At 59.5% G+C, this 57671-nt stretch carries 47 protein-coding genes (2 of these 47 cut by a window edge); 35 read left to right on the top strand and 12 right to left on the bottom strand.

What is annotated here, in order from left to right; translation table 11 throughout:
• The 4 genes from lysS to PLH32_03715 all read left to right on the top strand — a co-directional run.
• A protein-coding gene (lysS, locus tag PLH32_03730) for a lysine--tRNA ligase (GenBank protein ID HQJ63700.1) crosses the window boundary here: on the top strand, positions 1 to 167 show its 3' portion. The gene continues 1333 nt to the left of window position 1, outside the view; 167 of the gene's 1500 nt are visible here — the last part of the coding sequence; its start codon lies beyond the left edge, outside the window; its stop codon occupies positions 165 to 167.
• Positions 168 to 206: 39 nt separating this feature from the next.
• Complete coding sequence (locus PLH32_03725; GenBank protein ID HQJ63699.1) at positions 207 to 1442, top strand: lipoprotein-releasing ABC transporter permease subunit; 1236 nt, start codon at positions 207 to 209, stop codon at positions 1440 to 1442.
• Positions 1435 to 2145: an ABC transporter ATP-binding protein gene (locus tag PLH32_03720; GenBank protein HQJ63698.1), complete on the top strand. Its 711-nt coding sequence runs from the start codon at positions 1435 to 1437 to the stop codon at positions 2143 to 2145. Before PLH32_03725 ends, PLH32_03720 begins: the two co-directional genes overlap by 8 nt.
• 283 nt (positions 2146 to 2428) lie before the next feature.
• Positions 2429 to 4915: an ATP-dependent Clp protease ATP-binding subunit gene (locus PLH32_03715; GenBank protein HQJ63697.1), complete on the top strand. Its 2487-nt coding sequence runs from the start codon at positions 2429 to 2431 to the stop codon at positions 4913 to 4915.
• A 70-nt stretch (positions 4916 to 4985) separates the two neighbouring features.
• Here the strand turns inward: PLH32_03715 and PLH32_03710 are convergent, their stop codons facing one another.
• The 4 genes from PLH32_03710 to PLH32_03695 form a co-directional block, all read right to left on the bottom strand.
• Positions 4986 to 6431, bottom strand: a complete 1446-nt coding sequence (locus PLH32_03710; GenBank protein ID HQJ63696.1) for a M48 family metalloprotease — start codon at positions 6429 to 6431, stop codon at positions 4986 to 4988.
• A gap of 73 nt (positions 6432 to 6504) precedes the next feature.
• On the bottom strand, positions 6505 to 8025 hold the full coding sequence (locus tag PLH32_03705; protein HQJ63695.1) for a bifunctional UDP-sugar hydrolase/5'-nucleotidase: 1521 nt from the start codon (positions 8023 to 8025) through the stop codon (positions 6505 to 6507).
• A gap of 222 nt (positions 8026 to 8247) precedes the next feature.
• A complete protein-coding gene (locus PLH32_03700) occupies positions 8248 to 9360 on the bottom strand; it encodes a FlgD immunoglobulin-like domain containing protein (GenBank protein HQJ63694.1) in 1113 nt (370 codons plus the stop codon).
• Between the two features lie 246 nt (positions 9361 to 9606).
• Positions 9607 to 10821 (bottom strand): sugar phosphate nucleotidyltransferase, encoded by a 1215-nt coding sequence (locus tag PLH32_03695; GenBank protein ID HQJ63693.1) that lies wholly within the window; start codon positions 10819 to 10821, stop codon positions 9607 to 9609.
• Positions 10822 to 11356: 535 nt separating this feature from the next.
• Here PLH32_03695 and PLH32_03690 point away from each other — a divergent pair.
• From PLH32_03690 to speB, 18 genes are all read left to right on the top strand, one after another.
• Positions 11357 to 12313, top strand: a complete 957-nt coding sequence (locus PLH32_03690) for a CdaR family protein (protein HQJ63692.1) — start codon at positions 11357 to 11359, stop codon at positions 12311 to 12313.
• Positions 12313 to 13308, top strand: coding sequence for a tRNA (adenosine(37)-N6)-threonylcarbamoyltransferase complex transferase subunit TsaD (gene tsaD / locus PLH32_03685; protein ID HQJ63691.1), 996 nt, complete (start codon positions 12313 to 12315; stop codon positions 13306 to 13308). The genes PLH32_03690 and tsaD overlap by 1 nt, the downstream gene beginning before the upstream one ends.
• A 141-nt stretch (positions 13309 to 13449) precedes the next feature.
• Positions 13450 to 15690: a hypothetical protein gene (locus PLH32_03680; GenBank protein HQJ63690.1), complete on the top strand. Its 2241-nt coding sequence runs from the start codon at positions 13450 to 13452 to the stop codon at positions 15688 to 15690.
• Between the two features lie 158 nt (positions 15691 to 15848).
• A complete protein-coding gene (locus tag PLH32_03675) occupies positions 15849 to 16919 on the top strand; it encodes a hypothetical protein (protein ID HQJ63689.1) in 1071 nt (356 codons plus the stop codon).
• Between the two features lie 17 nt (positions 16920 to 16936).
• On the top strand, positions 16937 to 18286 hold the full coding sequence (locus PLH32_03670) for a tetratricopeptide repeat protein (protein ID HQJ63688.1): 1350 nt from the start codon (positions 16937 to 16939) through the stop codon (positions 18284 to 18286).
• Between the two features lie 26 nt (positions 18287 to 18312).
• The gene (locus tag PLH32_03665) at positions 18313 to 21291 is read left to right on the top strand and encodes a tetratricopeptide repeat protein (GenBank protein HQJ63687.1); all 2979 of its coding nucleotides are present in this window, start codon (positions 18313 to 18315) and stop codon (positions 21289 to 21291) included.
• Positions 21288 to 21782 (top strand): hypothetical protein, encoded by a 495-nt coding sequence (locus PLH32_03660; GenBank protein HQJ63686.1) that lies wholly within the window; start codon positions 21288 to 21290, stop codon positions 21780 to 21782. The genes PLH32_03665 and PLH32_03660 overlap by 4 nt, the downstream gene beginning before the upstream one ends.
• 18 nt (positions 21783 to 21800) lie before the next feature.
• Positions 21801 to 23072 carry an AgmX/PglI C-terminal domain-containing protein gene (locus PLH32_03655; protein ID HQJ63685.1) on the top strand — a complete coding sequence of 424 codons (1272 nt, stop codon included), beginning with the start codon at positions 21801 to 21803 and terminating at the stop codon, positions 23070 to 23072.
• A 9-nt stretch (positions 23073 to 23081) separates the two neighbouring features.
• Positions 23082 to 23618 carry an ECF transporter S component gene (locus tag PLH32_03650; protein ID HQJ63684.1) on the top strand — a complete coding sequence of 179 codons (537 nt, stop codon included), beginning with the start codon at positions 23082 to 23084 and terminating at the stop codon, positions 23616 to 23618.
• A gap of 190 nt (positions 23619 to 23808) precedes the next feature.
• Positions 23809 to 26547, top strand: coding sequence for an excinuclease ABC subunit UvrA (gene uvrA / locus PLH32_03645; GenBank protein ID HQJ63683.1), 2739 nt, complete (start codon positions 23809 to 23811; stop codon positions 26545 to 26547).
• Between the two features lie 83 nt (positions 26548 to 26630).
• Positions 26631 to 27389: a hypothetical protein gene (locus PLH32_03640; protein ID HQJ63682.1), complete on the top strand. Its 759-nt coding sequence runs from the start codon at positions 26631 to 26633 to the stop codon at positions 27387 to 27389.
• Between the two features lie 78 nt (positions 27390 to 27467).
• Positions 27468 to 28631, top strand: coding sequence for an ABC transporter ATP-binding protein (locus tag PLH32_03635; GenBank protein HQJ63681.1), 1164 nt, complete (start codon positions 27468 to 27470; stop codon positions 28629 to 28631).
• Positions 28628 to 29503, top strand: coding sequence for an ABC transporter permease (locus PLH32_03630; GenBank protein HQJ63680.1), 876 nt, complete (start codon positions 28628 to 28630; stop codon positions 29501 to 29503). Before PLH32_03635 ends, PLH32_03630 begins: the two co-directional genes overlap by 4 nt.
• Positions 29500 to 30279, top strand: coding sequence for an ABC transporter permease (locus PLH32_03625; GenBank protein HQJ63679.1), 780 nt, complete (start codon positions 29500 to 29502; stop codon positions 30277 to 30279). The genes PLH32_03630 and PLH32_03625 overlap by 4 nt, the downstream gene beginning before the upstream one ends.
• Entirely contained in the window at positions 30276 to 31313 is a 1038-nt protein-coding gene (locus PLH32_03620; protein HQJ63678.1) for a spermidine/putrescine ABC transporter substrate-binding protein, read from the top strand. Before PLH32_03625 ends, PLH32_03620 begins: the two co-directional genes overlap by 4 nt.
• A gap of 137 nt (positions 31314 to 31450) precedes the next feature.
• Positions 31451 to 31984, top strand: a complete 534-nt coding sequence (locus tag PLH32_03615; GenBank protein ID HQJ63677.1) for an arginine decarboxylase, pyruvoyl-dependent — start codon at positions 31451 to 31453, stop codon at positions 31982 to 31984.
• A 114-nt stretch (positions 31985 to 32098) separates the two neighbouring features.
• Positions 32099 to 33172: a deoxyhypusine synthase family protein gene (locus PLH32_03610; GenBank protein ID HQJ63676.1), complete on the top strand. Its 1074-nt coding sequence runs from the start codon at positions 32099 to 32101 to the stop codon at positions 33170 to 33172.
• The gene (gene speB, locus PLH32_03605; GenBank protein ID HQJ63675.1) at positions 33169 to 34095 is read left to right on the top strand and encodes an agmatinase; all 927 of its coding nucleotides are present in this window, start codon (positions 33169 to 33171) and stop codon (positions 34093 to 34095) included. Before PLH32_03610 ends, speB begins: the two co-directional genes overlap by 4 nt.
• A 2-nt stretch (positions 34096 to 34097) precedes the next feature.
• Here speB and PLH32_03600 read toward each other — a convergent pair whose 3' ends face one another.
• The 4 genes from PLH32_03600 to PLH32_03585 are packed head-to-tail and all read right to left on the bottom strand — an operon-like array spanning position 34098 to position 37717.
• A complete protein-coding gene (locus tag PLH32_03600; protein HQJ63674.1) occupies positions 34098 to 34331 on the bottom strand; it encodes a hypothetical protein in 234 nt (77 codons plus the stop codon).
• 22 nt (positions 34332 to 34353) lie between these two features.
• Entirely contained in the window at positions 34354 to 34557 is a 204-nt protein-coding gene (locus PLH32_03595) for a hypothetical protein (protein ID HQJ63673.1), read from the bottom strand.
• Between the two features lie 10 nt (positions 34558 to 34567).
• Entirely contained in the window at positions 34568 to 35722 is a 1155-nt protein-coding gene (locus tag PLH32_03590) for a P1 family peptidase (GenBank protein HQJ63672.1), read from the bottom strand.
• A 51-nt stretch (positions 35723 to 35773) separates the two neighbouring features.
• The gene (locus PLH32_03585) at positions 35774 to 37717 is read right to left on the bottom strand and encodes a sialate O-acetylesterase (protein ID HQJ63671.1); all 1944 of its coding nucleotides are present in this window, start codon (positions 37715 to 37717) and stop codon (positions 35774 to 35776) included.
• A 295-nt stretch (positions 37718 to 38012) separates the two neighbouring features.
• Here PLH32_03585 and PLH32_03580 point away from each other — a divergent pair, with 295 nt between their 5' ends.
• The 11 genes from PLH32_03580 (at position 38013) to PLH32_03530 (ending at position 48666) form a co-directional block, all read left to right on the top strand.
• A complete protein-coding gene (locus PLH32_03580; GenBank protein HQJ63670.1) occupies positions 38013 to 38402 on the top strand; it encodes an NADH-quinone oxidoreductase subunit A in 390 nt (129 codons plus the stop codon).
• A gap of 8 nt (positions 38403 to 38410) precedes the next feature.
• Complete coding sequence (locus tag PLH32_03575) at positions 38411 to 38917, top strand: NADH-quinone oxidoreductase subunit B family protein (protein ID HQJ63669.1); 507 nt, start codon at positions 38411 to 38413, stop codon at positions 38915 to 38917.
• Complete coding sequence (locus tag PLH32_03570; protein ID HQJ63668.1) at positions 38914 to 39462, top strand: NADH-quinone oxidoreductase subunit C; 549 nt, start codon at positions 38914 to 38916, stop codon at positions 39460 to 39462. The genes PLH32_03575 and PLH32_03570 overlap by 4 nt, the downstream gene beginning before the upstream one ends.
• A gap of 88 nt (positions 39463 to 39550) precedes the next feature.
• Positions 39551 to 40681 carry an NADH-quinone oxidoreductase subunit D gene (locus PLH32_03565; protein HQJ63667.1) on the top strand — a complete coding sequence of 377 codons (1131 nt, stop codon included), beginning with the start codon at positions 39551 to 39553 and terminating at the stop codon, positions 40679 to 40681.
• A 48-nt stretch (positions 40682 to 40729) separates the two neighbouring features.
• On the top strand, positions 40730 to 41962 hold the full coding sequence (nuoH, locus tag PLH32_03560; GenBank protein HQJ63666.1) for an NADH-quinone oxidoreductase subunit NuoH: 1233 nt from the start codon (positions 40730 to 40732) through the stop codon (positions 41960 to 41962).
• Between the two features lie 22 nt (positions 41963 to 41984).
• On the top strand, positions 41985 to 42575 hold the full coding sequence (locus PLH32_03555) for a 4Fe-4S binding protein (GenBank protein ID HQJ63665.1): 591 nt from the start codon (positions 41985 to 41987) through the stop codon (positions 42573 to 42575).
• Entirely contained in the window at positions 42572 to 43096 is a 525-nt protein-coding gene (locus PLH32_03550) for an NADH-quinone oxidoreductase subunit J (protein HQJ63664.1), read from the top strand. The genes PLH32_03555 and PLH32_03550 overlap by 4 nt, the downstream gene beginning before the upstream one ends.
• Entirely contained in the window at positions 43093 to 43407 is a 315-nt protein-coding gene (gene nuoK, locus PLH32_03545) for an NADH-quinone oxidoreductase subunit NuoK (GenBank protein HQJ63663.1), read from the top strand. The genes PLH32_03550 and nuoK overlap by 4 nt, the downstream gene beginning before the upstream one ends.
• A 5-nt stretch (positions 43408 to 43412) precedes the next feature.
• Entirely contained in the window at positions 43413 to 45536 is a 2124-nt protein-coding gene (nuoL, locus tag PLH32_03540) for an NADH-quinone oxidoreductase subunit L (GenBank protein ID HQJ63662.1), read from the top strand.
• Positions 45537 to 45667: 131 nt separating this feature from the next.
• Positions 45668 to 47188, top strand: coding sequence for an NADH-quinone oxidoreductase subunit M (locus tag PLH32_03535; GenBank protein HQJ63661.1), 1521 nt, complete (start codon positions 45668 to 45670; stop codon positions 47186 to 47188).
• A 14-nt stretch (positions 47189 to 47202) separates the two neighbouring features.
• Positions 47203 to 48666: an NADH-quinone oxidoreductase subunit N gene (locus PLH32_03530; GenBank protein ID HQJ63660.1), complete on the top strand. Its 1464-nt coding sequence runs from the start codon at positions 47203 to 47205 to the stop codon at positions 48664 to 48666.
• A gap of 86 nt (positions 48667 to 48752) precedes the next feature.
• Here the strand turns inward: PLH32_03530 and PLH32_03525 are convergent, their stop codons facing one another.
• Complete coding sequence (locus tag PLH32_03525) at positions 48753 to 49244, bottom strand: hypothetical protein (GenBank protein ID HQJ63659.1); 492 nt, start codon at positions 49242 to 49244, stop codon at positions 48753 to 48755.
• Positions 49245 to 50203: 959 nt separating this feature from the next.
• Here PLH32_03525 and PLH32_03520 point away from each other — a divergent pair.
• Positions 50204 to 52135: an ABC transporter ATP-binding protein gene (locus PLH32_03520; protein ID HQJ63658.1), complete on the top strand. Its 1932-nt coding sequence runs from the start codon at positions 50204 to 50206 to the stop codon at positions 52133 to 52135.
• Between the two features lie 61 nt (positions 52136 to 52196).
• On the opposite strand, the gene PLH32_03515 is transcribed toward PLH32_03520, so the two are convergent.
• The gene (locus PLH32_03515; GenBank protein HQJ63657.1) at positions 52197 to 54329 is read right to left on the bottom strand and encodes a YhcH/YjgK/YiaL family protein; all 2133 of its coding nucleotides are present in this window, start codon (positions 54327 to 54329) and stop codon (positions 52197 to 52199) included.
• A 165-nt stretch (positions 54330 to 54494) separates the two neighbouring features.
• Between PLH32_03515 and PLH32_03510 the strand changes: the two genes are divergently transcribed.
• Positions 54495 to 55001: a nitroreductase family protein gene (locus PLH32_03510; GenBank protein ID HQJ63656.1), complete on the top strand. Its 507-nt coding sequence runs from the start codon at positions 54495 to 54497 to the stop codon at positions 54999 to 55001.
• Positions 55002 to 55007: 6 nt separating this feature from the next.
• Here the strand turns inward: PLH32_03510 and PLH32_03505 are convergent, their stop codons facing one another.
• Together PLH32_03505 and PLH32_03500 are read right to left on the bottom strand one after the other, a co-directional pair.
• Positions 55008 to 57278: an SDR family NAD(P)-dependent oxidoreductase gene (locus PLH32_03505; GenBank protein ID HQJ63655.1), complete on the bottom strand. Its 2271-nt coding sequence runs from the start codon at positions 57276 to 57278 to the stop codon at positions 55008 to 55010.
• Positions 57279 to 57311: 33 nt separating this feature from the next.
• Positions 57312 to 57671, bottom strand: the 3' portion of a protein-coding gene (locus tag PLH32_03500; protein HQJ63654.1) for a hypothetical protein. 240 nt of this gene lie beyond the right edge of the window; 360 of the gene's 600 nt are visible here — the last part of the coding sequence; the start codon falls outside the window, past its right edge — the gene reads right to left on this strand; it ends in the stop codon at positions 57312 to 57314.

The raw sequence follows: 57671 nt of genomic DNA, 5'->3' as shown, positions 1-57671 counted from the left end.
ACGAGGAGGCCCAGCTCCTGGATGAGGATTTCCTGCGCGCCCTCGAGCATGGCATGCCGCCGACGGCAGGGCTCGGCATGGGTATCGACCGTCTGACGATGCTGCTGACCGATGCGCCTTCGATCCGGGATGTCATCCTCTTCCCGACCATGCGGCCGGAGCTGTAAGGCGATCTCTATACCCCGAAACCGGAAAAGAGCCCGATCATGAATTATGAACTCTTCATCGCCCTCCGCTATCTCAAATCCAAGCGCAAGACCGGCTTCATCTCGCTGATTACGTATATCTCGATCGCGGGGGTGATGATCGGCGTGGCAGCCCTTATCATCGTCCTATCGGTGATGAACGGCTTCGAGACCGAGGTGCGCTCGCGCTTCATCGGCGTCGACGCTCATTTGCACGTGCGCACTTTTCACGACCGCGGCGTCGAGAACTGGCAGGGATTGGAAAAACAGATCCAGGGCGAACCGGAGATCGAGGCGATCTCGCCCTACATCTTCAACAAGGGGCTGGTCAAGTCGCGCGAAGCCACCACCGGCATCCTGGTGCGCGGCATCGATCCCGCAACCGCTGTCAAGGTGACCGACATCGGTAAAAACATCAACTATGGCGCCTTGCAGCTCGGGCCGGTGACTGCTGAGAATGAAGCCGCCCTGCCCGGGGTCCTCCTCGGTTTCAATCTCGCCGATAAACTGGTGGTCACCCTCGGCGACAAGATTACCATCGCCAGCTTCGCCAACGTCACCCAGTTCGGGCAAATGCCGCAGATGATGCAGTTTCGCGTCTCCGGTTACTTCCAGACCGGCCTCTTCGAGATCGATGACAATTTTGCCTACATTTCGATCGAGTCCGCGCAAAAGCTCTTCCGGATGGGCGACAAGGTCTCCGGCCTCGAGGTCAAGCTCGATGATTATGAGAAGGCCGAGACTGTCGCCAAAAGGATCACCAACAAACTGGGCTACCCCTACCGGGTGGTCACTTGGCAGGACATGAATCCCAATCTCTTCGCCTGGATGAAGATTGAAAAATGGGCGGCCTTTCTCATCCTCAGTCTGATCATCATGGTCGCCGCCTTTAACATCATCAGCACCCTGATCATGATGACGATGGAAAAAACCAAGGAGATCGGCATCCTCAAGTCAATGGGGGCAACCACCGGGAGCATCCGCCGCATCTTCACCTTTGAGGGGCTCTTCGTAGGCATCTCCGGCACCCTTCTCGGAAACCTCGTCGGCTACGGTCTTTGCTGGGCGCAGCAGACCTACAAGCTCTTCGCCCTGCCTTCAGATGTCTATATCATCAGCTGGCTGCCGGTATTGATGAAATGGAGCGACTTCGTGATGATCAGTGTTGCGGCGGTGCTGATCACCTTCGCCGCTTCGGTTTATCCCGCGGCCCATGCCGCCAAACTCGATCCAGTGGAAGCCCTGCGCTATGAGTGAAATCCTGCTGCATACTGAGAATATTCATAAAAGCTACCCCATGGGGCGTTCCTCCCAGCTCGAAGTGCTCAAGGGGATCGATCTGGAGATTGTCGAAGGGGAGATTATCACCATTATCGGCCCCTCGGGGGTCGGCAAGAGCACCTTGCTGCACCTGATCGGCGGGCTCGACCGGCCGTCGCAGGGGCGCGTGCTGATCGACGGGAACGACATCTCGGGATTTGACGACACCCGGCTTGCCCAGTTCCGCAACCGCACCATCGGCTTTATCTTTCAGTTTCATCACCTCCTACCCGAATTCACCGCCCTGGAGAATGTCATCCTGCCGGGGCTGGTCTCCCGGCAGGAGCGGCGCGCCTTGCAGAAACGGGCGTTGGCGTTGCTCGAGCGGGTCGGCCTCTCCGGCCGTGTCCAGCATCGTCCGAAGGAACTCTCCGGCGGCGAGCAACAGCGGGTGGCGGTGGCGCGCGCCCTGATCAATTCGCCGCGGCTGCTCCTGGCGGATGAGCCCTCCGGAAACCTCGACACTGAATCGGCCCAGAAGCTGCACGATATGCTCTGGGAACTCAGCCGGCAGCTGCGACAGACCCTGGTGGTGGTGACCCATAACCGCGACCTGGCCGACCGTTCCGACCGGATCATCGAACTCTATAACGGCAGGATCAAGACCATCACCTGCAACCACTCAAATAAAATTGTTTGATATTTTGCGGTGAGTTCACTATTTTTACTTAGGCGTGGCATGGGGTTTGTAGAGTTGCATCATGAAGGCTCAGGTCCGGCAGTAAATATCCCTTTATGCCTTGATTAATCAAGACTTAATAGCATTGCCAATATGGCAGATCCGGGACCGTTGTCATCATTCGCGGACAGGTGTCTCATGGAGGGCCGATCGCACGCCAGCCATCGGAATCTCCGGTTTCCGCAGCCCTGACAGAGCAGGAAAAAGACCTGATCGTTGACCAGAGAGAAGGTGGAGTCACCCCATGAAAAATAATTTTTCCAGTCGCGTCCAGATGGTCATCCAGTTTGCGCGGGATGAAGCCTTGCGTCTTGGACATGATTATATCGGCACGGAGCATCTGCTCCTCGGCCTGATCCGTGAGGGTGAGGGCGTGGCGGTCGAGATTCTGCACGCACTCGGGTGTGATCTCGAAGAGATCCGCGCCGCACTGGAGGATGCGGGGCGTATCGCCGGCGACACCATGACCGTGGGGAACATCCCTTTCACCAAACGCGCCGAGAAAATCCTCAAGAACGCCTACATGGAAGCCGATCATAACAAATCGGATATCATCGGCACCGAGCACCTCCTTCTTGCCCTGGTCAAGGAGAAAGAAGGCCTGGCTGCGCAGATCCTCAAAAGCTTCGGGGTGACCTACGAGGCGGTGACCGAAGAGCTCGAACGCATCCTGCAGGGCTCCGCCAACACCGCCGCCCAAAGCGAGAGTCAGCAGCAGAAATCCCAGACTCCGGCCCTCGACCACTTCGGCCGCGACCTGACCGAACTGGCGCGCCGCGGAGAGCTCGATCCCATCATCGGCCGCGAAAAAGAGATCCAGCGCGTCGCCCAAATCCTCAGCCGCCGCAAAAAGAACAACCCCGTCCTCATCGGCGAACCCGGGGTCGGCAAAACCGCCATCGCCGAGGGACTGGCCCTGCGCATCGTCGAGAAAAAGGTGCCGCGCATTCTCCATAACAAACGCGTTATCACCCTCGACCTCGGGGCGATTGTCGCCGGCACCAAGTACCGCGGCCAGTTCGAGGAGCGCATGAAGGCGATCATGAACGAACTGATCAAAACCCGCGATGTCATTCTCTTCATCGACGAGCTTCATACCATCGTCGGCGCCGGCGGAGCTTCCGGTTCCCTCGACGCCTCCAACATGTTCAAACCAGCCCTTTCGCGCGGCGAGCTCCAGTGCATCGGCGCCACCACCCTTGACGAGTTCCGTCAGTATATCGAGAAAGATGGCGCCCTCGAACGCCGCTTCCAGAAAGTGATCGTCGATCCCCCCAGTCTTGACGAAACCTTCGCCATCATCAAGGGGCTGCAGAGTCGCTACGAAGCCCACCACCGCGTCCGCTACACGGACGAGGCGATTCGCGACATCGTCAAACTCTCGGACCGCTATATCACCGATCGCTTCCAGCCCGACAAGGCCATCGATGTCCTTGATGAGACCGGAGCGCGCGTCCACCTTGCCAATATCGTCGTGCCGCGCGATATCAGCGATCTCGAGGAGCAGATCAAGCGCGTCCGCACCGAAAAGGACCAGGTGGTCCGTTCGCAGAATTTCGAAAAGGCGGCCATCCTGCGCGACCGTGAAAAACAGCTGCTGCGCGAGCTGGAGGTGAGTAAAAAGCGCTGGAACGACGAACAGGATTCGGCTTACGCCCGGGTCACCGAGGAGGACGTTTCCGAGGTACTGGCGATGATGACCGGTATTCCGGTGCAGCGCGTCGCCCAGTCCGAATCCGACCGCCTGCTCAACATGGGCGTCGCCCTGAAAAAGCGCATCATCGGCCAGGACCCCGTCATCGACATCCTCAGCCGTGCCATCCAGCGCACTCGAGCCGGGCTCAAGGATCCCAACCGGCCGATCGGCTCCTTCATCTTTCTCGGCCCGACCGGGGTCGGCAAGACCCAGTTAGCCAAGGAGCTGGCCAACTATCTTTTCGAGAGTGAAGATGCCCTGATCCGTATCGATATGTCTGAGTTCATGGAAAAATTCGCCGTTTCGCGCCTCACCGGAGCACCTCCGGGCTATGTCGGGTACGAGGAGGGCGGCCAGCTCACTGAAAAGGTGCGTCATCATCCCTATTCGGTTGTGCTCTTTGACGAGATCGAAAAGGCGCATCCGGATGTATTCAACATCCTGTTGCAGATCCTCGATGAGGGCCACCTGACGGATAGCCTCGGCCGCAAGGTCGATTTCCGCAACACGGTGCTGATCCTCACCAGCAACATCGGCGCCCGTCAGATCAGCAAGGGCGGCGGTCTCGGGTTCAGTAAAAGCGATGAGGGGGCCGATTACGAATCGATGCGCGAGCGCCTGATCGAAGAGGTCAAGCACGTCTTCAATCCCGAATTCCTCAACCGCGTCGATGATATCGTCGTCTTTCGTCAGCTCAACCGCAACGACATGCTCGCCATCGTCGATATCGTCATCAACGAAATGCTCGGCAAGGTGGCGGACCGCAACATCAGTATCGAACTGACCAAGGGCGCGAAGGAGTTCATCGCCGAGCGCGGCTTTGATCCCAGTTTCGGCGCCCGTCCCTTGCGGCGGACCATTCAGCGCCACGTTGAGGATGCGATCGCCGAGGAGCTGCTCAAGGGCCATTTCAGCGATGGCAGCGTTATCCGCATCCGCAAAAAAGGCGACGGTCTGGACTTTATCGATGCCCGCGAGGTCGCCAGCAGCGTCGACGGCAATGATACCGCCGGAGAGACCTCCAAGGAATCCTGATCCCATAGTCCCCTTGATAAAAAAAGCCCTGGCGGGTTGCCGCCAGGGCTTTCTTGTTGGATCCCATCAATTATTTGGCAATCTTGTACTTGGCTGTGGGGGGGACCAGATCGGTCAGCTGCATGCCATTAACCACGGCAAAGTTCTCCAACTCCGTCGAGGCGATACCGTTGGCGGTCAGGAGCGAAGAGAGAGTCGCTGCAGGCTTGCCGTTCTCGATCTTGAGACGCTTGGCCGAAACATTGATGTGCTTGGGATCGGTCAGAGTCTTGAATTGGCCGACAGCTCCGGCAAAGGTATTCGACCAGGCGGAGAGGGCCTTGGGCGTGGTGACACCATGGAAAATATAGCAATCACTACCCTTCTGAATGAACCAGGAGAGGACGCCCAGGGTGTCGCTCTGCGAAATGATGCGGCTCTGGATGCGCCGGGTTGGGAAGCCATTGATGGTGATGGCATCAGCCCGGCTGACTGAGGCCTGCGACTGGGTGACAAAGGTATCCGCCACAGCTGCGGCAGTCGCCCGGCTCTGCAACGAAAAGAGCAGATTGGCGTCCTGGTTGGGCGAGACCATCTGCACCTGCGCCGGGGTGTTGTTCACGCGCCAGCCGGTGGGCACGGCGAACTGGAATTTCAGCTCCGGATGATAGAAGGTATTGGCCTCGACGTATCCCTGGCGCGGATCGGCCCCGAAAACGATGCCGTCGATGCTCGCAAGATACTCGGGACGCCGGACGACGAATGTTGTGCCGGTCAACTTGCTCTGCCATTCCTTGGTCTTGGCCCGAACCGCCGTAATGCGATTGGCGGGATTGGGATGGGTGGAGAACCAGTCGGGCAAGCCGCTGCTCGAACTGCCCTCGTTCATCCGTTCCAGGGTTTCAAAAAAAGTCGCCATGCAGTTGGCATCATAGGAGGCCTTGCTCGAATATTCCACCCCGAGATTGTCCGCTTGCCGCTCGTCGTCACGGCTGAATTTCAGGAAGAGCATGGTGACCCCAAAATTGGCGATGTTGGCGTACTGACGGAATTTTTCGGAGAGGATCGAACCCAGTCCGAGTCCGAGGGAGGCCAGCTGCTGCTTGGAGTAGGAAACCACGGTATGGCGCGCGGCCACGTGGCCAATTTCATGGCCGATCACGCCCGCCAGCTCCGCTTCGTCATTGAGATACGCTAGAATACCGCGGGTGACGTAGACGTACCCTCCCGGCACCGCAAAGGCGTTGACCACATCGGTATCCAGAACCTTGAAGGAATAGGCCAGATTGGGGCGGTGCGACAACTTGCCCATCTTCTGTCCGATGGTATTGACGTAGGTGTTTAGCGCAGCATCATCATAGATGCCGTAGGTCGCCGTGACTTCCGCATCGCTCTGCTGGCCTAGCGCGATTTCGTCACTTTCGGACATGAGCATCAACTGATGTTTACCGGTCACAGGATTGACGGCGCAAGCGATCAGCCACCCCAGCAGCATAAGCGCTGCAAGGATCGCGACCCAACTTACATACCTTTTCATTTTTCCTCCCTGTACAGAAATGGTTGAACCTGGTAATACGCAATCAAGCGGGGCGGTCATGTTTCAGGTGTGCTCAAGGCTGGTGCACAATCCGGCCTTCAACTTTCGATGCCACGATCGGTTCCGCCTCGATAGCCGCCATGACCACATCCGCGAGCAGTTGATTGGTATTCTCAATCTTGTCTTTCGGCAGAAATCCTAGAAACCGTTCGGCTTGACCGAAAAGGATAAAATCAATGGTGGCGCCGGTGTAGCGGGCTTTGGGATCGACCGGTATCCCATTGATGGTCACCTGGCTGACCTCGATAATGCCCGCCGGAGTAATGCGATACCGATACTGCAGCCCCGAAACCTGCAGCACGCCCGGCTCGGTTTTGGCCGCCGCTTGCGCATTGGTTTGCGCCATTTTGAGCACCTCGGCACCGGTACAGCTGAATGTAACCAGGGTATTGGAAAAAGGCAAAATCTCCACAATGTCGAGTTTCTTGATCGGACCGGCGGGGAGATCCTTGCGGATGCCGCCGCTGTTGATTACGGCGAAATCCGTCCCGGCCGTCTTGCGCATCACATCGGCGATATAATTGCCGATGTTGGACTCGCCTTGACTGTTGCGCAGCCAGTCCGTCCTGAGTTGGCCGATCGACCGGCCGTAATCCGCATTGATCTGGTCACCATACGCCGCGACCTGCTTTGCCAGAAAGGGATCCGGCTGCGAAACGCTGTCGGCCCAGCAGGGCACCAGGGCATAATCGTAATGGGCCACCGCGTCGTGAGCGACATCGACCGTGAGACGGCCGAGATAGCGGGTCTTGGAGTCCGCTTGAACAATGATCACGCCATTCTCGAGGATCGGCTTGTTCAACCGGCTGTGGCTATGGCCGCCGACGATGATATCGATGCCGCGCACCTTTTGGGCCAGCTCGCGGTCGATATCGACACCGGTGTGGGTGAGCAGAATGATCAGATCGGTCTTTCCATCAACTTCATCGACCATCTTTTGAGCGGTCTGCACCGGATCGAGGACACGGATGCCGTCCAGATTCTTCTTCGCAGTCATCTCAAAGAGCTCGGAGAGCGTGATGCCGATCACGCCGACGCGGATACCTCCGGCCTCATAGATGGCATAGGGCTTGGGGGCAAAGAGATGATCGTCTTTATAGAGGTTGGCCGAGAGCACATCATACCGTGCCAATCCGATGAGGCGCTGGAGGTTCTCCTGCCCTTCATCGAACTCGTGGTTGCCAATGGTCAGCGCCTGGTATCCCATCTCATTGAGCATCTCCACATAGCCCCCTCCCAGGGCTCCATCCACCTTTAGCTTGGCAACCGGAGTACCGGTCATAAAATCCCCGGCATCAAGCAGCAGCGTCGCCTTGCCGCTGGCCCGGGCCTTGTCGATCTGGTCTTTGAGGGCGACCATCCCGCCAATGCCCGGTTTGGGATCCTTCTGGATCCAGGTGGCCGGAGCGGGCGCAAACTGGCTGTGCTGGTCATTGGTATGCAGGACCATCAGGCTGCCGCTGCGCTGGTGGGCGCAGCCACCCAACAAGAAAAGAAGAAAGAGGAAATAGAGAACCCTCAGGGGGCGCTTCATATCCGATGCCATCGTGAGCCTCGCAGTCTCGTGAAGGGGTGATCCTCCTGTGCGCCGTCGTTGTGGCCGCCTGCAGGAAGTTTATTTTACTGATTTGCGCTGCGTTTGTCAAGCTTTTTTCTGTGAGCGGACGGCACCGGCACCGGCACCCCATAAAAAAGCCGCCCCAAGATGGAGCGGCCTGGTCCTCGCCGGAGTGGGATGCTGAAAGGGAGCAGAAGGTCAGCGGATGAACTGGATTGGACGGGAGACCTCATAATCATTAACCTGCAGCTTGTAGATATAGGTAGCAGAGGCGAGAAAGGCGCCGTTGTTATCCCGGCCGTTCCATGAAACGGTATGGGAACCCTGCGGCAGGGCCCCCGCCATCAGCTTGCGCACCTCGTGCCCCTTGAGATCGTAGACAGAGAGTAATACCCTTCCTGGTTCCTTGAGCCTGAAATTGATGCGGGTCTCGGGATTGAAGGGATTGGGATAGATCTGTTCCAGAACATAGTCGATCGGGGAGGCTGCCGTGGCGCAGACCGGGCCGTGCATAGTCATGCAGCCTTTGAAATCGACATCCGCCAGCTTGTAATAGTAAACCCTTCCCGGCTCGACGGTTGTATCCGAATAGCCATAGCGGAGCGGTCCATGCGAGCACCCTGCACCGCGGATCAGGCTGCCGGTAATCTGCCGATACGGACCCTCCGCCGCATCAGCGCGGAAGAGATGGAATCCCTGGTTCTCGTTTTCGGTGCGGGTTTGCCAGTGGAGGGCAATCCGATCGCCGGCGGGCTCTGCGGTCAGATCGCCAAGATCGAGTGGCAGAAGATCGAAGCGGTAGTCCTGCACCTCGCCGAAGGAATCGCTCACGCCCACCGGATTCGAGACGGCGGTCACCTGGGAGGCGCAGCTGAAACGGAAGCGCGACCAGATCGCTGAGCCAGGGACAAAGCCCTGCGGCCAGGCGAAACTGAAGCTGTTGTAGCCAGCCCGCACGGTTTGCGCGGGAATGATGATATCGTCGGGCTGGCTGAAATCGGGCGCTTCGCCCGTGCCATGAAAATCGAGCCAGCCGGAGATCACCCCGTCACTACTGACATACACCGTCACCTCGTGGCCCGTGATGCTGAATTCGATGCCATCATTTTCCGAACCGTCGCGCTCCGCACTCTCTCCAGTGATCCACGGCCCGCCGCCGGGGCGGCCGATATAGACGGCTGGATCGAATCGTTGCGCCGCGCGCGGTAGGTTCTCGGCCCCATAATCATACAAGCTCTGCGCTCTGGCGGTCAGGGGCAGCAACACAAGCACAACCGACAACAATACCCGTCTGATGAACCTTTTATTCATGGCAGCCTCCAACTCTGTGGCGCGCGATACCCACTCTCCCCAGCGTGTGCGGCATGCGGGCCTCACCTTCCGCCTGTATGGACATGGATAGATGCTTGTTTTTATTTATCTTGTTAATTTTTCGTTTCCCTTCTGCATCCCGAAGGGTCAAAAGGCGTGCCATAAAAAAGGCTGTTCGTGTCGAACAGCCTTGCGGGAACGGGGGAGGATGCCCCGGACGGCGGGGCAGCAGGTCAAGGGCGCAGCTCAATCCCAGGCGGCGCCCTCGGGCATCCGATCGCCCTGCAGGACCTCCCCGGGGAGGGTGGTCAGGCTGGGCCAGATCTTGCAGCCCGGATAGAGCGCGGTATGGATGCCGGTCTGGACGTGGTCGGCCAGGATGGCACCCAGCTTGTGGCGACCACTCTCGACGAGTAGGCCTTTGACGGCAGAGCGGACAGGTTGATCGTCATGGCGTTTATTGGCTGTAATGGTGCCGGCGCCGAGGTTGCAGGCCTCGCCAATGACCGAATCACCGACATAGCTGAGGTGGGCGATATGCGCGCCCGGCATGATGATGCTGTTCTTGATCTCGACGGCGTGGCCGATGCGGCAGCCGTCGCCGACGGCCGTGAACTTACGCAGATAACAGTTCGGGCCGATCTCGCAGTTGCCGCCGATGATGACCGGACCCTCGATGATACTGCCGCTGCGCACCACCGATCCCGGGCCGATCTCGACCGGGCCGGTGAGGACAGCCCCCGCTTCAACACGGCCCTCGATCCGGCTGCGGCTCATGCCGGTCATCATGAATTCCTGATGCTTGAGCAGGTCCCAGGCGAAACCGGTGGGCAGCCAAAAGCCGGTGATGGGAACGACGGTAACCGTGCTGCGACGCACCACATCCATGATGGCGCCAATAATCTCGATTTCACCGCGTTCACTCAGCTCGACCTTCTCGAGGGCATCAAAAATATCGGGTTCAAAGATATAGCAGCCGATGTTGGCCAGGTTTCCGAGAAAGGTCTTGGGTTTCTCCACCATATGGATCAGGTGATAGTGCTCATCCACCTGGGCAACACCATAAAGGGAGGGATCGGCCACTGGCTTGACCAGGGCCGCGTAGGAATGAGGAAGGAGTTTGGCGAAATCCTCATGGGCAAACAGGTCGTCGCCGTTGCAGGCGACGAAGCGGCCGCGGATATGGGGCCGTGCCTGGAGGATGGCGTGTCCGGTCCCCAGCTGTTCCTTTTGTTCCTGATAGACCAGATGGATGCCGCGGTATTCCTCTCCGAGCAGTTCGCGGATCATCTCCTTGCGGTAACCAACGATCAGAATAACCTCGTCAAAAAGTCCAACCATCTGATCGAGGCTGTGATAAATGAGCGGACGATTGGCTACCGGCAGGAGCGGTTTGGGCCGAGTCAGGGTCATGGGATAGGTCCGGGTGCTTTTTCCGGCCACCATCATCACAGCTTGCATGATGTCCTCCTAGGATAGGTTGTGCACTACGATGGCTACAATTTAGCAAAAAGGAAGGACTATGAAAAAGGGAATTTTCAAAAAAAATCCCAATGAAGGGAAAGATTAGTAAAAAATTGTTGATTTTCATTGCCTTATATCGTATATTTCTCCAACCGCCATGCCCCATCCTCATCCGGGCAAGGAAGCGGGATACTCCCTTTGGCGCCACCTAATCAATCAAAACCGTGGGATATTTGAGGTGAGGTAAGGGCAATGGAAAATGTTTTTCCCAATTGTTTAAAGTGCAAAGTCGGACAATTGATCCCATTATCAGATTACGGACGCGATGGCGCTCCCATAATGTACAAGGCCTGGGTATGTTCCAATCCTGAATGCGGATATAACCTCCGGATCGATAACGGCGAGGTCAGCCGCGGCAAAGAGATCCGAGAATCCACCAAATAAAGTCCTGCACCGGCAGGCAGGTTTGTCAATTTGATCAGGGGTGACCGCAGGTCACCCTCTTATTTTATGGTCTTCCAGTAATGAGATGATGCAGAACAACTCTTCTGCGCAGGGGAAAAAGCCTTTCTTTCAGCGCTATAAAATCCATATCGCCGCGACAGGTTTTGCCATTCTGATCTGGTTTCTTGTCGTCTCCAACGAATTCTACGATGCCGAGATTCAGATTCCCATCGATATTCCAGCGGTGCAATCCCATTACATTATCACCAGCGAGCTTCCGACCAGAGCGCGCGTCAAGGTGCGCGGTCAGGGCATGGCCCTGATGGCTTTCATGCTTTTCCGCGAGGGGCGGCTGGAGATGAACCTCGAGTGGGGGCCGGGCGAGCGGGTGCTCTACCCGCGTACCCAGGATGTCATCCTCGGCGGCGGCGCCCACGCCCTCACCGTTCTACAGCTGATCGAGCCGCAGGAGATCCCTGTGGTCATTGAGGAGTTGGCCTCGCGCATTGTACCCGTGGCAAGCCAGATCACCGTCAAACCGATGCCGGGTTATACGGTAGTGGGAGATGTCCTCCTCGAACCGACCGAGGTTGTCGCCCGGGGGCCCAACTCCCTGATCAAGTCGCTGCGGACCGTGCCGACGATCGAGCGCACCCTCGACCGGGCCAAGACCGCCCTCTCGGGAGAGATCTTGCTCAACTCACCCGATGCCAAAAAGATCATGCTTCAACCGGCGCGCGTCCTTTTCAAGGTGGATGTCCAGAAACTGATGGAGAAACGTATCGAGCACATCCCGGTGCGCGTCCGCAACCTGCCACCAGGTTATCGCGCCATGGTTTTACCAGCCACCCTCAGTCTGATCGCCGAGGGTGGGGTCACGGTCATCTCCGCGCTGACCGAAAAAGAGATCACGGCCTACATCGATTATGGCCGTCAGCCCCAAACGGATGGCCAGAACGCTCCCGCCTATATTGTCCCCGTCCCCGGTGTTCGCTACCGTGATATTATGCCCAAGCGTTTCAAAGTGATCCTGGAACGCGAATGATGCGCGTTCTCGGAATCGAAACCTCTTGCGACGAGACCAGCGCCGCGTTGATTGACGAGAGTGGCATCCTGGCCAATGTCATCGCCACGCAAAAAATCCATGAGGCTTATGGTGGCGTCGTGCCAGAGTTCGCTTCTCGCGCTCATATGCGCCAGTTGCCCGGGATCATCCGGCTTGCCCTGAAGCAGGCCTGCATCGGACTGACCGGAATCGATGCCCTGGCGGTCACCTGCGGCCCCGGTTTGGCGGGCTCCCTGCTGGTAGGCCTCTCGATGTGCAAGGGCCTCGCCCTGGCCCTGGGAAAGCCCTTCATCGGCATCAATCATATCGAAGGCCATATCCTGGCCACCGCGGCGCAAACCGCCTCTATCGAATATCCCTTCATATGCCTGGTCGCCTCGGGGGGCCATACCCTGCTGGTGCTGGTGCGCGAACCGCTCCGCTACGAAATTGTCGGACGGACCATCGATGACGCAGCCGGCGAGGCCTTCGACAAGGTTGCCAAGGTCCTCGGCCTCGGCTATCCCGGCGGGCCCTTGATCGAAAAAAGTGCGCGCGGTGGTAACCCCGGTGCCATCGCTTTTCCTCGCGCCCTGACTGAAAGCGGCAACCTCGATTTCAGTTTCAGCGGGCTCAAGACCGCTGTGCTCTATTATGCCCAGGCGCTCGCGCCGGAGGAAGGGGCCGCCCGGCTGCCGGACATCGCCGCCAGCTTCCAGCAGGCGGTCATCGATGCGCTCTTTATGAAAAGTCAGCGCGCCCTGGAGGCCTACGGCTGCCATACCCTGGTGCTGGCAGGCGGTGTCATGCGCAACGTCCCGCTGCGCGAGACCTTCACGAGTCGGTGCCAGTCGCTGGGCATCGCCCTCGCCATCCCGGCGCCGGAGCTCTGTACCGACAACGCCGCCATGATCGCCCAGGCAGGGCTGATGCACCTGCAGGCGGGCGAGCACTCCGATTTCTCTCTTGATGTCGCACCCAACCTCTCCCTTTGACCCGCCAGCACCCCCTACGGGTGGCCTGTAGTCGACCACTTTATGCTTTCAATGTGCGGCGAATCACAGGGAGATGGAACATCATGGGGCTTTTTTTGTTAAATAATAGTATATTTTATCGATTGCGGATCATAACCGCCTATGTTCTCATCGTTTGACGCCTTCAGAATTCTGATTGCGGGGAAGCCGCTTTACCTGATCCTCGCCCTGCTGCTGGCCGCAGGGATCTCGCTGCTGGTATACCGCCGTACCCGTCCCGCAGTTCGGCCGTCGTTACGGCTTCTCCTTGCGGCGCTGCGAACCGCCGCGCTCCTGCTGATTCTGCTGGCGCTCTTTGAAATGACCCTGCAATCTCGGCGGGTGGTGACGACACCACCCCTGCTCGCCGTCGCGATCGATGCATCAGCGAGCATGCAGCAGCAGGAGGCCGGGACAAGCCGGGCGGCGATGCTGCAGCGGATTCTGGCGGAGGAGTTCAACCGGCACCTCGATAAATCCCTGAATCTGGGCTATTATGCCTTTGACGCCCACCTCCAGGAGCTGACATCGAAGGCTGTCGATTCGCTGGCTTTTGATGGCGATGCGACCGACATCAGCAACAGCCTGGCGTCCATTAAAAACCGTCTGGTAGAACGTAATCTTTGCGGCATCCTCCTGCTCAGCGACGGCAACTATACCCAAGGTGGAGATCCCGGACGATATGCTGCGGAGATCGGGGTGCCTGTCCATGTTCTGGGCTTCGGTTCCGCTGAGCGGCAGAGCGATATCGGCATCACCCAGGTGGAGGCCAGCCCCTTCGCCTTCGCCGGAGAATCGACCCCCCTGCGCGTCACGGTGCACAGCACCAGCGTAGGACAGGAAAAGATCGGCTTGCAGCTGGAGGGCGTCGGCGGCGAGGCCACCCGTGCCGAGATCATGTTGCGGCGCGGCCCGCTGGATTCGACGATTGTCTTAAAGTATACACCGACACGGGAGGGACGGCAAAAGCTGGAGGTCCGGCTGACACCGGCCGGCCGCGACGCCCAGCGCGCCAACAACCGCTTCACGTTGTATCAGGACGTGCTCAAGTCCAAGGCCTTGATCTTCATTCTGGCGGGCTCTCTTTCGCCCGACCTCTCTCTTTTGCGCAACCATCTGCGCGCCGACGAGCGGTTCGATATCCGCCTGCTTGCCGAACTTGGGGATCCCGGTGGTCTGCAAACCGGCTCGTATCAGGCCTTGCAGGACAGCATCGATCAGGGCGATCTCTTCGTTCTTTACAATTTTCCCCGGCGCACCTCTCCACCGCGAAGCGTAGCGCTACTGCAGTCAGCCCTCGCAAAGCGCCCGCGGCCCGTGCTCTTCATCAGCGGCCGGGATCCGGATTGGCAGCGTCTGAAAGCGCTGGAGCCCTATTTGCCGATCCGGGCGGAAGCGACAACCGTAGCCGAAATGGAGGTCACTGCGACCCTGACCCCGGCTGGTCAGGAGCATCCGGTCATGCAGATTCCGGGCGCCACCATCGCGGCTTGGAGCTTGCTGCCCCCGGTTTATGTCCGGGATGAGCTGCGCGCATGGTGGCCCGATGCCGAAATCCTCGCCCGCGCGCGGATCGGTTCACCAGCCGATCTTGCCGGAATCGAAACCCCGCAGTGGCCTTTCATCCTGGTGCGCACCAGCGGGGCCAAATCGGCGGCCATCATCGGCTATGATCTCTGGCGCTGGCACTTGATGATGGTCGGTATCGGCAATGGAGACGAGACCTATCACCACTTTTTCCAAAATCTGGTCCGCTGGCTGCAGATCGAAAAGAACAGCGACCTGGTTCGTGTGCGCTCCGACCAGTCCACTTATCATTTTGGCGATGAGGTCCGCCTCACCGCCCAGGTTGTGGATGCCCGGTTCCAGCCGGTCGACGATGCCGAGGTCGAAGTAACGGTCCAACCAACCGGAGGGGAGAAGCCAGCCGGCGGCGATGAGCCGCGTCGGGCCGCCGCGGCCTCAAAGCAGAGCACCCTCTTTCTCACCCCGGCCGGACAGGGAAGCTATACCGCCGCCTTTCGGCCCAATCAAGCGGGTGATTATCAGGTCAAAGCGGAGGTCCGTCGCAACAGTCAGAAAGTGGGCGAGGCCACCCACCTCTTCACGGTCGGCAGTTACAACGAGGAACTGAGTGATGTCGCGCTCAAGGCGGAGCTGCTGCGCCGTATCGCCGCGCTGAGCGGCGGATTCTATGCGCCTGCCGACTCGGCCGCCGGGCTGCTGGCGCGCATCCACGGCGCAAGCCTGCACCACACCCGGACCCGCGACCTGGAACTCTGGAACCGCGGAACGCTGCTGGCGGCCATTCTTGCACTGCTGGCCGGCGAATGGTTCATCCGTCGCCGCAAAGGCATGCTGTAGCTTCCGGGCCGGCTCTTTCGCTTTCTGCAGCATGGCCCTTTTGCGTCTATATTGAAAGTATCGCCAGCGGGGTATAAGACAACGCAACCATGGTTAATTCGTCTCTTGATCGCATCCATCGACAAGACAGTAGGTATTTATTCCGGTATCTCATGCTAATGCATCCTCTGAAACGCATCCATCTTCTTCTGGCGGTGGCGCTGCTTGGCCTTGCCGGCTCCGCAGCACTGGCCCAGGTGACGCTCGGCGGTGGCAAGGGCCACTTGCGCACCTATGATGCCGACCCTGTCCCGGCCGGTCAGCTCTACGTCAACGGCTTTTACAGCCTTTATTTCGAAAAGATAACCACGGCCGTGCCGCTGGGCGCCGGGATTGGCCAGCGCGAAGAACTCGCGGTGGATCATACCCTGAACCTCAGTCTCACCCTCGGACTCTCGCGCACCTTCGAGCTGATGTTTCACGCGGTTCCGTATCAGGACAATCAGCGCGATCTCTTCGGGCCGATCGGCGACACCCGGATCGGCGTCAAGCTCCATCTCCCGCACCGCGGTAGCATCCTGCAGACGGGTCTGGTCGGCTTCATCTCTATGCCGACCGCCCCCCTGCACAACATCCCCTATGAAAGCTACAGCACCGACGTCTATGGTTGGGGCCTCATCGGCCTCGCCTCCCTCGATTTGCGTTCGAGTGGGGTCGCTCTGCCGGTCAAATTCATCGCCAATATCGGCTATCGTGACCAGAATTGGGGCGACCGCTTTTTCAGCGCCGAACAGGATCAGTTGCTGGTCGGCGCCGGTTTCAAATTTCCCATTCGCGCCACCCTCTTTTATGCGGAGACCACCGGGGAGATCTTTATCAACCAGACCGACCGCCTCTCCCTGCGGCAGAATCTGCTCCGTTTCTCCAGTGGCCTGCGCTTCCTCGGCCCCAAACAGCTGGTTTTCGACGTGGCAGCGGACATCCGCCTTGGCAATTACACGCCCACCTCCGCCGACCTGGCACAAAACCCCTTTCTAAAAAAGTACGCGGATTGGAAGGTGCTTTTCGGGGTGACCCATCGCATCCAGCTCTTCGAGACAGCCAACCCCGAGGACCGCGCCCGTCGCGAACGCCAGACCGAGGAGCAGCAGAAGAACGAGGAAATCCGCAAACAGCGCGAACAGGTCAATCACGAGTTGGATGAGTTGCGGAAAAAAGTCGAAAAAAGCCAGGACCGGCAGCCGGAATGAGCAGGAGCAGAACAAAAATGAATCCTCGACCCCGGCATGGCTACTTGCTGCTGCTGAGCACGCTGCTCATCGTCGCCATGCTCTTCTGCGCCGTTGCACCATTGCGAGCTCAATCCTCGTCTGAATGGCAAAAATCCTCCGACCGGCTCTTCAGCCAGGCCCGACGCTATTACCTGAGCGAGAAATACTGGGAAGCCGCCCGCGACTTGATCATCCTCCTCGACTTCAATCCCGAGTACGAAAAAAGCGACGAGGTGGTCTATACCCTGGCACAGTCGCTGTATGAAATCGGCTTGTCCCAGGGGGCGGAACGGCTCTATCAGCACCTGATCACCCGATTCCTTCGCAGTCCCTTGCAGCCCAATGCCCTTCTCGGGTTGCAGCGGATCGAGTACGACCGTCAGGAGTGGAACCGGTGCATCGACTATCATCAGATCATCATACGCTCGGTCTCGCCGCCCACCATCACCGACGCCTCCTGCTATTTCGCCGGCATGGCCCAGTATCAACTCCGTGATTTTCCCAAGGCGATGGAGAACCTGGTGCAGGTCTCGATAAAAAGTCCGTGGTACCCTTTTGCCCAGTACAATCTCGCCCTGGCGCAGATGCGCATGAAACAGCTGCCGCGTGCGGTGACCACATTGCGCGATCTCTGTGAACTGCCGGTTGAGAGCGAAGCTGTGCGCAGCCTGATCGACGAGAGCCACCTGACCCTGGGCTATCTTTTCTATGAACTGGAGCGCTATCGCACCGCCTACGAGCAGTTCCAGCTGGTGTCGCCGGCCCATGAGCATCGTGACGAGGCGCTGCTCGCGGCAGGCTGGTGTCAGGTGCAGCTCGGCAACCTGAACGGAGCCATCAAACCCCTCACCCAGCTCTTGCTCAACCATACTGGCAGCGCCAGCACGGAGGAGGGCCTCTTTCTGCTCGGCCGCTGCTTCATGAAACTAAAGCGCTACGACCACGCCATCAGGGTGTATGATCACCTGATCGCTCTCTTCCCTAGCAAGGAGGAGATGCCGGCCATCACCCGCGAGGTGCAGCGGTCGCTGCTGGAGGAGGGGATCGAGGTGGAAAAGATGCAGACCGATCTGCTCATTATGGAGAGTGAGCTGATCGATGCCCTGCCCCTCCAGGTCACCTGGCCCGAGATGCCCAACGAGCTGCGCGATCAGCGTCAACAGCTGCTGGACCTGCGACAGGGTTTGCTGCGCCGCATCCAGGAGGAACGAGTGCGGGTGAATCAGCTGGCCGATGAAATGGACGAGCTGCGCCGTCTCACCCGGCGCAAGGAGTCCCGTATGGATTGGCGCGCCTATGCAGAGTTCGGCAAGTCCCGCGCCCTTTTCATGCAAAGCATGCAGTAGTCCCAACGTTACCGATGGTTATTCCAATGAAATCCTATTTCCCCTATTGCCTTGACCAAATCCGTTGCCACGGCCGGTGGGGTGCCCGATGGCTCCTGCTGGGCGGCCTCCTGCTGGGCGGCCTCCATCCTTTGCAGGCGGCCGGGCAAAAACCAGCCTCGATCGTCGCCGGCGTCGTCTCGGAGAGCGGCGAGGATCTCACCAAACTGAACCGGATCATCCTCGAACACGAGACCCTGCTGCAAAAATATCCCGACAGTGACTTCACCCCGACCGTGCTGCTGCAGCTGGCCCAGCTTTATCAACGCCAGTCCACTGCGTTGTTTCAGCAGCAGATGGAAAAGTATGAGCAGGATCTCCAGGCCTTTGAGCGCAACGAAATCCTGGACGAGCCGGTTCTCCCCCGCGCCAATATGGAAAAAAGCATCAACCTGCTCGAACAGCTGGTCGAAAAGTATCCCAAGGTCGCCTTCCGCGATAAAGCCCTCTACATGCTCGGTATGGCCTACCTGCAGCAGGGCAACCGCGTCCGGGCGCAGCTTTGCCTCGAACGAATCATCAGCGAATTCCCGAAATCGGCCATCACCCTCGAATCGCATTTCCGTATCGCCGAGTTCTACTTCGACCGCCGCGAGTATGCCCCCGCCATCGAACACTACAAGGCCTTGCTGGAGCAATGGGATAACCCTTACTTCGACATGGCCCTTTACAAGCTCGGCTGGTCCTACTACTCTCAGGGTGATTATCCCCACGCGATCACCAGTTTCATCTATCTACTCGAGGATATGGCGCTGATCGAGCGGACCCATTCGCAACAGTTGAGCCGTTCCCGGGCGGACCTGAGCTCGGAAGCGATTCAGTACGTCGCCAGCTGCTATGCGGAATACGGCGGTCCGGCAGCGGCCCAGAATTTTTTCTCCTCGCGCACCGACAAATCCTACACCCTGCCCATCCTGGTGCAGCTCGCGGCGCTCTACCAGAAACGCGCCTACTATCCGGAAGCCATCGCCGCCCAGGAGGTTCTCCTCAGTCTCTATCCCTTTTACGAAAAGGCACCGGAGCTGCTGCAGCAGATGGTTGATGATTATGAAGCGGATGGTCGCAAACCGCAGGCGATCCAGACGCGCGAGCGGATCGTGCAGCAGTTCGCCCCCGGCAGCTTCTGGCTTCAGAAGTATCCCTCGGGCCCGGTTCATCAAAAAGCGGACAGCCTGGCCCGGGTCACCTTGCGCGGCCTGGGCCTCTATTTCCAGGCGGAAGCCCAGCGCAATGGCCGCGTTCGCGACTATCAGGTTGCCATTGAAAAATATGAGGATTATCTCGAAAAATATGGCTCAGCCCCCGATGCCGCGGAGATCCATTACCTCCTCGCCGAATGCAATTATGGTCGCAGCGATTTTGCCGGGGCGATTGCGGCCTACACCGCCGTATTAACCCGGTACGATACCACCCGCTACCGCCATGATGCCGCCTACAATCGGGTTTTATGTTACTATCAACTGCTCGGCAGTGACCCGGGGGGCGACTCCTCCGAGGTAGCCATCCCCAGGTTCATCGGCGAAAGCGATACCCTGCGCCTGGCCGTCTCGCGGCCATCCGAACGCGGCCTGCTGTTGGCGGCGAACGAATTCATCACCCTGTTCCCCGATAGCCGGAATCATGATCAGGTTCTGATGAAGCTGGGTGAGACCCTCCACGAGATGCATCAGTACGCTGCAGCGGCGCGGGTTTACAAGCATGTGGTCGACCTCGGGGCGCAGCGTCCCTTTTATCTCAGCGCGGCGCTGAACGCGGGGCAGTGCTATTTTGATGACAACCGCTTCGAGGAAGCCGATCGCTGGTTTACCGCCCTGCAGGAGCAATTTCCGGACTCGGCGCATTACCGCGAACGCGCCGGCCGTCTCGGCACCCTGGCGAAATTCAAGATCGCCGAAGGACTAGCCGCGTCCGGCCAGACCGAAGCCTCTGCACAGCTGATGCAAACCGTGGCGCTGAACGCCGCCGAGGCGCCGCTGCGCGACCGCGCCCTGTTCGAAGCAGCAACCCAGTTCCAAAAGCTCAACAAGCCCGCCGCCGCGGCCGAGGCGCTTGAGCAGTTGGCCGCCCAGCAGCCCCCCTCGAACCTGGCCGATGAGGCCCTGTATCGTGCAGCCGTGCTGCGCGAGAGCAGCGGCGACTATGCGGCCGCTGCCCGGGATTACCTCCAACTCTGCGACACCTGGCCGGCCTCACATTTCGCTCAGCGCAGCCTCAAATCCGCTGCCCTTTGCCAGGAGAACCTGCAAAACTGGGGCGATGCGGAGAGACTGTACAGCCGTTTTGCCCAGAGCTACCCCGATTCCCTGGCCGACATGGTCGAGTGCCTTGCCAAGGCGGGTGAGATGGCCAGCAAAGGAGGCGATCCGGCCGGTTCGCGCCGTTATTACACCCGTGCGGTGCAGCGCTGGCAGCAAAGCGGGAACGCCGGCGCGGCGATCGATCCCTATTATGTCGCTCAGGCGCAGTTCATGCTCGGCGAGTTGCTCTTCAACGAATACACCCAGATCACGCTGCAGCCGCCCTTCGAACGCAGCATGAAACGCAAGGTAGCCAAGTTCAACGAGGTCTTCGAGGCCTACAAGGCCACCCTGGAATATCAAATCGCCGATTGGTCCACCGCCGCCTCTTATCGCATCGGGGCCTCCTTTGAGGAGTTCGTCCGCGCCTTTATGGATTCGCCCCCGCCCAGGGGATTGAAGGGCGAGGCGCTGCAGGAGTACCAGTCCAAACTGGTTACGGCGGCCAAACCCTACAAGGAACGGGCCCTCGAAACCTACGCCAAAATGGTCGAACAGGCCAAAGCGAACGCGATCGAAAACAACTGGGTGAGCCAGAGCCGTCAACGGCTGCAGGCTTTGCAGACGGAGCTGGGGATCGTACCTTCCGCTGATTCTGCCTCCGATCCGACAACCCCGCCGCAACCGGCGCCGGCCCAGCCGCAACCGGAAGGAACAAGGCCATCATGACGCCGACGACCTTTACTGCACCCCGCACCCTGATTCTCATCGCCTTTCTATTCGGCGTGGCAGGCCTCACCTCCGGACAGGAGCAGAACCTTCTCCCGGCGGATTCGACACGGGGGACGGCCGCCCCGGCCGACGCAACCGCCCCGTCCCGCGATGGTACCCGCCTCTTCAACGCCATGACCGCGGAAACCTCAACCGCATCGGCTCAGGACTCGCTGCGGCTTCTGGATCCACGCTCCTCCTTGCCGGATTCCCTGCGCGATGACGAGCATTCCTTCAGGCTCTTTCTCGACAAGATCGAGGTTGAAGGCAAGCTCGAAAAACCCCAGGCGATTTTCATCATCCCGGGCAGCGATCCTGAAATCGACGATATCGAGATTAAACGCTCCTTTTTTGAAGAAATTTTCCGGCCGGTGGCGCCCTCGGCCCACCTCGGCCTGAAACAGAAACCGTCCTCCACCAGCAAGCGTAAAGACGTCTTTCCCTGGTAAGGCGATAATGAGGAAGTAATGCAGTTGGATATCAAAAAACAACGCCGGCAGCTGGAGCAGACCCGCGAACAACTCGTTGGACTCCAGAGCGCCTTGCACGAACGGCTCTACACCTTGTATCGCGACCATGGCCTGATCGAAAAGCGCGCCGAACTGCAGGACCCAGCCGTCCGGCAGCGCTGTCTCGCCCATCCCTTCGATGGCGTCACCCGCAGTGAATTGGAGGTTATCGTCGCCCAGCTGCGCCCTCTCGGCGAGGGCATCGCCCGGCTCAAGGCGGAAATCGAGCAGCTCAAACGCCAGGAAACCGAGGAGCGCAGAGTCCTGCATGAAGCGCCGTCCAACCTGCAGCCCGCGGTGCTGCAGCCGATCCGGGATAACGGATTGCAGGAACTGAAACGGTACAGCCACAAATACATGGTCTGGGCTCTGGGCATCGCCGCCGTCATCGAGTTCTTCGCCGTCGGTGTATACTGGCTTGTCGTCTATTTGCAGCCGGAGGAGGCCCTTGAAAAGAAGGTGCGGATCACTAAATACATCGAGCTGGAACCGCCCCCCTCGATTGCCGAGGATTTGAATCAGCCCATCGGCGGCGACAATCTGCTCGGCGGCAGCACCTCGGGCATCATCGGCGTTCTCGGGGTGATTGTACCGGTGAGCGACAAGGACAAGAAGAACAACGGCATCGAATTTCTCGTCAGCGACAACTCGATACAGGACCTCGATCGGCTGCTCTCGCAAGCCAAACTGCGCGGCGGCAGCGGCGGCGGAGGTGAAGGGGGGCTGGGGCTCGGTCAAGGCAACGGCAGCCGCGGCCGCAGTTCCGCTGACCAAGCCTATGACCAGGTTGTCCTCGATGAGTTCAACGTCGCCGCCCTGGGCAATGTCGATCAGCTGATCACCGAAGCCAAGGGCGTCGAGAGCGTCAAACTGGAAAAGAAGGGGCAAGTCGCCATCCAGGCCCCGGGCGATATCCGTGGTTCCGAGACCGCCCGGGTGCAGCGTTCCGCCGATGCGGTGATGGGGGTGATCAACGCCCAGCAGGCGCGTATGATGTACATCTATAACAAACATCTGCGACTCCATCCGGATATGCGCGGCAAGCTCAATGTCGATCTGACCATCGAGGCGGATGGCACGGTCTCGAACATCGTGGTGGTCGAGAGCAACATCAGCGAGGACGAGTTCGTCCGCGAGCTCCTTGGTCTGCTGCGCCGTCTGCGCTTTGACAAAATCACCGCGGGATCAGTCACCGTCAATTTGCCCCTGGTCTTCAACAGAACGGAATAACCGCTGCCGATGAATCCGAGAACCGCTAGACTGACTCGTCTGGTTTTGCTGATCGCCATCACCCTGATCATTGAAATGATCGGCCTGCCGCAGCCCATGACCGGTCCCTTGGTCAATCTGATGCTGGTGCTGACCACTCTGATCTCCGGGATAAGCGGAGGGATCGCCCTCGGCGCCATCACGCCGCTTATCGCTCTGATCCGCGGCCAACTGCCGCCGGTGCTGGCCCCCTTCGTTCCCTTCATCCTGTGCGGCAACGCCCTTTACGTTCTGCTCTTTGGCGCCCTCGGCAGCCGGAAATCCGCATCACCGTTGCAGTCCTGGCGTGCCTGGGTCGGGATAATCCTGGGATCAACCGCCAAATTCCTCTGGCTGTTGCTGGCCGCGCGCCTGATCATGCCCCTGCTCCTCTCCAGGACGCTGCCCGAAAAGATCATCACCATGATGACCCTGCCCCAATGGATCACCGCCCTGCTCGGCGGCGCGCTGGCGCTGCTCTTTCATGCTTTGCTGCTGCGCCGGCGCATTCTCGCCCCGCCCCGATAACCACCCCCCTTCCTGACCTCCCCATCTGCGGCGGCATGCGCATGCCGCCCGTCGTGAAACCGAATGACTCCAAATGACTTGAGAGCCGGCACCTGCCGCTGCGCCCGGAGCTATTGTGTTGAATTTGTCGCTTTTTTTTCGTATCATAAAAGTCTGTTTGCCGGCAACCTATCGAGGTCGATCCAGGCTCATGTCCAAAGATATCGAGATCATCGGGGCGCGCACCCATAATCTCAAAAATATTTCCGTCACCCTTCACCGCAACCAGCTGGTGGTGATCACCGGGGTTTCGGGATCGGGGAAATCCAGTCTCGCCTTTGACACCCTTTACGCCGAAGGTCAGCGCCGGTATGTCGAGTCGCTCTCCGCCTATGCACGGCAATTCCTGGAGCGGATGGAACGGCCGGACGTCGACAAGATTCACGGCATCTCGCCCGCCGTGGCCATCGAGCAAAAGAACACCAACCAGAGCTCCCGCTCCACTGTCGGCACGGCAACTGAAATCCAAGATTATTTGCGTCTGCTCTTCGCCCGCATCGGCGAAGCCTGGTGTCCCTCCTGCGGCCAGCCGGTGCGACGGGAGCAGGTCCACGATGTGGTATCTTACATCCAGGGGCGGCCGGTCGGCAGCCGTTGCACCATCACTTTCCCGCACGCCGCTGATGCAGCCAGTTTGCAGCAGCTGCGTCAGAAGGGCTATTATCGCGTCCACGCTGAGGGCAAAGTCCTGCCGCTGGAACAACTCGCGCCCGGCACAGAGCGCGTCGACGTCATTGTCGATCGCCTGGTCACCGCCCCCGAAATGGCCGGCCGCATCGCCGATTCAGCGCAGCAGGCCTTCGAGATGGGCAAGGGGCATCTCGATCTTCATTTTATCGAGGAGCCCTCACATCCCTTTTCGCAGGGATACGAATGCGCCCGCTGCGGCATCGTCCTCACCGAGCCGCAGCCCGGGCTGTTTTCTTTCAATCATGCGACGGGTGCCTGTCCCGTCTGCAACGGCTTTGGCGACATCATCACCATTGACGAGGAATTGGTCATCCCCCATCCAGAGAAGAGCATTGCCGGGGGGTGCATTGCTCCCTGGACCACCCCCAGCCACCGCGAACTCTTCGAGCTGTTGCTGCGGGAAGCACCGCAGCACGGCATCGATTTGGATACCCCCTACGCCGAGCTGGGGCCGGAGGCGCGGGCTTTTCTCTGGGATGGCGCCGGCGACTTTCCCGGTATCAATGCCTTTTTCAGCTGGCTCGAAACCAAAAAATACAAGATCGGGGTGCGGGTGTTTCTCAGCCGGTACCGTGGGTATGTCACCTGTACGGCCTGCAATGGCTCGCGCCTCCGCCCTGAAGCGCTCTATTTCCGCATTCTGGGGGCGACGATTGCCGATCTCAATCGAAGTTCTCTGCAGGATCTCCTGGATTTTTTCAAGAGGCTGACGCTGAGCGAGTACGAGACAGCGATTGCCGGCCAAATTCTGACGGAGTTGCGCAACCGGTTGACCTACCTCAATGCCATCGGAATGGGTTACCTGACCCTCGACCGGCGTATCGGCACCCTTTCGGGCGGCGAGTTCCAACGCATCAATCTCGCCACCGCCCTCGGCGCCCAGCTGGTGGGCGCGCTCTACATTCTCGATGAGCCGACCATCGGTCTGCATCCACGCGACAGCCAAAAACTGGTGGAGATCCTCAAGGCCCTGCGCAATATCGGCAATACCGTGGTGGTCGTCGAACACGACCGGGAGATGATGCGCCAGGCCGATCAAATCATCGATCTCGGTCCCGGTGCGGGCGCCAGCGGGGGTGAGGTGATCTTCAGCGGAACCTTCGATGAGATCCGCGTCGATGGTCGGTCGCTGACCGGCGCCTATCTGCGCGGCAACAAACGTATACCCTTGCCAGACCGGCGTCGACCATTGACCGGCCCCAAGCTGCAGATTCGCGGCGCCCGCGAGCACAATCTCAAGAATATCGACCTCGATATCCCGTTGGGGGTAATGACGGTGGTGACCGGCGTCTCGGGCTCGGGTAAAAGCACCTTGGTGCGGGATGTGCTCTATGCGGGGATGATGAAAAAACGAGGCGATTGGAAGAAGCGGGTGGGCCATTTCCACAGCATCAGCGGAGATGGCTATATCGGCGATGTGGTCATGGTCGATCAATCGCCCATCGGCCGCACGCCACGCTCGAATCCGGCCACCTATGTCAAGGCTTTCGATCCGATCCGGCAACTCTTCGCCGAGACCCACCGCGCCCGCGTGCGCGGCCTGAAATCGGGCGCCTTTTCGTTCAATGTCCCCGGCGGCCGCTGCGAAACCTGCGAAGGCGCCGGCGTGGTGCGGGTCGAGATGCAGTTCCTGGCTGATCTCTTTCTGGAATGCGACAGCTGCGGCGGCAAACGCTACCGCCGCGACATCCTCGACATCCAGTACCGTGGCCGAAATGTGACTGAGGTGCTGGAGATGACGGTTAGTGAGGCCCTCGATTTTTTCGCGCACGAACCGGCGGTGACCCGGCGTCTGAAGCTGCTCAAGGAGGTCGGCCTGGGCTATCTCAAACTGGGCCAGCCGGCGACCACCCTCTCCGGCGGCGAAGCCCAGCGGGTCAAGCTGGCCGCCCATCTCAGCGATCCCCGGCGCAAACAGCTCCTTTACATCTTTGACGAGCCGACCACCGGCCTCCATTTCGATGACGTCGCTACCCTGTTGCACTGCTTCGACACACTGATCGCTGCCGGCCATTCGGTGCTGATCATCGAGCACAACCTCGATGTCATCAAATGCGCCGATTACATCATCGACCTCGGACCGGAAGGCGGCGAGAACGGCGGCTACGTCGTGGCACAAGGCACACCGGAGGAGGTCGCTGCCGCCGATACCTCCTACACCGCGACCTACCTCAGACCGATGCTCGAAAAACCCGGATAAAAAATCCATTGCATCCCAAAAAAATAATATCTATTTTCTACCCGTTTTATACAGAATGCATCCGTCAACGAAAGAACCTGCCTATGCGCACTATCCTGCTGTCCACCATCCTGCTGGCCATCCTGAGCCAGGCACCCATCGCTTTTCCTGCGGAGCCGGATTCGCTGAGCGAGGCCGAACCGGCCTGGAGCGGCGGCGTCGAGATGACAGGGACCAACAACTATCTTTGGCGCGGCATGACCGTCAATGAGGCGGCGATCTTGCAGCCTAACGTCTGGATCACCCGTAAAAACATCACCCTCTCCCTGTGGAGTTCCTGGTCGCTCAGTACCCCAAAGGATGATATCAAACGGCCGGAAATCGATGCCGCACTCACCTACGCGTTTGCCTGGCAAAACTTCGCGTTCGAGACCTATTTCAACTATTACCACTACATCAATCAACCGGATGCCCCCAGCACCGGCGAACTGGCCTGCATCGTCGGTTATCCGGTCGGGATCCTGACCCTGAAAGCCGGGTTTATGTACGACATCGTAGAATATACCGGCGCCCTCTATACCCAGGAAGGCGTGGAGATCGAAAAGGAGCTCACTGATCAGGTCAGTGCCTCCGGCGCCCTGATGCTTGGCGCCGGCTCGGCCAAGTTCAACGACGCCTACTTCGGCCTAAGCAAGGCCACGGCCAGTCTGCTCTCCATCGATGGCCGGTTGACCTGGACCCTTCCTACCGGCCTTTATCTCCAGCCCTGGTTTCAGTATAACCGGACCCTCAACCATGAGCTGAAACCCTACCTCAAGAACCACACCAGCAGCTTTGGCCTGACCGCCGGCAAGGAGTTCTGATGACCCCCCTGGATCGCACAAAAGGTTCCGCAATTGGAGTACCCCTCCGCGGGTATTCATGGAGGAATTAGCGCTAGAATGGCCGAGTTTCTCGAGATCGTTAACGTATCCAAACATTTCGGCAGCCTTTGCGCGGTAGATGGCGTCTCCCTTTCGATCCGCAAAGGCGAATTTTTTTCCCTGCTGGGCCCCAGCGGCTGCGGCAAGACCACCCTGTTGCGGATGCTGGCCGGCTTTGAGCAGCCCGATACCGGACACCTCCTCCTCGCTGATGAGGAGATCACACCCTTACCACCCAACAAACGCAAGGTCAATACCATCTTCCAGAGCTACGCCCTCTTTCCCCATCTGACGGTGCGCCAAAACATCGCCTTCGGCCTCCAGGTGCAAAAACTGCCCAGGACGGAGATCGAGGCCGAGGTCGATAAGATGCTTGCCCTAGTGCAGCTCGAGGCCGAAGCAAACAAAAAACCGGCACAAATCAGCGGCGGCCAAAAACAGCGGGTGGCTGTGGCGCGCGCCCTGATCATGAAACCCCAGGTGCTGCTCCTTGACGAGCCACTGGCTGCCCTCGACCTCAAACTGCGCCAAAAAATGCTCCTTGAACTCGACATCATCCACGATGAAGTGGGCATCACTTTCGTTTATGTCACCCATGATCAGAGCGAGGCGATGAGCCTCAGCGACCGCATCGCGGTGATGAACCACGGCCGCATCGAGCAAATCGGCACACCGGCGGAGATTTACGAAGCCCCGCGCAGCAGCTTCGTCGCCGCTTTTATCGGCGATACCAACTTTTTCGAAGGCGAGGCCTGCGAGCTGGTCAGCAAGGAATACAGCCGCCTCAAGATCGAGGGATTTCCCGACCTGGTCTGCTTCAACGATAAAAAGATCTCGGCCGGCAACCCGGTCTACCTCAGCATCCGCCCGGAAAAGTTTGGCATAGGAAGGACCAAACCGGTCTTGGGCCCGAACCATAATATCGTTCCCGGCCAGGTGGAGGATGTCATCTACCTCGGAGGCCTGACCAAATACTGGGTCCGCGTCGATGAGTACAAGATCGCCATCTATCAGCAGCATAACCGTTTTTATCTGGACGAAGAACCGATCCGCTGGAATGACGCCGTCTGGATCTGGTGGCATGCAGATGACGGATTCATGCTGGAACGGTACAGTGAAGCGGACGAGGAACTCATGAGTCTGCCGCCGGAGAGTGTCGGAGAAGAAGGGGCCGCGGGATGACCAGACTCCGCCGCCTATCCGAGGGGCTGGTAACGGCGCCGAGCTTTGCCTGGCTCACCCTGCTCTTCCTTATCCCGACCCTGATCGTCTTCGCCATCCTCTTCAAGCCCGCCGATCCCTATGGCGGTATCGGCACAGGCTGGACGCTGGAGACACTTCGCAGCCTCGGCAATCCCAACTACCCCGCCATCATCTGGCGCACCCTTTGGCTCAGCATCCTCACCACCGCCTTTTGCCTCCTTCTCGCCCTGCCGACCGGCTACTACATGGCGCGGGTCAACAAAAAGTGGCATAATACCCTTCTGTTGCTGGTGGTCACCCCGTTCATGACCAGCTTCCTGGTGCGTATTTTCGCTTGGAAGACGTTGCTTCACCCCGAGGGCTTGATCAAGCAGGCGCTGGTTTTTCTGGGCGTCGTGCAGCCGGAAGCCACACTGCTCTATACACCGGAGGCAGTGCTGCTGGTCATGGTCTATACCGAGCTGCCCTTCGCCATTTTGCCGATCTTTACCGCTGCGGAGAAGTTTGATTTCAACCTGGTGGAGGCGGCGCGCGACCTGGGTGCCGGGCCGTTGACGGCCTTTTTCCGCATTTTCGTGCCGGGCATCAGCCGCGCCATCGCCACCGCCATTCTGGTCGTCCTGATTCCCGCTCTGGGCTCCTACGTCATCCCGGATGTGGTCGGCGGGCCCAACAGCGAGATGATCGGCAACAAGATCGCCCAGCGCGCCTTCGTCGACCGCAATCTGCCCCACGCCAGCGGTCTGGCAGCGATCCTGACCCTGACGGTACTGCTGCCTCTGATCATCTCGCTCATCATGCAGACCCGCAGCGCCGAAAAACGCCCCCCCATCATCCAGGAGAAGGCATGAAAAGCAGTCGCCTTCCCTTTTTCGTGACCCTTGGGGTCCTTGTTTTCTTCTATCTGCCGATCGTGGTGCTGATCGTCAATTCGTTCAACGCCGCGGCCTATGGCGGCCACTGGGGCGGTTTTTCGCTGCGCTGGTACATCAAGCTGATGGGGCAGCATGATATCCTGATGGCGCTCGAGAACACCGCTATCATCGCCGCTACCGCGACCCTGCTCTCCTGCCTGCTTGGCACCACCGCGGCCTTCGCCCTGCATTATTACAAGTCGGCGCTGCAGCGTTTCCATTTCGTCCTGATCTATACACCCCTAGTGGTCCCGGAAATCCTTATGGGCATGAGCCTTCTACTCGCATTCGTTGCCCTGGGCGTCAAACTCGGACTCTTCACCATTTTTCTCGCTCACGTCACCTTCTGCATCAGCTATGTGACCATGGTGGTATTGGCACGGTTGCAGGACTTTGATATGGCCGTTATAGAGGCGGCGCAGGATCTGGGTGCCAATTGGTGGGTCACCACGTGGCGGGTGTTGGCGCCGATGCTGGCGCCGGGCATCGCCTCCGGCGCTCTGCTCGCGTTGACCCTTTCGTTCGATGATTTTGTCATATCGTTCTTCGTTGCCGGACCCGGATCGACCACCCTCCCGATTCGCATTTACAGCATGATTAAATTCGGCTCGCCGGCCGTGCTCAACGCGCTCTCGACGATCCTGCTGGCGGTGACCTTCACGCTGGTCTGGGCAAGTCAGAGACTTACCTCTAACAAGGACGTGGTCAGATGAAAAAAAGCACACTCCTCGTGGCGGCTCTTGTCGGACTTGCCCTCCTGGCAGGCTGCAAATCTGCAAGCACCGACCTCCATCTCTACACGTGGGCTGATTACATCAAACCGGAGCTGGTACAGCAATTTGAACAAACGAACGGCTGCAAGATCATCATCGACACCTTTGACAGCAACGAAGGAATGTACGCCAAGCTCAAAGCGGGCGCAACCGGCTATGACCTCATCACCCCCAGCTCCTACATGGCCAAAATAATGTACGGACAGGAGATGCTGCAGCCGCTGGATCACGCCCGGCTCCCCAACCTTGCCAACATCGATCCCGACTATCTCAGGATCGCCATCGATCCCGGAATGAAATACAGCGTCCCTTACATGATCACCTATACCGGGATCGGGTACCTCAAGGACCGGGTTGTCGACATCCAACCCACCTGGAAAATGTTCGAGCGTCCGGATCTCAAAGGCCGCATGACGATGCTCAACGATATGCGCGAGACCATCGGCGCCGCCCTGAAGTACCTTGGCTACAGCCTCAACAGTGTCGATGATACCCAGCTGGCCGCCGCCAGGGCCGTAGTCATCGGCTGGAAAAAGAATCTGGCCAAATTCGAAAATGAACAGTACAAGACCGGCCTGGCCTCGGGCGAGTTCCATCTGGTTCATGGCTACAGCGGCGACATTCTCAAGGTCAAGGAGGAAAACGAACAGGTCGAATTTGTGCTGCCCGCCGAGGGCTTTTCGCTGGCATCCGACGATCTGGTCATCCCCCGGGCAGCCAAAAATGTCAACCTCTCCTACAAGTTTATCAATTTTCTGCACCAGCCGGAGGTGGCCGCCGCCAATACCGAGTTCATCACCTATCTCTGCCCCAACAGTGCAAGCTATGGCCTGCTGAGCGAGGAAATCAAGGCCAATCCGGGAATTTTTCCCGATGCGGCCACCCGCGCCCGCGGCGAGGTGATTCAGGATCTGGGTGCAAACAACCAGAAATATATCAAGATCTGGGACGAGATCAAGGCCGCAGGGGAGTGACCCCCGGCGGCGGATCTCCGTCCGGGCTGCAGCTGCACGCCGGTTAAGGCCCGTCCGGACCGGGGGATCATTGTGAACTCCATCCTGTCAGGAGGACATCTGAATTGGAAAGAATCAACCATTTCATCCCGAAGCGCATGTTTTTCACCAAAGGCGTCGGCTATCATAAGAACAAACTGCAAAGCTTCGAGCTGGCACTGCGCGATGCGGACATTGAAATCTGCAACCTGGTGACCGTTTCCTCCATTTTCCCGCCGGACTGCAAGATCATCACCCGCTCCCAGGGCATCAAACTGCTTTCGCCGGGGCAGATCACCTTTGTCGTCATGGCGCGCGAGGCCACCTGCGAGCCGAACCGCCTGGTCTCGGCCGCCATCGGCCTGGCCACACCCAAGGACACCAACCAGTATGGCTATCTCAGCGAGCACCATGCCTTCGGCGAGACCATGAAAAAATCGGCCGATTTCGCTGAAGATCTCGCTGCGACCATGCTCGCCTCCACCCTCGGCATCGAACTCGATCCCGAAGTGGCTTGGGACGAACGCAAAAAAGAGTACAAGGTCGACCAGAAGAACCACTTCGTCAGCCGCAGCATCTGCCAGTCGGCCGAAGGGCACAAGGACGGCCTCTGGACCACCGTGGTTGCCTGCGCAGTCCTGATTCTGGAATAGCAGCCTTATCTCGGGTGTTGAATAGAAATGGCGCCTCCACCGGACAGGATCCGGTGTGCGCCATTTCCGTTTGCACTGATCTGGAAGCTTTTCTCCCTATCGTTTAAGGAGCCTATGCACCCGAACACTACCTCCTATTTCCATGACGCGCCGGATATCATCCCGGCCCGCACCAAACGCCGGCAGTCCATCCCCGAGTTGGTCGATGCCATGGGCGCCACCTCCTTCGAAGCGCGCAACCTTTATCGCGGCGCCCATCTCTTCAAGCGCATGATCAGCGATGGCGACACCATCTGGCTCGGCATTGCCGGCGCCGGGATCGCCGGCGGCATGGGCGGACTGGTTCTTTCCCTCCTCGAAGCCGGATTCATCGACATCATCTGCTCGACTGGCGCCCAGGTCTACCATGACCTCCATTTCGCTTTCGGCCTGCCGGTCAAGGCGATCAGCCCCCAAGCCGATGACGATGCCCTGCGCGCCGCCGGCGACACCCGCATCTACGATGTCGGCATCCGCGAAAAGGAGACCCTTGAGGCCCAGGACGAGATCATCCGCCATTTCGTGGTCGAACGCTACAGCCGCCTCAAAGGCAAAACCCTGAGCAGCTGGGAATTCAATTACGAGATGGGGCTCTGGGTCGCCGAGACCGCCCCCCATCCTGAACTCAGTTTCGTCGCCGTCGCCGCCCAGGCTGGCGTGCCGATCTTCTGGGATTCGCTCTCCAACCACTCCATCGCTATGAACCTCACCCGCACCGACCGCGAGGGCTATCCGGTCGCGCTCTCCGGCCAGAGGGACATCTTCGATTCGGCCGCCATCAGTTTTAGCGCCAATGGTACCGGCTTTGTCGAGCTGGGCGGCGGCGGTCCCAAGAACTTCATCCAGCAAACCGGACCGACCATCAGCCAGATCCTCGGCGTCGATTTCGAGGGGGCCGACCGCGGCCTGCAGATCGGCACCGCCGTGGAGCGCGAGGGCAGCCTCTCCTCCTGCACCTTCAGCGAGGCGGTAACCTGGGGCAAATATCGCTCGACCGGCGACGACAAACTGGTGCAGATCTGGGGCGAGTATAGTATCATCTTTCCGATCCTGGTCAGTTTTGTCCTCGACCAGTGCCCGGACCGCCCGCAAAAAAACATCGTCGGGCAAATGCCCGCTTTCATCGAGACCCTGGCAGGCGCACAATGAAGCCGAACGAGCATCCCTTTCTCGCACCGGAGCCGGAGTTCTGCGCGTATTCTAGTGCAGCGGCGGTGATTTTGCCCTTCCCCTACGAGGGCGGCGTATCCTACGGTCACGGCACCGCGGCCGCACCCCGGGCCATCCTCGAAGCTTCGGCCTATGTTGAGTTCTACGACGAGGTCCTCAAAGCCGAACCCTACCGCATGGGCATCGCCACCGTGGCCGCTCCGCAAATCCCCGCTCAGCCGGAGGGGATGATCCAGACCCTCTATGAAACCACACAGGCGTTGCTCAACGACCAAAAGTTCGTGGTGGTGCTCGGCGGCGACCATTCGATCTCGAGCGGCTATTTCAAAGCCCTGCTTGAAAAGCACGGCCGTCTCTCCTGCATCCAGCTCGACGCCCACTCTGACCTGCGCGAGGAGTACGAAGGCAACCGGCTCAGCCACGCCAGTGTCATGGCCCGCATCCGCGAGATGACCCCGCACGCCCTCCAGCTCGGCATCCGCGCCCAGTGCCTCGAGGAGGCGCTGGCGATCGCCGCAAACCACTGGCCGGTTTGCACCATGCACGATTTCCGTAAGGGGGTGTTCGATGTGGAGGCGGCCATTGCCACCCTGCCCGATCCGGTCTTCATAACCGTCGATGTCGATGCCTTCGATCTCAGCATCATCCATACCACCGGCACCCCTGAACCAGGGGGTTTCACCTGGGATGAGGCTCTTGACTTGCTGGAAAAGATTTTCATGCGGAAAAATGTGGTGGGATTCGATCTGGTCGAACTCGCCTACGATGAAAACGACCGCAATTCGGCCTTTTGCACCGCAAGGCTTGCCTACAAAATGCTCGGCTTAAAGCTCGCCGCTGAAGTGGCGCGGGGAAAACTAAGCTGGCCGAAAAAACCGGCCGGAGCGATTCTTGAATCCTGAAGTTATCTCACGCAGAAGCTTGAGGCCATAAAGGAAAACGGCCCGGGGCGCGACACTTTCGCCTTGAAACAGGCAAATCCCCCCTCAAGGACCTTCACCTCATCGACGCTCAAGGTCGCTTCTTTCATCGACTGGTCGTAATGCGGCCTGGCTTTGATGACACCCCCTAAAAAAGTACAATCGGTGACGAGGCCGATATGCGCCACCCCCAGCACGCCATCATCCTCCAGTATCAAGCCGCAGAGTTCTGCTGACAGATTACACCCAGACCCCCACCTCGGCGATAGCATAGACCATCGGATCCTGCTGTTCCGCCAGAATACGCTTCAGGGTATCTGCCTGGGCGCCGCCACTGGTTTTCGGTGCTGCCGAACCGCTCGATCCCATTACGCCAGAGATTCGCGATCCTGCCCCCTGGCCGAAAAGCAAGGTAACGCCTGCCAGTAGCATTCCTGCAGCCATACGCATTTTTTCATCGCTTGCCCTTTCCGGTAGTTGTCCCGATTCCATACCGGCACAGGATTGCATGAACCTCGTCGATTGGCAAGGCCTCGACCGAGACCTCCGCTCCCGATTGATTGCTCGCCCGCAGCAGTGAATTATAGATGGCTTCGACGGTGGCATCGACGGCCGCTTCAAAGAGCGGATTCATCTCCGCGTTACCCAGTTCAGCCGCCCACGGCGCATTCCCCGCGGCAGGACGCCGCACGCCGGGATGGGTCGAGAAGGCGATCACATAGTCGCCGGAACCATTCGAGGCAAAGCCGCCGGTCCGGCCGATGCCAAGGAGAGCGCGTGCGGCGAGGCGTTTGAGATTGCGGTCGGAGAGCGGGGCATCGGTCGCGATCACGACGACGATCGAGCCGTCACCGGTTTTATTGATATGGGGATGGACTCCGCTGCGACCGAGCTCCCGGCCCACCGGTGCCCCTTCTATGCGCAGGTCCTGCCAGCGCCCGAAATTGGACTGAACCAGCACCCCCACCCGCCAAGGCCCCTCCACCAGCAGGCGCGAGCTGGTGCCGATGCCTCCCTTCCATTGAAAGGCCACCGTGCCGGTCCCGGCCCCGACCGAACCCTCCGCCACCGGTCCCTCCGCTGCAGCAGCCAGGGCATTGAGGAGGTCCTGCTGCGTAACCGCCGTGGTGCGGATGGCGTTTAGAGAGCCATCGTTGGTTTCGGCGACCACCGGGTTGATCGAGCGCACCATCTCCATGCCCGGAAGATGGAGCATCCATTGGGCCAGTCCATCCGCCACACGCCAGACCGCGAGAGTATTGGTGAGCGCGATGGGGGTTTCTAACTCACCAAGTTCGGCGATCTGGGTATAACCAACCAGTTTGCCATAGCCATTGCCGACCACCACCGCTGCGGGCACACGACTCTGATAGAGATTGCCTGCATGCGGCAGGATCACCGTCACCCCGGTGTGCACCGAATCCCCGCGGATGAGGGTGATCTGGCCGACCCGCACCCCGGCTACATCCGTGATCGCATTGAGGGGACCGGGGTCAAGCGCCCCAACGACGATGCCGAGATCGCGGGCTCGCGGGCGTTCTCCGGCAGAGGCGGGGACAGAGAGGCCAGCGACGAGCACGAGAAGCATCGGTAAAAGCCGGAAATGCATCCCTGAACTCCTGATCGTTAAAAGCTGCACTGCATGCAGCGGCAAGATGGATTATTTCTCGGTACAGAAGGGCGAGGCCGGCAGTCCTGCCGCATTGCAGAGATTGGCCCCCAGCGGATTATCCGCCCAGGCGTAACGCACGGCAGCCGGACGGGCGATGGAGTCGTTCCAGACCACAACCTTGTCCCCCCGGATCTCGGCTTTCGCCCAGAGGTAATGGCCGTCGGCGCCGGCGATGGCAAAGGCCCCCGGTGCTCCTCCGCCCCGGGCCACCAAACCGCCGTCTGCGTGATCAAAAGAGAGCACGATCCGGTTCCCCCGGATCTTCATCGAGCGGTAGAGCGGTCCGGACCAGACCAGTTTTTTCTCTCCATAGGCGATCCGCCGTGCCGCCAGGGCAAGGCGTCTGCCGACCTCCTCCTTGTTGAGGGGGTGGATGTCATTCCACTCGCCGATATCGATCGCCACCGCCATCCCGGTCCGGGTGACGGCGAGGCTCCGGAACTGCGCTTCCCGGAGTTCGGCCCAGCGGCTCTCGGAGGGGTCGGAGCGGGGCTCCATGAAGTTGGGCAGCTGGACGAAGAGAAAAGGAAAGTCGCCCTGCCGCCAATGATTCCGCCAGTCGGCGATCAGCGCCGGAAAGAGCGTCCGGTATTCCTGCGGCCGGGAGGTATTGGCCTCGCCCTGATACCAGATCACCCCCTTGATGGCATAGGGGAGCAGTGGGGCGATCATGCCGTTGAAAAGGCCTAAGGGTTTCCACTGAAAAAAAGTTGGATCGGGGAGGGGCTTCTCCATAACCGCACCCACCTGGTAATGCCACTGGCCCTTGAGATCGATGGTGGCGCCGCCGGCCACCAGCTCATAGGATTTGTCGGTTACAAAGCCGCCGCGGCCGATCTTGCTGACGACGCGGACGACCAGGGTGTTGCTTCCGGCCCTGAGCAAACGGGCGGGCACCGTATAGCGGCGGGGCGGATATTGATACGAAGTCGTCCCCACAAAAGTCCCGTTGAGGTAAACCGAATCGCTGTCGACGATCCGTCCAAGGTAGAGCTTCGCCGGTTGTCCCGCAAGGGAGTCGGGCAGGGTGAATTCCCGTCTGAACCAGACCACGCCATTGATCGGCCCCAGGCCGGCATCCGCCCAGTAGCCCGGCAGGGTCATGACCGGCCAGGACGAGGAATCGCATCGGGGATCGGACCACGGCCGCTCCCCAGCAAATCCCTGATCGCGCTGCAGCAGCGCAGCGTACCAGCTGTCATTGTAATTCTGCTCCTTCTCACGGATGCCCTGGAGGTAGCCCTCCTCCGCGCATTGCCTGGCAGCGGCCAGATGATCCGGGAAGGCCCGCAGCCCCTCCGCGCTCATCCAGGCCTCGGCCGGCGAACCGCCGACGCTGGCATGGATCAGGCCTATGGGCACATGATAGCGGTTGAAGAGCTCGAGCGCGAAGAAATACCCGGTGGCGGTGAAATTGAGGACGGTTTGGGGCGTAGCAGCCTCCCAGCGGCCGGAGGGCAGATCGTTCTGCGGATTCCTGAAATCGTAGACCATCGGCACAAAAAAGTGGCGGATGGCAGGATTGTCCGCGCGGGCGATCACCTCGGGGTAACGTTCCTTGACCCTTTCCATCGGCAGCGCCATATTGGACTGCCCGGAACAGATCCAGACATCGCCGGCCAGAATGTCCTTGAGAAAGATCCGGTTGCCGGCTGCGATCTCCATGGTATAAGGCCCGCCGGCCGGCAGCGGCGGCAGGTTCACCTGCCACCGGCCCTCTTGATCCGCCTTCGCAGCGAAAGACCGGCCTGTAAAACCCAGAGTCACGGCTTCACCGGGGTCGGCCCAGCCCCAGAGGTGCAGGGGCACGCCGCGCTGCAGGACCATTCCGTCTCCGACGAGCCGCGGCAGGCGTACTTCCGCCGAAACTGGCAGCACAAAGCGCAAAAAGAATAAAAGGAACAGCAGGGGTGCTTTACGAACAGGCTTCATGGTTTGGTTCTCCAGAAAAGGGGATAACCCTCTAGTATACGAAACCGGGGTGTTTCAAGCAAGCGGATTCCTGCATTCCGGCGGGAACCAGAGGGGCGGGGTGTCAAAACCGGGGCGTTGCAAGCATGCAGATTCCTGTGTCCCGGTGGGAGCAGAGGGTGGCGCTTTGCCGTGCAAGAGGTGGGGGGATTTATTTTTTCTTGCTTCTTACAGCTGGAATATCTATTTTTTTGCTCAATTAATCAGCGATTCCCTCCTGAAATTCATCTGCTTCAGCTTCCGAAGGAGATGTTCTGTGTTATTCAATTTCAGCATGGTCATCATGTTCCTCTTGCTCGGCGCGGCCTTTGTGCTGATCGCTATGGAGCTGGGCCGCTGGATCCGCCCCCGGCGCATGGGCAAGAACCGCAATACCACCTATGAATGTGGCGAAGTGCCCATCGGTAGCGGCTGGTACAACTTTAATCCGCGCTTTTACATGCTCGCCCTGGTCTTTCTAATCTTCGACGTCGAGGTGGTTCTGACCTATCCGGTGGTCACCGTGCTGCGCGAATGGGCCGGGCTGGGCAAGGGCTGGATAGCCTTCATCGAGATCCTCCTTTTCGTCGTCATCCTGGTCGCCGGCCTGGCCTTTCTGTGGAAGAGGGGCGACCTCGAATGGATCAAGAAAATCGAAAGCCGTTAGGAGTCCCCATGGAGCCTCTGATTTGGGATGCGGGTTTTGCCATCCCCACCAGAATCGATGATCTGATCAATCTGCCGCGCAAGAACTCGCTCTGGTACCTGCTCTTCGCCACCGCCTGCTGCGGGATCGAGCTGATGCAGACCGGCGGCCCGCGCACCGATCTGGACCGCTTCGGCATGGTCTTCCGCGCCACGCCGCGCCAGGTCGATTTGCTGCTGATCGCCGGTTCGATCACTTACAAGATGGCGGAGGATGTCCGCCGTCTCTATGACCAGATGCCCGAGCCCAAATACGTCCTGGCGATGGGCTCCTGCGCCAACTGCGGCGGCCTCTTTTCGCGGGGTTACTCAGTCGTCAAAGGCATCGACAAGGTCATCCCGGTCGATGTCTATCTGCCGGGCTGCCCGCCACGTCCCGAGGCCCTGAACCACGCCATGATGACCATACAGAACCGTATCCGTAAAGATCACTGGGCGCAACGCATGTTCAATGAAGCGGAGGCCATCGCCAAATGACGCCAAACGAGATCCTTTCGGCCTTACAGAGCCGGTTCCCCGACATCCCCTTTGAGTTGCAACAGGGTCAGGCTGGCGATCCCTGGATCCTCACACCGGCCGGCCAGATCATCCCCACTCTCGACTATCTCAAATCCACACATGGCTTCATTTATCTCTCCTGTCTCGGCGGTATTGATTATACCACCGGCCTGGGCATCGTCTATGTGATCCGCTCCTTCGAGAAAAAGTGCGAGGTCACCCTCAAGGTGCTGCTGCCCTATGATCAGCCGGAGGTTGCCTCCGCCCATGCCCTTTATGGCAATGCTAACTTTTTCGAACGCGAGGTCTGGGACCTTTTCGGCATTCGTTTCACCGGTCACCCCAACCTCACCCGTATCATGCTGCCAGACGACTGGGTGGGTCATCCCCTGCGCAAGGACTATGTCGAGGCCCCGGATTATCACGGCATCCCGACGACCCGGCCGAACAGCCATGCGCTGCTGAATCCGCTTTACCCGGCCAAACCCGAGCCGGAACCCGGCCCCGCCCCGGAAGGAGCCTGAAAGGCTTCCCGGCACTTCACCGCGTCGGTTAAGGCCCTGTTTCCGGCACGACAGTAAATAGCAGTGTATAATTCAGGACAAGAGCCCCATGAAAGGTACAGCGGAATCCCTGCAGCACGACACCACCATTGTCAATATGGGACCTCAGCATCCCTCCACCCACGGCGTCCTCAATCTCACCCTGACCCTTCGCGGCGAGATCATCGAAAAGGCCGAGCCGAAGGTGGGCTTTCTCCATCGCGCCATTGAAAAGATCGCTGAATCGACCCAATACGTCGGGTTCATCCCCTATACCGATCGCGTCGACTATCTCTCGGCCATGTTCGGCAACCAGTGCTACTGCATGGCGGTGGAAAAACTGCTCGGCATCGAGGTGCCGCGCCGCGCCGAATACATGCGCGTCGTCGCCTGCGAACTCAACCGCATCATCAACCATCTCATCGCCTGCGGCACCTTCGCCATGGATCTCGGCGCCTTCACCCCCTTCCTGCATGGCATGCGTGAGCGCGAGATGGTCAACGACATGATGGAGAAGATCTGCGGCGCCCGCCTCAACTATAACTATATGCGCTTCGGCGGGGTCTCGCGCGACTGGGTGCCGGGCTTGGACAAGGAAATCCTCGCCTTCCTCGACCGCTTCGAGACCTTCCTCCCCGAATTCAACCGCCTGATCACTGGCAACGAGATCTTTGTCAAACGACTCGTGCACGTCGTGCCGATCTCAGCAGAACAGGCGATCAAGTATGGCCTGGGAGGCCCGAATCTACGCGCCTCCGGGGTCGATTTCGATCTGCGCCGCGACTATCCCTACAGCGTTTATCCCGAATTCCAATTCCGGGTCATCACCGGAAAAGGCTACCGCGGCGAGACCGGCGACACCTTCTCACGTTATATGGTACGCCTTGACGAAATGGTCGAGTCGGCGAAAATCGTCCGTCAGGCGGTCGAAGGCATCCCTGAAGGAGAGTATCTGGCCAAGGTACCGCGCAACCCCGTGGTGCCCGCCGGAGAAGTCTATACCCATGTCGAGAGCACTCGCGGCGAGATGGGCTTTTACCTGATCAGCGACGGCACCGACAAGCCCTTTCGCTGCAAGATCAGGACCAGCTCCTTCTGCGCCATGGCGGTGATTCCCGAAGTGATCCCCGGCTTTATGGTGGCTGATCTCACGGCCTTTTTCGGCAGCCTCGATGTGGTCGCGCCCGAAGTGGATCGATAGATCGCGATCCGCCGCTGCTTGCATGCTGGATTAAAACAGAATGAGCCTATGAAAAACTGGTTTGACTCGCTGATCGCCAATTTCCAGCTCGATCCCTGGGTGATGACCCTCGCCCTGGGCTTCTGGCTGCTCATCGTCGCCGCGTTTGTGCTGGTCTTCATGGCCAGCTTCGCGGGCATCACCTCCTGGCTCGAGCGCCGCATTGCCGGGCGCATGCAGTCGCGCATCGGTCCCAACCGGGTTGGCCTTGTCGGCTTCTGGCAGTGGTTGGCCGACGGCCTGAAATCCTTTCTCAAAGAGGATGTCATCCCCGACGCGGCCGACCGGACCCTCTTCAAAATGGCGCCCTATCTGGTCTTTCCCGGGGGTTTTGCCGCCTTTGCCGCCCTGCCCTGGGGGTACGGCATCATCGCCAGCAACATCGATATCGGCATTTTCTACATCACCGCCATCACCACCCTGGTGGTGCTGGGCATCCTCATGGCGGGTTGGTCGAGCAATAACAAATGGTCGCTGATCGGCGGGGTACGCTCTGCCTCGCAGATGATCTCCTACGAAATCCCGGCGGGTCTGGCCGTGCTCACGATAGTCGCCGTCGCCGGTACCCTCAACATGCAGGCCATCGTCGCCCTACAAGGCGGCTGGCCCTGGCAGTGGTTCTTCTTCAGTAATCCCTTCACCTTCATCGCCTTTTTCATCTTTTTCGCCTCCATCCTCGCCGAGGGCAACCGCACCCCCTTTGACCTTCCCGAGGCCGAAAGCGAACTGGTGGCGGGCTATTTGGTCGAATACTCCGGCATGCGCTTTCTCTTCTTCCTTTTCACCGAGTGGGCGAATGTCTGGACCATGTCGGCCCTGCTCACCACCCTTTTTCTCGGTGGCTGGCAGATCCCCGGCATCGCCGATCTTGGCGCGGTCATCGCCGCCGCACCTTTTGCGGGCAAGATCCTCTGGATCGCCGCCAGCATCGCGGTCTTTTTTATCAAGACCAGCGTTTTCGTCTTCATCGTCATCTGGGTGCGCTGGACCCTGCCGCGGTTGCGCGTGGACCAGTTGATGATCATGTGCTGGAAGTATTTCGTGCCGATCGGTTTTGTCTGCCTGCTCGGCTCGGCGCTCTTCGTCATCCTACCCCAGACCGGACTCTGGCATTGGATCTGGCTGGGCATGCGACTGGTGCTGACCGGACTCGGATTTGCCATCGCCATCGGCCTGATCTGGCGGGCCTTCTTCAACCTCCGCGCCATGAAGGACCAACTCTATATCAAAATTTGGGCATGATAGTCTTAACCTGGAGTCGATAGTGCGCGAGTATTTCAACAACATCAAAAATTCGGCGGTCTCGATCTTCGAGGGTTTGGCGGTCACCCTCTCCTGGTGTCTGCGCAAGCCCTATACGATCCAGTATCCGGATCGCACACCCAAGCCCGTTCAGGAGATGCTGCCCCCTGGCTTTCGTGGACTGCTCGAGGTCGACACCACCATCTGCACGGCCTGTATGGCCTGCATGAAACGCTGCCCCCTTGGCGTCATCCTCATCGAGACCGAACGTGACCCGGAGACGAAAAAGAATTTCCTCACCCGCTTCGAGATCGATTTCGCCATGTGCATGGTCTGCGGCCTCTGCACCGAGGTCTGCCCGACCGGAGCCATCCGCCACAGCACCGATTTCGAGGCGAGCACCTGGCACGCCAATAATCTGGTTCATTGCTATGTCAGACCGGGCGACAAGATCCCAGCCTACCGGGTCGTAAAGGACCAGGAACCGCAAGGGCTGCCGCAAAACGCCCCCTATTATGCCATCAAGAAGAGCTGGGATGCCCCGGCTCTGGTCTCTCCCGACGCCGCGCGCGGAGCCGTGCGCTGGAAAAAAAACAAGGAGGACGCCGCATGAACTTTACCATTCCGGATCTCCTCTTCTGCCTCTTTGCGGCCCTGATCCTCACCTGCGGCCTGATCGTGGTCTATTCGCGCAACATCATCCATTCCGGCTTCGCCCTGCTCGGCACCTTCGCCGGGGTCGCCGGCCTTTATGGCTTGCTTTCGATGACCTTTCTGGCGGCCGCCCAGATCCTCATCTACGTCGGCGGCGTGCTGATTGTCATCCTCTTCGCGGTCATGCTCACCCGCGGCATTGAAAACGCCGGCCAGTCCAACCCTAGCCGCGGCGTCATCCCGGCGACGATCCTCGGCACCATTGCCGCCGCGCTGCTGATCTATCTCGCACTGACGTTCCCCTGGCAGCTGAAAACGCCCGCGGAGATCGAGGCCTCGGTGCCGCCGCTCGGCAACGCGCTGCTCAGCACCTATGTGCTCCCCTTTGAGGTCCTCTCACTGCTCCTGCTGGCCGCGCTGATCGGTGCGGTAATGCTGGTGCGCAAGGAGATCAAGGACGAGGAGGAGGTGAAATCATGACGCTCACCATCGGCCTGCACGCCTTTCTGACCGTCGCCGCGCTGCTTTTTGTGCTCGGCATGATCTGCGTCCTCACTCGCCGCAACGCCATCGGCCTGCTCATGGGCGTAGAACTGATTCTCAACAGCGCCAATATCAACCTGGTTGCCTTTTCCCGTTTCGTCGAGAACGGCCTCTCCGGTCAGATTTTCGCCCTCTTCGTGATTGTTCTGGCCGCTGCCGAAGCCGCCATCGCCATGGCGATCGTCCTGGCCATCTACCGGTCCTACAAGAATATCGATGTGAACCTGACGGTGAATTTGAAGGAGTAGCCTGGATGGAAAGCATACATGTCAGCTGGATCTGGCTGATCCCGTTTTTGCCGCTGTTGGGCGCCTTCATCAACGGGGCCTTCGGCTTGAAAATTCACCGTCGCTGGGGCGAAACGCCGATCCACACCCTGGCCATCTTTATGCCGGGCCTGGCCTTCGTCATCACCGCCCTCTATTTTTTCCGCCTCATGGGATTACCCGCCGAGGAGCGGCAGATGGTCAACACTCTCTTCGACTGGATCCGCGCCGGTGATTTTCATGTGCCCATGGCCTTCTGGTTAGACCCGCTCTCAGGTGCCATGACCCTGATGATCACCTTCGTCGGCACCCTGATCCACATCTACAGCATCGGCTACATGCACAAGGACGAGGGCTACTGGCGCTTCTTTGCCTATATGAACCTCTTCATGTTCGCTATGCTCACCCTGGTTCTGGCAGATAATTTCATTCTCATGTTCGTCGGCTGGGAGGGCGTCGGCCTTTGCTCCTATCTGCTGATCTCCTTCTGGTACAAGGACCTAAAAAACGCCTCAGCCGGCATGAAGGCCTTCATCACCAACCGCGTCGGGGATTTCGGCTTCCTCGTCGGCCTCTTCGGCCTGCTCTGGGCCCTTGGTGGCTCCTGGAGCGGCGGTAATTATACGCTGGAGAATGGCTCCAGCCTGACGTTCATCTTTCGCGAGGTCAAGGGGCTGGCGCCGCTGCTGGCTGGCAAGACCATCCTCGGGATAGCCGCCCCGACCTTCATCTGCCTCTTCTTTTTCTGGGGCGCCACCGCCAAAAGCGCCCAGATCCCCCTCTACGTTTGGCTTCCGGACGCGATGGCCGGCCCGACCCCGGTTTCGGCCCTGATCCATGCTGCCACTATGGTCACCGCTGGCGTCTATATGGTCGCGCGGCTCCACTTCCTCTTCATCCTCTCTCCGGTGGCGATGACCACCGTCGCCGTGGTGGGCGCCCTGACCGCGCTCTATGCCGCAACCATCGGCCTCTTTCAGTATGATATCAAGAAAGTCCTGGCCTACTCGACCGTCAGCCAACTCGGCTTCATGTTCATGGCCGTCGGCGTCGGCGCCTACTGGGCCGGCATATTCCACCTCCTCACCCACGCCTTTTTTAAGGCTTGTCTCTTCCTCGGTTCCGGATCGGTCATCCATGCCATGCACCACGCCCTGCATCACACCGGGGATCATGAGACCGATCCCCAGGATATGCGCAACATGGGCGGTCTGGCCCGCTATCTGCCGACGACCCGCTGGACCTATTTGGCGGCCTGTTTCGCCATCTCCGGATTTCCTTTCCTGTCGGGATTCTTTTCCAAGGATGAGATCCTCTGGAAAAGCTTCTCCAATGGCAACACCCTGATCCCCGGGCAGCTGATCTGGGCAGTCGGTGTCACCGCTGCTATCATGACCGCCTTCTACATGTTCCGCTCCTATTTCATGACCTTCTCGGGCCGCTTCCGCAAAGGTCACGAGATCGAGCATCATCTGCAAGAGTCACCGAAGAGCATCACCGTCGTGCTGCAAGTCCTCGGTGTTTTGTCCATCATCGGCGGCGTGATCGGCTTGCCCCATCTCTGGCATCTGCCCAACGCCCTCGAGAGCTGGCTCGAGCCGGTCTTCACGGCCGCGCAGAATCTGCATTGGCATGAATACAGCGTCGGGACTGAATGGCTGCTGATGCTGATCTCGGTGCTGATCGCCTTCGCCGGCGCCGGGCTGGCCCTGAGCCTCTACAAGGATGCCCGCTCTAAAGTGCCGGCTCACTTCATCGAAACGTGGCCCCGCCTCCACCGGGTGATCTATAATAAATACTATGTCGATGAGTTTTATCAGGCGACCTTTATCCGCTTCACCCTCTGGCTGTCGCGTGCCAGCGACTGGTTCGACCAGACCATCATCGACGGTCTGGTGAACGGCATCGCCTGGGTGGGAAAAAAGGCGGGCTTTGTCAGCGGAGCCAACGACGCGGTGGTCATCGACGGTGCCGTCAACGGCATCGCCCGAGTGACCGGGGCGGGGGGACAAGCGTTGCGCAGGTTCCAGACGGGACGCATCCAGACCTATCTCTATGTGCTCTTCGGCGCCGGCCTGCTGGCGGTACTGGTGATCTATATGGTTCTTTAACGAGAGCTGCACGCCGGCTTGCTCCCGCTTCCGCCCGGCCTTGCGGGCTGGTGTGCGAAGGGGGAGCCCACCCGGACAGCCGGGATTGAGTTTTTAGGTTGACGAAATTACCGAACCATGGAGTACCTATTATGACCGAATCCACGCTGTTGACCTGGATCATCTTTTTGCCCTTGCTTGGCATTCCTGTCGTGCTCCTGCTGCCGGCTGCACAGAAAAAAGCCATCCGTTGGGCAGCCACGATTTTCAGCGGTCTGGCCCTGCTCCTCGGCATCCAGATGCTGCTGCAGTTCGATCCCGCCATCGCCGGGATGCAGATGCAGCATCATCTCGTATGGATCCGTTCCTTCAACATCGAGTATTTCGTCGGCGTCGACGGCCTTTCGGTGCTGCTGATCTTTTTAACCGTTCTGATCAGCTTCATCGCCACCCTCGCCTCGTGGGGTATCGAAAAGTACATACGCGGCTACTTCGCCCTGCTGCTCCTGCTCGAGACCGGCATGCTTGGCACCTTCTGCAGCCTCGACATGTTCCTGTTTTATGTTTTCTGGGAGGTGATGTTGCTGCCGATGTACTTCCTGATCGGCATCTGGGGCGGCCCGCGCAAGGAGTATGCGGCCATCAAGTTCTTTCTTTACACCCTGTTCGGGTCGGTGCTGATGCTGCTGGCGGTCATCGCCCTCTATTACAATTCCAATCCGGCTGCGCTGATCGATGGCACTCCAACACTCCACACCTTCAACATCGTCAAGCTGATCGCCGAGAATGATTTCGCCACCAAAGCGCCATTGCTCGGCATTCAGTTCAGTCATCTGATCTTCATCCTCCTCTTCATTGGCTTCGCCATCAAGATCCCGATGGTCCCCTTCCACACCTGGTTGCCCGACGCTCACGTCGAAGCCCCGACGCCGATCTCCGTCATCCTCGCCGGCATCCTGCTGAAGATGGGCGGCTACGGCATCCTGCGTTTCAATTTTGGCATTCTGCCTGAGGCGACGCAGTGGGCCGCCCCGGGCATGGCCCTCTTCGGAGCCATCAGCATCGTCTATGGCGCTTTTGTCTGCCTCGCGCAGAAAGACCTGAAGAAAATGATCGCCTACTCGTCGGTCAGCCATATGGGTTTTGTTCTTCTTGGCATTTCAGCTTTTACCGCCCAGGGGATCGTCGGCGGCGTCTTTCAGATGTTCACGCACGGTCTCATCAGCCCGATGCTCTTCCTCATAGCGGGCGTGATCTATGACCGCGCCCACCACCGCGAGATCGAGGGCTTTGGCGGCCTGGCCTATCAGATGCCAGAATATACCGGCCTCACCGGCCTGGCTTTCATGGCCTCCCTCGGCCTGCCTGCCTTGTGCGGTTTCATCAGCGAGTTCCTGGTCTTTACCGGCGCCTTTCCGGCCTATCGGGTGCTTACCATCCTTTCCGCCCTGGCGGTCGTCATCACCGCGGCCTATTACCTCTGGGCAATGCAGCGGATGTTTCTCGGGAAGCTCAACGAAAAATACGCCGGTCTGCCCGACCTGACCTGGCGTGAACGCATCACCCTCTATCCCCTGGCGGCGTTGATCGTGATCCTCGGCATCTTCCCGGGTCCGGCGCTCAACCTGATCAACAAAACCTTGATGACCATTCTCGCCGTTTTCAAAGGCTGAGGGAGGATAACCTCATGGCTCTGGCACAACTCCCCCTGCTCTATCCCCTGTTGGCGCTCGCTGCCGGGGTGATCGCGGTGCTCCTGACCGGCATGAGCCCCGCCAAAGGGCGCGCCCCGCGCACCCTGATCATCGCTCTGCTCTTCCTCGCCTTCGCCGCCCTGCTGGCGCTGCGCTTTCCCCAGGACGGCGCCATCGGCGACCTGATTCAGGTCGATGCGTTCAGCCGTTTCTTCCTCTGGCTGGCGATGATTGCCGCCGCGCTGGTGCTGATCCTTGCCACACAGTCGGTTGAACTCTCGCAAGATCGGTTTCCCGAATTCACCGCCCTGCTGCTCACCATCGTGATCGGCATCAGCTTGATGGCCGCCGCGCGCAATCTCCTCATGGCCTACCTTGCCATGGAGATGGTCAGTTACGCCTCGTACATACTGACGGGATTCAAGCGCGCCAATATTTTCTCGCATGAAGCGGCCCTTAAATATGTCATCTTTGGAGGTGTCGCCTCGGGGGTGATGCTCTTCGGCATTTCGCTGCTCTATGGACTGACCGGCTCGATGGGGTTCAGCGCCATCGCAGCCGCCCTTACACAATCCGGTCCAGTATTGGCCGCCGGCAAGAACGGGATGCTCGCCGCCCTGATCGCCCTGGTGATGATTCTCACGGGCCTTGGCTTCAAGACTGCGGCCGTTCCCTTCCACATGTGGAGCCCGGATGTCTATCAGGGTGCGCCCACCCCTTTCACCGGCTTCCTCAGCGTGGCCCCAAAGGCCGCGGGCTTCGCTCTGATGCTGCGCTTTTTCACCGCCCTGCTGCCCCAGTCTGGACCCGATCTGCGCACCCTTCTTTTTATCCTTCTGGGAATGATTTCGGCAATCACCATGACCCTCGGTAACCTCACGGCCATCCATCAGAGCAATATCAAACGGCTGCTGGCCTACTCCTCCATAGCCCACGCCGGCTATATGCTGATGGGCGTAGCCCTGATCGATCAGATCGGCGCCGGTGCCGTACTGCTCTACCTCGGAATCTATCTGGTGATGAACCTCGGGGCCTTCGCTGCTGTGCAGATTGTAGCCGACAAACAGGGCTCTGAAGAGATCGCGGATTACCGGGGATTGGGCTACCGGGCGCCACTGCTCGGCTTTGTGCTCAGTGTCTACCTTTTCTCACTGGCTGGTCTGCCGCCGCTGGCGGGTTTCATCGGCAAGTTTTTCCTCTTCGCCGCCCTGATTCACAACAGCGGCTTCTGGTACATCGCTCTAGCCTTCGTCGGCATCCTCAACAGCGTCGTGGGCCTCTTTTACTATACCCGGATTATGCGCGAGATGTACATGGGCAGCCACGAGGATGCCCCGCGCTGGAAGGTTGCCCTTGCCCCGCTGCTGGTGGTCCTGGTCCTGCCGATCTTTTTCCTCGGCCTCTATTGGGTGCCCCTGCAGAACTGGGCCCTGGCCGCGGTGCAGGCGCTGCAGTAGGTTTTCCTGATAATACAAGCCCCTGAGCGATTGCTACGATCAGGGGCTTTTTACTTTCCAGGGGAGAACCGCTATGACCGGCTGTGCTACCGGCGGTTCGGGTTATACCGCACCAGCTTGCCGGCCACCCGTTCTATCGGATCGTTGACATAGACCTTGCCAAGGCCGATCGCTGAGGTGAAGGTTCCCCCTTTTCTATCCTCACTGATTCCGTCCGAATACCCCAAATCCACCGGTATCTTGCCACGACCGCCCTGGGCGTCAATGACAAAGGTGGGGCGCAAAAAGCCGGTGGTCGCGCCGCAGAGGTCCCGGCAGATCTCCTTGCCTCTGTAGACCTCGGTGCGGAAGTGGCCGGTTCCCTCGACCAGATCGGCATAATAGAGATAGTAAGGCTTGACGCCCATGCGGCCGAGGCCGTGCATCAGCTCACGCATGATATCGGTATCGTCGTTGACCCCCTTGAGGAGCACCGTCTGACAGCCGATGGGAATGCCCAGATCCCGCAAGCATTTGACCGCCTGATAGCTCTGATAGGTGATCTCGTTGGGATGATCGAACTGGTTGTTGATCCGCATCAGATATTTCGCAACGACATCCCGGAGGCGGGGATCAACCCGCGCCTTTTGATCGGTGCATCATTTTTCCTGATCTTCATGACTATTCAATGAGTTTTCAGGATCTCTTTGCACCCCTAGGCACAACACCAGTGGACGACTGTTTTCAGGTGAATACTCCCGGGCTTTCTTAGCCGGTTTTAGTCGCGGGGAAAAAGAGGAGGGCGGGGTGAAAGGCTCACCCCGCCCTGATTGGGATCCCTCACAAGCGCCAAAGCGCAGGATGGTCCGGATGGATGGACCATTGGCCTCCCCCAGCCTGGAGGGATCGCGGGTCACAGAAAGTAGTAGACCTGTTTAGAGAGGGTGGCGCCGCAGCAACGGCAAGGCGATAGTCCGGAGAGTAAAAATTCTCGAAGAGACAGGTGCCAGGAAAGAAAGCGACAATACCCAGGGTCATACCTTCATCCCTTTGGTCATGGAAGCCAGAAAGTGCCGCGGACACGCACACCATCTCGCTGCCGGACCAAAGAGCTGCCTGAGTGAGGTGGGTGCTCCTGCATGCGGAAAAGCCTGAAATCGGTAATTCAGCCTTCAGCTGCAGCGGTGGACGCCGCTGTTTTGTGCAACAGAGAGAGCCGACGTAGTCACATCTTCCCATGCCCTGATCTTCGCTGCACAGAGCCCCAACTGTCCCAGGTACGTCGAATGAACATGGCTAAAAAGCAGTATGTATTATACTTTTTTAGCGCTTTTTCGCTACATATAAATATATATCAAAAGATGGCGCATGTCAAGTACTTTTGTTCAATTTTTGCACGATTTTTGTGCTGGACTCTCGCTCGCTGGATTCGTAACTTAGTCCCTGGGCGTGCTGCACCGCCTCAGCCGCCGGTACGACACGCCGAAAGATCATCCCGCGCGCTTGAGCGTAACGGACTGCTGTTCACCTGAAACCGCGACTGTGACGGAGCGACGCAATGATGATACGAATGGGCTTGGGACACGGCATGCGCAGCGTGATCGAAGCCACCGATGAAAAACCCCGGATCACCTGGCCGCTGTTGAAACGGGTGCTGCACTATGCGCGCGCGTACCGTTTCCGCATCCTGGCCATTCTCCTGCTCATCCTGACACAGACCGGCCTGATGCTCCTCACCCCCCTGATCATTCGCGATCTGCTCGATCGCACCATCCCGGCGGGGGATCTCCCCCGGCTGATCCATCTCGCTCTGGCCCTATTGCTTATTCCCGCACTCTCGGGGATCATCGGAGTCTCGCAGCGGCGTCTGAACGCGCGCGTCGGCGAAGGGGTTATTTGCGATTTGCGTCACGAGCTATATGCCAACCTCCAGCGCATGTCGTTGTGCTTCTTCACCAACACCCAGACCGGTGAGCTGATGAGCCGGCTCAACAACGATGTGATGGGCGCCCAAACAGCCATCAGCAGCACGATCGTCGGGATTATCACCCAGCTGGCCCAAGCCGTCGCGGTCCTTACAGTCATGCTGACCCTGGAATGGCGGCTGACGCTGATCAGTGTCATCATCATGCCCCTCTTCATTCTGGCGGCGCGGCTCCTAGGGAACCGGCTGCGCAAGATCGCCCGTAATCAAATGGAAGCCAACGCCCGGATGAACGCGATGATGAACGAGACGTTGAATATCGGCGGCGCGCTGCTGGTCAAACTGTTCGGCCGCCGACAGCTCGAGATCGAACGCTTCAGCGAACGGGCCGCGCAGGTGCGCGATCTCGGCGTCCGGCGCGCCTTCACGGGCTCCATCTTCATGGCCATCATCGGTCTGATCAGCGCCGTCGGCACTGCTCTGGTCTACGGCCTGGGCGGCTATTTTGTCATCAAAGGGGCTTTCACGGTCGGGACGATCGTGGCCTTCGGCTCATATCTTGTGCAACTTTACGGCGCCCTCCAGTCGCTCTCCAATGCCCCGGTGGAATTCGCGACCTCGATGGTGAGCTTTGAACGCGTCTTTGAGGTGATCGACATGCCGGCCGGCATCCCTGAAAAACCGGGAGCGAGCGTGCTGCAGCGGGTCAGGGGGGAGATCCGTTTCGAGGAGGTCTATTTCCAGTACGACAAAAGCGAGAGTCAACTGCTCAGTGATGTGTATCGCTATGGGAGCATGGACCAGGTCGCCGGCGTGCTCTCGGGCAAGCTGGCGAGCAAGGAGGAGGAGAGTGCCGCGCGCAGTCAGGCGCGCACCAATGCCCTCGAAGCGATCAGTTTTTGTGCGGCGCCGGGCCAGATTGTCGCCATCGTCGGTCCGAGCGGCGCCGGCAAAACGACGCTCACCTATCTCATCCCCCGCCTCTATGATCCGACCGCCGGCGTAGTCCGCCTGGATGGTCAGGACCTGCGCGATGTGACTCTGGAATCGCTGGTGGCCCAGATCGGCATGGTCACCCAGGAAGTGCATCTCTTCCATGACACCATACGCACCAATTTGCAGTATGCCAAGCTGGATGCCGACCAGAGCGAGCTGGAGGCAGCCTGCCGGGTTGCCAACATCCACGATTTCATCCGCGAGCTGCCCGAGGGATACGACACCATTGTCGGTGAACGGGGATTCCGGCTGAGCGGAGGCGAGAAACAACGGCTCGCCCTGGCGCGGGTGATCTTAAAAAACCCGCGAATCCTACTTCTGGATGAGGCCACCAGCAGCCTCGATAGCCAGTCCGAGGCGCTGATTCAGGATGCGCTCGAGAAGGTCATGGCCGATCGCACCAATGTGGTCATCGCGCATCGTCTTAGCACCATCCTGGCGGCTGATCAAATCCTGGTCATGGACCGCGGCCGGATCATAGAAACCGGCACCCATGATTCCCTGCTCAATCGGGGCGGGCTCTATGCCACCCTTTATGAGACCCAGTTCCGCAAAGACCAGCCGGAGTGAACCCGGAAATAAAAAAGGCGAATCCCCTCCGCCTTTTTTATGGTACCATGCCGCCTGATCATCAGTCCACCGCCACCTTTATCACCGCCTTGCGAATCAAGCCCGTCCCGCCCATTGGAGCATGGACATCCTCCGGAAAGAAGATGGTAAAAGCGCCGGGTACGACCTCGGTCCAGCGCTGCGGTGCATCACGGAAAAAGATGATATCCTTGCCCGGGTCAAAATCTCCATCAGGCGTCTGACAAGCCGTGAGTGGACTCCAGCCCATCACATCAGTCCCGGCGATGACATACTGGATATCGATGTACTTGCGGTGGGCCTCAAGCCGTGCTCCCCCTTTGCCCTTGCCGGACCCTTCGCTGATGGTGCAAAAGATCCGGTCACCGTCGATCTCATATCGGCCAGGCGCCAGCTGTGCCAGGCCGGGCTGTCGCAGAAAAGCGAACGCTTGGGCGAACGCGGGATGCAGAGCAAAATAGGTTTCAGCATGCAGCAAGGTATCCATAATCAGAGCTGTGTTCTTCATCCTCTTCTCCTTTGTAGCGGTTTCCGGCTGGGGCGGCGGAGCCGCGGGGCGGCCGGAAGCGAAAAACGGTTCGGCAGCGGCCATAGCCGGCTTGCGCGGGATCTTTTCGTCGCGCATGGCGGCGTTGTAGGCAAAGGCGGCCATGATCACGGCCGCTTGCTGCAGATCTCCGGCCGGGCAGCGTTCATAAAGATCCATATCCGAATGATGGACGCGGGCGTCGTAATCCAGTTCGTCCTGGATGAACTGAAATCCCGGCAGCCCCACGCCGTCGAAGGCCTGGTGATCGGTCCCGCCGGTGCTGGCCAGGGTGACGGTGGCCGCACCGAGGTCATTGAAGGGCTCGAGCCAGGCGCGGAAGATAGGCCGGCAGGCCTCGTTGCCCTGCAGATAGATGCCGCGGAACTTGCCGCAGCCGTTGTCCATGTTGAAATAAACCGAAAACTGGTCACCCTCCGGCTTGAGGACGACCCGGCCGCCGCGATCGTTGACGCCGCCCTCGCGCGTCGCCAGATGGCTGCTGATGTAGCCGCGCGACCCGAGAAAACCATGCTCCTCTGCATCCCAGAGGCCGATCCGGATGGTGCGGCGGGGTTTAAGATCGAGGTCTTTGAGGATACGCATCGCTTCCATCGCCACCGCGCAACCGCTGGCGTTGTCGGCCGCGCCCGTTCCTCCGTGCCAGGAGTCAAAATGAGCGCCGATCAGGACAATCTCGTCCTTGAGGTCGGTTCCCGGGAGTTCCGCAAGCACATTATAGCCCGAGTCGGCCTTGCTGAAAGCAGCCTCGATCTCCAGCTCCAGCCTGGGTTTCTCGCCATGCTGAATCATCCGGACCAGGCGATTGTACTGCTCGGCCGCAACGGCGATCTGTGGGATCATCCGCGGCGCATTGCTGGCATAAACCTTGGGGGCCGAACTCCAGAGCGAATCGGGATGCTGCGGATAGGAGACCGCCGTCACATCGATGATGCCACCATCGCGCTGGCTCGAGGTAAGAATGGCCTTCGCCCCTTCGTCAAAACAGAGCTTCATCTTGCGCCAGGCGACCCGCCGGCGCCGCGTCATTTCGGGGCTGCGTTCAAAACGACGTCCGCCGCGGCGCCGACCATCCGAATTGGCGAGCTTGAGCAGCGTAGAATCGGGAATGCGGCTGGCATAGGCTTCAAAGGGGACCTGGAGATCATGGGCGTCGTTAAGGAGGACGAATTTGCCCTTGATCTGTCCAGAATAGCGTAGGACGGCGCTGTCGCTTTGCGCATCGATATAGAGAAGCTCGGCTTCGCTCTCCGCCAGGGAAGGGGACCAGGCCTTGGGCCAGGAGATCAAGGGAAAATTCTGCCGACCAAAGACCATAGCCGAGTAGTTTTTCAGGGTCCAGCCGCGGCCCCAGGGTCCCCATGCCTCCAAACGGGCTTGCGCGAGGCCGATCGTCTCGAGTTCGCCGCGCGCCCACTCCGCCGCCGCCCGGTATGCGGGCGATCCGCTCAGTCGCGGACCATAGATATCGGTCAAAATTTCAAAAAAATCCATGACCCGGGAATGATTCAAACCCTCTGCACGGATGCGGGCTACCGCCGTGGAATCGTAACCTTCCCGTTTCGGCTGGGCAAGGCCGAACCCGGTGGCGGCCAGGATGCCGATAACAATCAGCACACTTTTTTTCAAGGAATCCTCCTGATAGAGCCGGTTCCGTGAATACTCGCCCATGGCGAGATGAGTATCAGGAAACAACTCGGGCTGAAACCCCCGTTGACAATCAGGCCTGATTTTCGTATTTTATCGCCAGAGTCCCCACGGCAAAACAGCAAAAAAACAAACCGAGGAGAGCCCATGGAATTCCAGCAGGTCATCCAATCCCGTTACAGCGTACGCGCCTACAAGGCGGATCCGGTGGAGTCTGAAAAGCTGGAACGGGTGCTCCAGGCGGCGAACCTCGCCCCCACGGCCTGCAATCGCCAGCCCTTCCAGCTGTTCGTATTGGAAACCCGCGGCCGCGAGGCCGAGCTGGGGCGCATATACAGCCGGCCCTGGTTTGTCCAGGCGCCGCTGGTCCTGGCCATTGTTGCCCTGCCGGATGAGGCCTGGTCGCGCCGCGATGGTGCTAATTATGCCCTTGTGGATGCCGCCATCGCCTTCGATCACCTCATCCTGGCCGCGACCGATCTCGGCCTTGGCACCTGCTGGATCGCCGCCTTCGATCCCCAGGCCGCGCGCGCTGTTCTGCAGCTGCCGGAGAGCGCTGTGCCCGTCGCCTTTACGCCGCTCGGCTACCCCGCCGACAGCCCTGGCGCCAAACACCGCAAGAAGCTGACCGAGCTGGTCCGGCGCGGAGGCTGAACCAGCCTATTCGAGGACGATCACCCTGCGCTTGCTCTCATTGCCGACACGGTCGACGGCGGTCACAGCAAGGGCGGAGATCCCGCCGCCGGCGCCAGGCAGATCCGTCTCCGTGACCACCGCCGGGAAGAGTTTCTGGCGCCAACGGCCGGCGCTCTTGAAGTAAAGCGCATAGAGGAAGGGCTTCTCCTTGCCGCGTGGCTGCCAGATGAGGTGATGACCGCTGTCATTCGCCGTGACCTGCACCAGCGGCGGTTCGGGAGCCCGATCGTCGAGCCAGCGGCAGGCGGGCATCAACGCCGCCCGGGCAAAGGGGCCCTGTGCGAGCACCTTGAAATAGACGCTGTCGGCATTCATTAGTGAACGCATGCTGAAGAGGATCGTCCCGGGCGCTGCGCGCAGCATGCCGCGCGTCACCATGACCTGGTTGACAATTTCCAGGGCCATCTGTCGGCGCTCAATCTCGGGGCGCATATAGAGGCCCGGCCACAGCTGCCGTCCCTTGCAGTTCTCCCCCTGCCACCATCCCAGAAGCACTGGGTAGCTCGTCTGCAGGTTGGAAATGTTCCAGTAGAGCTGCGGTGTAAAATAATCGACCCAACCCCTGTTGAGCCACAGCCGCGCATCCGCATAGAGTACAGCATACTGATCGAATCCCCCGCCGTAGCCCTCCGGGTAGCCCGGCCGGTAGACCCCGAAGGGGCTGATGCCGAACTTGACCCAGGGCTTTGCCTTTTTAATCCCTTTGTAGACCTTCTCGATGAAGCGGTTGACCGCATCGCGCCGCCAGTCGTCGCGCGCAAGACGGCCGCCGCCGGCGCGGTATGCTTGCCAGGCCGCTTCGTCGGGAAAATCGCCGCCGCGGTTGTACTCGCGATAGGGATAAAAATAGTCATCGAAATGGATCCCGTCCACATCATAGCGCCGCACCACATCCAGGACCACCGCCAGGGAGTGTTCTTGCACCCCCTTGACGGCCGGATCGAGCCAGTAGTAGCCGGTGTCGGCCAGGGCATGCACCCATTCGGGGTGGCGGCGGACAACCGAGTGGTTCGAAAAGGCATTGTGCATCGCTGGATGACCGGCGCGGTAGGGATTGAACCAGGCATGCAGTTCGAGGCCACGCGCGTGGGCCTGTGCAACCCAGAATTCGAGGGGATCATACCAGGGTTCCGGGGCCCTGCCTTGCTCACCGGTCAGATAATAGGACCAGGGCTCCAGTGTGGAGGCGTAGAGGGCGTCCGCCTGCGGTCGCACCTGCAGGATCACGGCATTCATCTTCAAGGCCTGCACCCGGTCGAGGATTGCCAGCGCCTCGGTCTGCTGCTCCGCCACCGGCAGTCCGGGCCGGGAGGGCCAGTCGATATTGGCCACCGTGGCCACCCAGACGCCCCGCATCTCTCGCAGCATAGCCGGCGGCTCATCCCCCGCCCGAGCGGTGCCACGGAATCCCGCCAGCACGGTGCAGAGGGCAAGTAGGAGGAGCGGCCGTTTGCGATGAATCTGCTTGATCGTCTTCATGATCAGGGGGCGAGGCAGATGGCGCCCGCTCCAGGCGCCGATGCGGTTGAGGGCGCCGGTCACCGCCACGCGCTTCCCGGCAAGCATCGCACGGTAGCCGAGGCGGGCCACTGCAGTGGCATCCATCATCCGGAGTACGCCCCTTCCGGACCCGGAAATGGCCGTGCCTTCCGTATGGGCGCGCGCCTGGAATTCCGTCGCGGTCGGCCCGGGACAGAGCGCCGTGACAATCACCCCGCTCTCCCGGCACTCCTCGGCCAGGGCCTCGCTGAAGGAGAGAACGAAAGCCTTGGAGGCGTAATAGAGGGCCATGTACGGCCCGGGTTGAAAGGCCGCGGTGGAGGCGACATTGAGGATTTGGCCGCTGCGGCGCTCGATCATCCCCGGCAAAAAAAGCCGGGTCAGATGGAGCAGGCTGGTGATGTTGACCTGAACCATCGCGGCGTCTTTCTCCCATTCGGTTTCGGCAAAGGGGCCATGGTCGCCGAAACCGGCATTGTTGACCAGGATGTCGATCTGCAGCTCTTTTTCGGTCACGTACCTGAATATTTCATCAGGGGATTCGACCTGGGACAGATCCCGGACCAGGCAAAGGACCGAGGCCGCACCGAGCCGAGTCAGCTCTTCCGCGTCCGCGGCCAGCTTGTCCCCGCTGCGAGCCACCAGCACCAGGTGATGATGATCGCGGGCGAAAAGTTTGGCCAGTTCATAGCCGATGCCGAATGAGGCGCCGGTGAGGAGCACCGTTTTATTCATATCAGCTTCCATTCCGCTTTTTTTAATGTCCCATTAATGGCCCCTTTGCGGGCAAAACTGGAGGAATTTGTCCCGTAATACCACGCGATAGGCGGGGTGATACCGTGCTGTGTAGCCCTCTGAGTGGTGAAGCGCTGGAAAACGCGCTGCGATCACCTTACGGGTAAATTCACGATAAAGAGCGACATCCCCGGGCATTCGCCCCTTCCGAATCAGGGCACCGACAACCTCCCAGTCGCTGCGCAAGGCCGTAGTGTCGGGGTGGGTAGCGCTCAGGCTTGCCAACATAGCATCAAGGAGCCTCTCTGGATCAAGACCGGAACGGATAAAAGGCCTCAGGTTGACGCGCACCATATGCCCGTCGGGCGAGCAAGGCTCCAGCAGTGGCTCATC

It is taken from the genome of bacterium, from assembly GCA_035419245.1.
In the GTDB taxonomy this organism is placed as follows: Bacteria; Zhuqueibacterota; Zhuqueibacteria; order Residuimicrobiales; family Residuimicrobiaceae; genus JAKPUX01.
Note: the sequence above shows the minus strand (reverse complement) of the source record. Positions and strands in the feature narration are given on the sequence as shown.

Bases quoted from the DNA above. Each gene is read 5' to 3' on its own strand.
- speB (HQJ63675.1), top strand. From the start codon at position 33,169: ATGAAGCCGAACGAGCATCCCTTTCTCGCACCGGAGCCGGAGTTCTGC.
- PLH32_03630 (HQJ63680.1), top strand. From the start codon at position 28,628: ATGACCAGACTCCGCCGCCTATCCGAGGGGCTGGTAACGGCGCCGAGC.
- PLH32_03695 (HQJ63693.1), bottom strand. From the start codon at position 10,821: ATGCAAGCTGTGATGATGGTGGCCGGAAAAAGCACCCGGACCTATCCC.
- PLH32_03575 (HQJ63669.1), top strand. From the start codon at position 38,411: ATGGAGCCTCTGATTTGGGATGCGGGTTTTGCCATCCCCACCAGAATC.
- PLH32_03590 (HQJ63672.1), bottom strand. From the start codon at position 35,722: ATGCATTTCCGGCTTTTACCGATGCTTCTCGTGCTCGTCGCTGGCCTC.
- PLH32_03705 (HQJ63695.1), bottom strand. From the start codon at position 8,025: ATGAAGCGCCCCCTGAGGGTTCTCTATTTCCTCTTTCTTCTTTTCTTG.
- PLH32_03715 (HQJ63697.1), top strand. From the start codon at position 2,429: ATGAAAAATAATTTTTCCAGTCGCGTCCAGATGGTCATCCAGTTTGCG.
- PLH32_03700 (HQJ63694.1), bottom strand. From the start codon at position 9,360: ATGAATAAAAGGTTCATCAGACGGGTATTGTTGTCGGTTGTGCTTGTG.
- PLH32_03660 (HQJ63686.1), top strand. From the start codon at position 21,288: ATGACGCCGACGACCTTTACTGCACCCCGCACCCTGATTCTCATCGCC.
- PLH32_03510 (HQJ63656.1), top strand. From the start codon at position 54,495: ATGGAATTCCAGCAGGTCATCCAATCCCGTTACAGCGTACGCGCCTAC.
- PLH32_03535 (HQJ63661.1), top strand. From the start codon at position 45,668: ATGACCGAATCCACGCTGTTGACCTGGATCATCTTTTTGCCCTTGCTT.
- nuoL (HQJ63662.1), top strand. From the start codon at position 43,413: ATGGAAAGCATACATGTCAGCTGGATCTGGCTGATCCCGTTTTTGCCG.
- nuoH (HQJ63666.1), top strand. From the start codon at position 40,730: ATGAAAAACTGGTTTGACTCGCTGATCGCCAATTTCCAGCTCGATCCC.
- PLH32_03505 (HQJ63655.1), bottom strand. From the start codon at position 57,278: ATGAATAAAACGGTGCTCCTCACCGGCGCCTCATTCGGCATCGGCTAT.
- PLH32_03710 (HQJ63696.1), bottom strand. From the start codon at position 6,431: ATGAAAAGGTATGTAAGTTGGGTCGCGATCCTTGCAGCGCTTATGCTG.
- PLH32_03675 (HQJ63689.1), top strand. From the start codon at position 15,849: ATGCATCCTCTGAAACGCATCCATCTTCTTCTGGCGGTGGCGCTGCTT.
- nuoK (HQJ63663.1), top strand. From the start codon at position 43,093: ATGACGCTCACCATCGGCCTGCACGCCTTTCTGACCGTCGCCGCGCTG.
- PLH32_03650 (HQJ63684.1), top strand. From the start codon at position 23,082: ATGAATCCGAGAACCGCTAGACTGACTCGTCTGGTTTTGCTGATCGCC.
- PLH32_03565 (HQJ63667.1), top strand. From the start codon at position 39,551: ATGAAAGGTACAGCGGAATCCCTGCAGCACGACACCACCATTGTCAAT.
- PLH32_03570 (HQJ63668.1), top strand. From the start codon at position 38,914: ATGACGCCAAACGAGATCCTTTCGGCCTTACAGAGCCGGTTCCCCGAC.
- PLH32_03610 (HQJ63676.1), top strand. From the start codon at position 32,099: ATGCACCCGAACACTACCTCCTATTTCCATGACGCGCCGGATATCATC.
- PLH32_03595 (HQJ63673.1), bottom strand. From the start codon at position 34,557: ATGGCTGCAGGAATGCTACTGGCAGGCGTTACCTTGCTTTTCGGCCAG.
- PLH32_03585 (HQJ63671.1), bottom strand. From the start codon at position 37,717: ATGAAGCCTGTTCGTAAAGCACCCCTGCTGTTCCTTTTATTCTTTTTG.
- PLH32_03720 (HQJ63698.1), top strand. From the start codon at position 1,435: ATGAGTGAAATCCTGCTGCATACTGAGAATATTCATAAAAGCTACCCC.
- PLH32_03670 (HQJ63688.1), top strand. From the start codon at position 16,937: ATGAATCCTCGACCCCGGCATGGCTACTTGCTGCTGCTGAGCACGCTG.
- PLH32_03690 (HQJ63692.1), top strand. From the start codon at position 11,357: ATGCAGAACAACTCTTCTGCGCAGGGGAAAAAGCCTTTCTTTCAGCGC.
- PLH32_03680 (HQJ63690.1), top strand. From the start codon at position 13,450: ATGTTCTCATCGTTTGACGCCTTCAGAATTCTGATTGCGGGGAAGCCG.
- uvrA (HQJ63683.1), top strand. From the start codon at position 23,809: ATGTCCAAAGATATCGAGATCATCGGGGCGCGCACCCATAATCTCAAA.
- PLH32_03640 (HQJ63682.1), top strand. From the start codon at position 26,631: ATGCGCACTATCCTGCTGTCCACCATCCTGCTGGCCATCCTGAGCCAG.
- PLH32_03655 (HQJ63685.1), top strand. From the start codon at position 21,801: ATGCAGTTGGATATCAAAAAACAACGCCGGCAGCTGGAGCAGACCCGC.
- PLH32_03625 (HQJ63679.1), top strand. From the start codon at position 29,500: ATGAAAAGCAGTCGCCTTCCCTTTTTCGTGACCCTTGGGGTCCTTGTT.
- PLH32_03620 (HQJ63678.1), top strand. From the start codon at position 30,276: ATGAAAAAAAGCACACTCCTCGTGGCGGCTCTTGTCGGACTTGCCCTC.
- PLH32_03665 (HQJ63687.1), top strand. From the start codon at position 18,313: ATGAAATCCTATTTCCCCTATTGCCTTGACCAAATCCGTTGCCACGGC.
- PLH32_03615 (HQJ63677.1), top strand. From the start codon at position 31,451: ATGTTTTTCACCAAAGGCGTCGGCTATCATAAGAACAAACTGCAAAGC.
- PLH32_03530 (HQJ63660.1), top strand. From the start codon at position 47,203: ATGGCTCTGGCACAACTCCCCCTGCTCTATCCCCTGTTGGCGCTCGCT.
- PLH32_03550 (HQJ63664.1), top strand. From the start codon at position 42,572: ATGAACTTTACCATTCCGGATCTCCTCTTCTGCCTCTTTGCGGCCCTG.
- PLH32_03520 (HQJ63658.1), top strand. From the start codon at position 50,204: ATGATGATACGAATGGGCTTGGGACACGGCATGCGCAGCGTGATCGAA.
- PLH32_03635 (HQJ63681.1), top strand. From the start codon at position 27,468: ATGGCCGAGTTTCTCGAGATCGTTAACGTATCCAAACATTTCGGCAGC.
- PLH32_03525 (HQJ63659.1), bottom strand. From the start codon at position 49,244: ATGCGGATCAACAACCAGTTCGATCATCCCAACGAGATCACCTATCAG.
- tsaD (HQJ63691.1), top strand. From the start codon at position 12,313: ATGCGCGTTCTCGGAATCGAAACCTCTTGCGACGAGACCAGCGCCGCG.
- PLH32_03725 (HQJ63699.1), top strand. From the start codon at position 207: ATGAATTATGAACTCTTCATCGCCCTCCGCTATCTCAAATCCAAGCGC.